The organism is Pseudomonas sp. TNT3, from assembly GCF_010095445.2.
Classification (GTDB): Bacteria; Pseudomonadota; Gammaproteobacteria; order Pseudomonadales; family Pseudomonadaceae; genus Aquipseudomonas.
Genome location: NZ_WFGV02000048.1, coordinates 1 through 43,318, shown reverse-complemented (window position 1 = coordinate 43,318; position 43,318 = coordinate 1). Strand labels below are relative to the sequence as shown.

The following is a 43,318-nucleotide window of genomic DNA, read 5'->3' as shown; positions in this document are numbered from 1 at the left end:
AAACTCAGGCTTTGGTGGCCTTGGCTCGCAAGCTCTGTCGGGTGGCGTTCGCTCTGATGAAAAATCAGAGCGAATACCTATCGGCTTGAGAATTTTGTGTTGCTGGGCAACATAGAATCTCCCACATGGGTTCTGTGTTCTCGGTAAATCAGGCGTTTTCGAGAAGGTTATGCAACTCGACAAATTGCTGGGTCAGCTTGTGCCGAGGATCGAGATGAATCAGCGGCGTATTGGCCTGATGGGATTCGCGCATGCGCACCGACGTACTCAGGTAAACAGGCAGCACCGGCAATCCTTCCGCAATCAGCTCATCGAGGATTTGCTGCGGCAGGCTGGCCCGGGCCTGAAACTGGTTAACGACGATGCCTTCTACTTCCAGGCCTTCGTTATGGTCTTCCTTCAGTTCTTCAATTTCAGCCAGCAAACCATACAGCGCCTGGCGCGAAAAACTGTCGCAATCGAACGGTATCAACACGCGATCGGCTGCGATCAATGCCGAAACCGCATAGAAATTCAGCGCTGGCGGCGTATCGAGATAGATCCGATCGTAATCTTCGGACAATTCGTCGAGCAGTTTGCGCAGCTTGTTGATCTTGTGTTTCGCCTCAAGTTTGGGCTGCAAGTCGGCCAGCTCGGCAGTGGCGGTGATGACATGGAGATTATCGAAAGGGGTTTCGTAGATGTCGACCCTGTTTTTCTTCGAGAACGGCCCGGAAGACAGGGTCTGCTTGAAGAAATCGGCAATGCCCATCGGGATGTCATTACCGGTAAGACCTGTCAGGTACTGAGTGGAGTTTGCCTGGGCATCGAGATCCACCAATAGGGTGCGATAGCCTTCACTGGCGCTGACCGCTGCCAGATTGCAGGCAATGCTGGATTTGCCTACGCCACCTTTTTGATTAAACACCACGCGACGCATGTCAAAACCTCCGTGTATCAAAGAATGACCGAGTGTAGTGGTCTACCACGCCGCTTAGCTACCTCCTCCGTCGCAATATGAATGCTGGCCAAGCGACATCTTTTCCCGAACCAACCGGTACATTTTGTTGAGCAAAATGTAACCAGCATTTGCTACACGCCCGCTGCACCGGGATAATGCGCGCCACTCGGCGCCTGGCGCCACGCAAGGCATGTCGCTGGTTCGTGACTCACTGCGTCAAAAAAGCCCAGGGGCGGGATGAATGTCTGTGATCAATTTCAACATCGCCCAATGGCGCGCTTGGGCCCCTGGGCTCGAAAGTGTGGACGACTGGCAGGCCTGGAGCCGCGATCCGGTCGTGCTGCCGAGCAGCGATGCAGCCCCCGACGTCTCTTTTCTACCCGCGATGCAGCGTCGCCGACTCAGCCGTCTGGCGCGGATGGCTTTCAGTGTTGGCTGGCCGTTGGCCGATGGTCTGAAGGATTTACCGCTGGTCTTTATTTCCCGACACGGCGAAACCCCACGCACCTTCGACATCTTGAGTGAACTGGCCGCTGATCAGCCTCTTTCACCGACCCAGTTCAGTCTCTCTGTTCACAACGCGATCATCGGTCTCTGGTCGATCATGCGGGGTGAAACCAGTGAAATGACCGCGCTCGCGGCGGCCGGCGACGGGCTGGAACACGGCATGCTAGAGGCGGCGGCGCTGCTTGAAGAAGGCGCGACCGCGGTGCTGGTGGTGGTCACCGAAGAGCAACCGCCCGAAGCCTACTCGACCTGGATTGACGATGTGCCGTTCCCGTATGCGCTGGGCCTGTTGCTCACACCCGGTAAAGATTGGCAGCTGTCCCTGAACAGCACCCCACAAGCATTGTCCAAACCCCACTGGCCTCACGCACTGAATCTCTTGCGTACCCTGCTCGGCCAGCAGACCACCTGCCAACATGCCTGGAAAAATCGTGTATGGACCTGGCAACGCAACCAGTAACCGAGAAAGCCCGCGACGCCTATTACTGGCGTCTGCTGGCAACCGCCGCCAGCTTCACCCTCTTCGGGTTGGGCGGGCTGTGCCTGCGCCTGGTGGTTTTCCCGATCCTGAACTGCCTGCCTGGTGATACCCAGACCCACAGGCTGCGGGCAAGGAAAACCGTCAGTCGCTGTTTCTGGTTTTTTGTGCGGTTCATGGCCCGCTCCGGCGTGCTGACCTACAACATTCAGGGCGCCGAAAAGCTCGGCCGGCCAGGGCAGATGATCGTGGCCAATCACCCGTCGCTGATCGACGTAGTGTTTCTGATCGGCCTTGTGCCCCACGCCAACTGCGTGGTCAAAAAAAGCCTGTGGGAAAATCCCTTCACCCGTGGCCCCCTGCGCAGCACCGACTACATCAGTAACGACGGCAGCATGGACATGCTTGATGCCGCCGCCGATGCGCTGAAAAGCGGCCAGACCCTGATCATCTTTCCCGAAGGCACTCGCACCCAGCCCGGTAAACCACCGGCCTTTCATCGGGGGGCCGCGGCAATCGCGCTGCGCGGTGCGGAAATCCTCACTCCGGTGACCATTAAAGTCAGCCCCACGACGCTCACCAAGGCCGAGCCCTGGTATCGCATTCCGAAACGCCGCGTGCACTTCAGTTTCCACGTCGGGGCCGATATAGACCCACAAGCCTTCGCCGCGTGTGGCCCGGCGCCCCAGGCCTCACGCAAGCTCAACGATTTTTTGCATTCTTACTACATTAAGGAGCTCGCCGAAGATGAGCGAACTACACCGTGAAATCAAACAACTGATCATTGACGCCCTGGGCCTTGAAGACATCAGCGCACAAGACATCGGCGACGACCAGACACTGTTCGGCGAAGGCTTGGGCCTGGACTCGGTAGATGCGCTTGAACTCGGCCTGGCGATCCAGAAAAAGTACGGCATCAAAATCGATGCCGATGCGAAGGACACGCGCAATCACTTCAGTAACGTGGCGAGCCTTGCGGCGTTCGTCACCGCAAAACAGGCAGCTTGAGACCGGACCATGCAAACTCGTGACGACATATTCAACACCTTGCGCGATGCCTTGGTCGAACTCTTCGAGCTGGACCCCGAGCGCGTAAGCCTCGAATCCAATCTGTACCAGGACCTGGAAATCGACAGTATCGATGCCGTCGACCTGATCGATCACATCAAGCGTCAAACCGGCAAGAAAATCGCCGCCGAGGAGTTCAAATCGGTGCGTACCGTCAGCGACGTGGTAGAGGCGGTTTACCGTCTGGTTGAACCCGCCGCATGAGCCGATTGATCGGCCTGGGCCTGCTGCTGGCGGGCCTGCTGTACCCTTTCGCGGTGTATTTCGGCATGGAGCATTTCGCCCCGTGGCAATTTGGTTTGCTGCTGGGCAGCTTGTGGCTGGCGCGGGCGCTATTGGGGTCACGCAAGCCAGGCAGCGTGTGGATGGCGATCACCGCGATAACGTTTTGCCTGTTACTGGCGGTGTTCGACAGCCCGCTGTTGCTGCGTTGGTACCCGGTGCTGATCAGCGCATTCATGCTCGGCCTGTTTGGTCTGAGCCTGAAATTCGGTCCGCCGATGGTCGAACGCCTGGCTCGCCTGCGTGAGCCGCATCTGCCGGCCAAGGCCATTGTTTATACCCGCCAGGTGACCATCGCCTGGAGCGTATTTTTTCTGTGTAACGGTTTGCTGGCCGCCGCCCTGACCCTCTGGGCTCCGCTGAGTTGGTGGATGTTGTACACCGGCCTGATCTCCTACGGGTTGATGGGGCTGCTGTTTGCCATTGAATGGCTGATACGCCAACGGGTACGAGGCCACCCATGAATTGGATAAAACTTGAGCATCTGCTGCTCAAGGCTCATCCGGAGCGCGCCGTGACGGCCGAGCCGGTACTGAATCACGCGCACCTGTGCGAACAGGCATTGAGTCTGGCCGCCGGCCTGAAAGAGCAAGGCGTGCAGCGTGTCGCCGTGCATTTCGAAGACGCAGCGGATCTGGCCATTGCCCTGCTCGGTGCCTGGCGCGCCGGTGTTAGCGTGCTGCTGCCTGCCGATCTGCAACCCCAAACGCGCCAGCGCTGGTCGAGCGACGTCGACCTGTGGCTGACCGATCTGGCAGGCGATGGGCACCTGACCGATTATCAACATCCGCCAATGCCCCCCGCCGAACTGGATCTGGACCTTTGTCGGTTGAGCGTGTGTACCTCCGGTTCCAGCGGTGAACCCAAGCGGATCGAGAAAACCCTTCGTCAACTGGCCATTGAAGTCCAAGCGCTGGAAGCGCTCTGGGGCGTGGACCTGGGCGAGGCTTGCATCATCTCCAGCGTCGCCACCCAGCATATTTATGGATTGCTGTTCAGGGTGCTGTGGCCGCTGTGCGCCGGACGTCCGTTCGTGCGCACGCAACTGGCCTTCCCGGAGGACCTGCAGCGCGCCAGCCGCGAACAGCACACCTTCGCCTGGGTCGCCAGCCCGGCACTGCTCAAGCGCATGGGTGACAACCTCGACTGGCCAGCCTTGAGCGCGGTGCGTCGGGTGTTCTCATCCGGCGGCGCCTTACCGGCCGAGGCCGCGCAACGTTTGCAGCAGCGCTTGCAACAGTGGCCGACAGAAATTCTCGGCAGCTCGGAAACGGGGGGTATTGCCTGGCGTCAGGCAGATGACCTGTGGCGACCCTTTACCGGTGTCGAGCTGAGCCAGGACAGCGACGGCGCGCTGCTTGTCGCTTCGCCTTATCTGCCACCCGGTCATACCGAACACACTGCGGATGCTGCGCGAATCGCTGCCGACGGCCGATTCGAATTGCTGGGGCGGCTGGACCGAATCGTCAAACTGGAAGAAAAGCGTATCTCGCTTCCGATGCTCGAACACGCCCTGATGGCCCACGGCTGGGTGGCTGAAGCGCGCCTTGGCGTCGTGCAGGAAAACCGCGCCTCATTGGGCGCGCTGCTGGTGCTGAGCGAGTCCGGCCTGCATGCCTTGCGCAATCAAGGCCGGCGCACACTCACTGAAGCACTGCGCCAGCACCTGAGCCAGCACTGCGAAACCCTGGCGCTGCCGCGACGCTGGCGTCTTTTGCGGCAACTGCCGCTGAACGCGCAGGGCAAACTGCCGCAAGCCCAGGTCGAAGCATTGCTGTTGGCGCCGCGTCCAAAAACACCGGAGGTGCTCGAACAGGTTGAGGTCGAGGGTGAATGGAGCCTGCAACTGGCGGTGCCACCGGACCTCGCCTTTTTCAGCGGTCATTTCCCGCAGACGCCAGTGTTACCGGGCGTGGTGCAGGTGGATTGGGCGTTAAGCTTTGGCCAGCAACTGATGAACCTGCCGGAAAAATTTGCCGGCATGGAGGTCCTGAAATTTCAGCAACTGGTGCGTCCTGGGGATGAAGTGCAACTGCATCTGCGCTTCGACCCGGTACGCAGCAAGTTGTATTTCGCCTATCGCAACGAGACCGCGACCTGTTCAAGCGGGCGGATTTTGCTGGAGGCCAATGGTGGGTAATGTACGATCCCCTGTAGCAGCTGCCGAAGGCTGCGTCCGAGTGCGAAGCACTCGCCTTGGCCTGCCCATTCACTCCAAAAAACCCTCAACGACCGCTTCGCGGCCGGACACAGGCTTCGCCAGCTGCTACAGGGGTGTGAATCTTCATGCATAACCCCTGCGCCATCATCCCCGTCTACAACCACGAAACCGCCATCACCACCGTGGTCGATGCGGTGCTCGGCAGTCGCCTGCCCTGCCTTTTGGTTGACGATGCCAGCGATCCAGCCTGTGCAAAAGTACTCGACCAACTGGCCCAGCGCGAGAACGTCTACCTGATCCGCCTCACCGCTAACCAGGGCAAGGGCGGCGCGGTCATGACCGGTCTGCGCGAGGCTTCCCGCCTGGGTTTCAGCCACGCCTTGCAGGTGGACGCCGATGGTCAACACGACCTGCTGGACGTGAGTGTTTTCATCGAGCAATCGCGTACGCATCCCGAAGCAGTCATTTGCGGTTATCCGCAGTACGACGACAGCGTGCCAAAAGGTCGCTTGTATGCCCGCTACCTGACTCACGTCATGGTCTGGATCAACACGCTGTCGTTGCAGATACGCGATTCCATGTGCGGCTTTCGCGTCTACCCAGTGCCACCGACCCTGGCGCTGATCAATTCGGCAAAAATTGGCAAACGCATGGATTTCGACTCGGACATCCTCGTGCGACTGGCCTGGCGCAACCAGCCCATGCACTGGCTGCCCACCAAGGTTCATTACCCGCTGGACGGCGTTTCGCATTTCCGCCTGTTCCACGACAACGTGCTGATTTCGAGCATGCACACACGCCTGTTCTTCGGCATGTTGCTGCGGGCGCCGGTGATTCTCTGGCGGCGGTGGCGAGCATGAGCGTCGACAACGAGCACTGGGCCGACCGCGAGGAACGCGGCAGTTTCTGGCTGATGAAATTCACCGCCGTCTGCGCCAAAGTGCTGGGCCGGCGGTTGCTCAGCCCGCTGCTGTACGGCATCGTCCTGTACTTTTTCCTGTTCGGCCGCAGCGCTCGTAAAAGCGCCTGGCAATACCAGCAGCGCCTCGCCGACTGGAGTGGCCGCAGCGAACTGCGCCCGACCCATTGGCGGGTGTTCGGTCAGTTCATGGCGTTTGCCGATTCCATGCTCGACAAGCTCGACGTGTGGAACGGCAAACTGAGCATCGAGCAGATCGAAATCATCGACCCGGCGCTGCTGCGCAGTCAGCTACGCGGTACTCGCGGGCAGATGCTGGTGGGCGCACATTTGGGCAACCTCGAAGTCTGCCGCGCGCTCGCCGAGATCGGCGAAAAGGTCACCATGAACGTGCTGGTGCACACCAAGCACGCCGAACAATTCAATCGTTTGCTGGGCGAAGCCGGGGCGACCAACCTGCGCCTGATCCAGGTCAGCGAGCTGAACCCGGTGATCATGCTGCAACTGCATGAGCGCCTGGAGCGCGGTGAATGGCTGGCGATTGCCGGCGACCGCGTGCCGCTGCACGGCGGGCGTAGCGTCACGGTGGACTTTCTCGGGCATCAAGCGGCATTCCCCCAAGGACCGTGGCTGCTGGCCGGACTGCTCAAGTGCCCGGTCAATCTGTTGCTGTGCCTCAAGAAACCCACAGGCGACTATCGACTGACCCTCGAACCGTTCACCGACGCCGTGGTCTGGAAACGAAGCGAGCGCGAGCAGGTCATTCATCAGTGGGCGACCCGCTACGCCGAACGCTTGGGTCACTATTGCCTCGAAGCCCCTCAACAATGGTTCAACTTTTACCCTTTCTGGAAGACCGATGACGACGCCAACGCTTGAGCCGGTAACTTTCGGCGAACTCCCTTTGTCCATCGAAGACGTGCTGGCCCTGGCCAACCGTCAGGCGTCGACGCAATTGCAAGGCGACCCCGAGTTCCGTCGGCGTATCGCCAAGGGCGCGCAGTTCCTGGATTCCCTGCTGGACAAGGAAGGTGTGATCTACGGTGTCACCACCGGTTATGGCGACTCTTGCGTGGTGGCGGTGCCGCTGCATCACGTCGAGGCGTTGCCCCGTCATCTCTACACGTTCCACGGCTGCGGCCTGGGCAAATTGCTCGACGCCCAGGCGACTCGTGCGGTACTCGCCGCACGTTTGCAGTCGCTGTGCCAAGGAGTGTCCGGGGTTCGCGTGGAACTGCTCGAACGCCTCCAGGCGTTCATCGAACACGACATCCTGCCGCTGATTCCCGAGGAAGGTTCGGTAGGCGCCAGCGGGGATCTGACGCCGTTGTCCTATGTTGCCGCGACGTTATCGGGAGAACGCGAGGTGATGTTCCGTGGCGAACGTCGACAGGCCGCTGATGTGCATGACGAACTCGGCTGGGAGCCGTTGGTGCTGCGTCCCAAGGAAGCGCTGGCGTTGATGAACGGTACTGCCGTCATGACCGGCCTCGCTTGCCTGGCCTATGCCCGCGCCGATTACCTGTTGCAACTCGCCACGCGCATCACGGCGCTGAACGTGGTTGCGCTGCAAGGCAATCCGGAGCACTTCGACGAGCGCCTGTTCGCCGCCAAGCCTCATCCCGGGCAGATGCAAGTGGCCGCCTGGCTGCGCAAGGACCTGGCAATCGACGCGCCGACTGCACCGCTGCATCGCCTGCAGGACCGCTATTCCCTGCGTTGTGCGCCGCACGTTCTCGGCGTGCTGGCTGACAGCCTGAACTGGCTGCGCTCCTTCATCGAAATCGAGCTCAACAGCGCCAATGACAACCCGATCATCGACGCCGAAGCCGAGCGTGTGCTGCACGGCGGGCACTTTTACGGCGGTCACATTGCCTTCGCGATGGACAGCCTGAAGAACTTGGTCGCCAACGTCGCCGATCTGCTGGATCGCCAACTGGCGCTGCTGGTGGACGAGCGTTACAACCACGGCCTGCCGAGCAATCTGTCCGGCGCCAAAGCTGATCGCGCGATGCTCAACCATGGCTTCAAGGCGGTGCAGATCGGTACCAGTGCCTGGACCGCCGAAGCGCTGAAAAATACCATGCCCGCCAGTGTGTTTTCGCGCTCCACCGAGTGTCACAACCAGGACAAGGTGAGCATGGGCACCATCGCGGCGCGGGACGCCATTCGCGTGCTTGAACTGACCGAGCAGGTCGCTGCCGCCACGCTGCTGGCCGCCAATCAAGGCGTCTGGTTGCGCAGCAAAGCCGAGGACGCGCGTCCTCTGCCACCGGCCCTGGCGGCCATGCACGAAGCCCTGGGCAAGGACTTCCCGCCGGTCATCGAAGATAGGGCACTGGAAGGCGAATTGCGTCTGTGCCTCAAGCGAATTGCCGAACAACACTGGAGGCTTCATGCGTAGCAGGGGCGTGCTTCACACCGATACGGAAATCCAGGTGCCATTTTTCGACGTCGACACCATGCACGTCGTCTGGCACGGCCATTACGTCAAATACCTCGAAGTCGCCCGTTGCGCGTTGCTGGACAAGATCGGCCACAACTACACCGCCATGGTCGAGTCGGGCTATGCCTGGCCGGTCATCGACCTGCAACTGCGTTACGTGCGTGGCGCCGTGTTCGGCCAGAAGCTGAACGTGCGGGCCAATCTGGTGGAATGGGAAAACCGCCTGAAGATCAACTACCTGATCAGCGACCTGGACACCGGCGAACGCCTGACCCGCGCCGTGTCCGTGCAAGTCGCTGTCGACATGGACAGCCGTGAGATGCAACTCGCATCGCCCAAGGTCTTCACCGACGCAGTCGAAAGGATGCTTCCATGAACCTGCTGACGATCCTCTGTAGCAGCTGGCGAAGCCTGCGTCGGCTCCGGGGTCGCGCTCGACCTAAGCAGACGCCCGGCGAGATACCGCATGCTCAGGTTTCACGACGGCTTCGCCGCCGAACGCAGCCTCGCGGGCTCGGCAGCTGCTACAGGATGGTGGCGGGCTTGGTTTTAATGTTGGGTGTGTCGGCGGCACAGGCGTTTGATCTGCAACAACTCAGCAATCAACTGGCCAAACCCGATGTGATCCACGGCAGTTTCATTCAGGAAAAACACCTGCGCGCCCTGCCTCAACCGTTGACCAGCAAGGGCACGTTCGTTCTCGCAAAAAATCAGGGCCTGCTGTGGTTACTGAAAACGCCGCTGCAACAGGATTACCGCATCAACGACAAAGGCATCTCACGACGTGATGCCAACGGTTGGCAACTGCTACCGGGCAAAAGTGCCGGCGCCGAGCAGAACCGTTTGTTCCTCGCCGTCTTGCAAGGTGACAGCAGCGGACTGACCAGGGATTTCGAGCTGTCGCTAAGCGGCGACGCACAGGACTGGAAGCTGACCTTGATCCCCCGCTCGATGTTGCTCAAGCAGGTGTTCAACCAGATCAACATCACCGGGGGTGAGTTGGTGCACAGCATCGAACTGCTGGAAACCCAGGGCGACAGCACGCTGCTGCGCATGCAGGACAGCACCAGCGCACAACCGTTAACCGATGCGGAGCAGCATGACTTTGCCGAATGAACGCAGGCTCCCCACGTTCTTTCTGATCCTGCTGCTGGCGGTGCTAGCGCTCGCTGGTTGGCAATGGCGTGACGGCCCTCCGCTGTCGGCCAACCTCATGGAGTTGGTGCCGGGCACCGCCCCGGACGCATTGGAACTGCGCGCCGAACAACGCATGCAAGAACCGCTAAACCGGGAAATGCTGGTGCTGGTCGGCCATACCGATCGCCAGCAAGCCGTCGCGATGGCGCAGAAACTCGGGGAGCAGTGGCAGGCCAGCGGCCTGTTCGAAAAGGTCCAGTGGAACCTGCAAGCCGACCTGCCGGCGTTGCGCACGCAACTGTTGCAAGGTCGATTGGCAATGCTTTCCGCAGAGGATCGGCAACAGCTGATCGAGCATCCTGACGCGTTCATCCAACAGCGCGTACAAGCGCTGTTCGACCCTTTCACTGGCTTCACGCTGGTACCGAGCCAGGATGACTGGCTCGGCCTGACCGGACGCATCCAGAACAGCCAGCCGCAGCACGGCGCAGTGCAGCTGGACATCGGCAGCGGCGCGCTGATTGCCGACGCCGACGGCAAAAGTTGGGTGTTGCTGCGCGCACGCACCACCGGCAACGCTTTCGACTTGAAGCTGCCGTTGCAAGTGGCCGAGCTGCTCCAGACCAGTCGCGAAGAAGCGGCGCAGGCCGACGTGCAACTACTCGCCGCCAGTGGCTTGCTGTACGCCGCCAATGGCCAGCAGCAAGCCACCCGCGAGATGACCTGGGTGGGCGGCGGCGCGACGGTCGGGATTTTGCTGTTGCTGTTGCTGGCCTTCCGACGCTGGCGCGTTGTGCTCGCGTTCGTCCCGGTACTGGTGGGCATGCTGTTCGGCGCAGTCGCGTGCGTCGCGTTGTTCGGTCATATGCATGTCATGACGCTGGTGCTGGGTTCGAGCCTGATCGGCGTTGCCGTCGACTACCCGCTGCATTACCTGTCCAAGAGCTGGAGCCTGAAACCCTGGCACAGTTGGCCGGCCTTGCGCCTGACGTTGCCCGGCCTGACGCTGAGCCTGATCACCAGCTGCATCGGCTATCTCGCCCTGGCCTGGACGCCCTTTCCGGCCCTGACCCAGATCGCCGTGTTCTCTGCCGCCGGGCTGCTTGGCGCTTACCTGTCTGCGGTGTGCCTGTTACCTGCGCTGCTCAAGGGCGTCGATCTGCGACCAGCGCAATGGCCGCTGACAGTCTCCGAATACTTGCTGAAGCTGCGCGAGGCATTGCTCAAACATGCCAGCACGCCGGTGCTGCTGGCCTTGCTGATCGCCTTCTGCGTGGGCGGTCTGTTGAAGCTCGACAGCAAGAACGATATTCGCCAATGGGTCGGCGCACCGCAGCAATTGACCGATGAAGCTCAAGCCATTGCGCGCATCACCGGCTATCAGCCCACCAGTCAATTCTTCCTGGTGCGGGCGACCAATCAAGAGGAATTGCTCGAACGGCAAACCGCGCTGAGCGACCGCCTGGATCAACTGGTCAACCTGGAAAAACTTCAGGGCTACCTCTCGCTCAATCAATTGGTCAGTCAGCCAAGCGAGCAGTTGCAGGTGCGCGAAGCGCTGCAAAAACTGGCGCAATTCTGGCAGCCACTGCTCGACCTCGGTGTGCCGGCCGAAGCGCTGCACGCCGAAGTGACGAAGCTGCAGGCTTTGCCCACTCAGGACATCGACGCGGCACTGGCCGGCCCCTTGGCGGAGCCTTATCGCCCCCTCTGGCTGGGCCCGACCGATGACGGCGGTGTGGCGGCCATGGTCAGCCTGCAAGGTCTGAACAACCCTGCGCTGCTGCAAATTCAGGCGAGGGACTTGCCGGGAGTGGAACTGGTCGATCGCCTCGGTGAACTGAATTCGGTGTTTGCCGCCACCCAGATCAGCGCCGCTGAATTGAAACTCGCCTCCTGCGTATTGATCGTGCTGGTGCTGATCCTGCCGTTCGGCCTCGGCGGTGCCCTGCGCATCGTCGCCCTGCCGTTGCTGGCCGCACTGTGTAGCCTGGCCAGTCTGGGCTGGCTGGGACAACCGCTGACGTTGTTCAGCCTGTTCGGCCTGCTGCTGGTGACGGCGATCAGTGTCGATTACGCGATCCTCATGCGCGAGCAGGTCGGCGGCGCTGCCGTGAGCCTGCTGGGCACCTTGCTGGCAGCGCTGACCACCTGGCTGTCGTTCGGTTTACTCGCGGTTTCGAGCACCCCTGCCGTCAGCAACTTTGGCCTCTCGGTGAGCCTGGGCCTGGCCTTCAGCTTCATGCTGGCGCCGTGGGCCGGGCGCCAAAAACATGCGGTTGTGGTTGCGGAGCGGGCAGCGTGATGATCCTCGGGTTTTGGGCAATGGCCCTGGTGCTGTTCGCCGTGGCCACTCGTGTCGGGCGCCACTTCGGCCTGATCCCGATCGTCAGCCAATTGCTCCTGGCGACCCTCGGCTTGCCGCTGTTGATGTACTTCTGGATCGAGCCGGGCTGGCAGTTGAGCGGCGCTCAACTGATCTCGCCAACCTGGTTGAAAAATCTCTACAGCCTGAGTTTTGCCCTGCTGCTGGGACACATCCTCAGTGATGTGATCGACCTGCGCCTTGATCGCCAGAGCCTGAAAATCGCTCTGCCGAGTTTCTGCATTCCGTTCGCCTGCGGACTGGCGACGGCCGCTTGGCTGCTGCCGGCGCAACCGTGGATCAGTTCACTGGCGGTCGGTTTGCTGTTCGCCATTACCGCGATCCCGGTGTTGTACCTGTACCTGCGGCACATCAACTACCCGACTGCCGCCACTCGGCGACTGGTGCAAACCGCGATCCTGATCGACCTCACGTGCTGGACCCTGTTCGCCATCGCCCAGGGCAGCCTGCACCTGAGCAGCCTGTTGCTGCCACTCGCCGGGGCGTGCCTGCCGTTGCTGCTGCGTCTGCTCAGGCTGCGCCAACCGTTGCTGCACAGTGGCTGCTTCTTCGCCCTGCTGGTGCTCGCGGAACACTACAGGCTTAACGCGCTGATTCTCGGCATCGGTTATCTGTTGTGCATGGCCACATTGAAAGTGCCGCTGATTCTGCCGCTGCCGGCCCTGTGGATGAGTCGCCTGCAGACGTACATTGCGATCCCGCTGATCCTCACGTTCGGTATCGTGCAGATCAACGTCCACAGCGCCATGGACAGCCTCAGCGGACTGCAACTGAGTGCACTGCTGCTGTTGCCGATTGCCAGTAAACTGCTGGGCAACTGGCTCGGCCTGGGCTGGGCCGGTGCATCGTTCGAAGGCGCCAGCCGCTGGCGCGAAAGTATCCTGCTGAACATTCGCGGTTTGAGTGAGATCGTCTTTCTCAACCTGCTGTTGCAACAACAACTCATCAGCCCGGCGCTGTACTTTGCGCTGATGCTGATGGGCCTGATTGCGACACTGCTGCCGGCACTGGCCGGTATGCACCGAACCCCCATGAACATCGCCGCCCCGACAAGGAATCCCCATGCCAACAGTTGAAATGGAACGTCGCCAGGTTGTTGTCATCGGTGCAGGCCCGTCGGGCGCAATCGCCGCCGCGCTGCTCAAGCGCAAGGGGCACGATGTGCTGATGATCGAGCGCCAGCATTTCCCGAGGTTTTCCATCGGCGAAAGCCTGCTGTCCCACTGCCTGGATTTCGTCGAAGAAGCCGGCATGCTCGAGGCAGTGAACGCCGCCGGGTTCCAGCTGAAAACCGGCGCCGCCTTCGCCTGGGGCGAGCAGTACAGCGCCTTTGATTTTGGTGACACCTTCAGCAACGGCAAGCCCACCACCTTCCAGGTACAGCGCGCCGATTTCGACAAGCTGCTGGCGGATCAGGCCGCGTTGCAAGGCGTGGAAGTCCGCTACGGCGAAGCCATTGTCAGCGTTGATATCGACCGGCCAAACCCCCTGCTCGGTGTGCAGCGAGAAGACGGCAGCGAGTACCAGATCGAAGCCGGGTTCATGCTCGATGCCAGTGGTTACGGCCGCGTCCTGCCGCGCTTGCTCGACCTCGAAGCGCCCTCGAATTTTCCGGTGCGCCAGGCCGTGTTCACCCACGTCGAAGACCATATCGACAACCCGTCTTTCGACCGCACGAAAATCCTCGTCACCACCCACCCGACCCAACGCGACATCTGGTTCTGGACCATCCCCTTCAGCAATGGCCGATGCTCGGTAGGCGTGGTCGCGGCGGCGGAACATTTCGAAGGTCGCGCCGATAATCTCGACGACTGCCTGCGCGGATTCATCGCTGAAACCCCTAGCCTGTCCGGCGTGCTGAACAATGCCGTGTGGGATACGCCGGCGCGCACCATCGGCGGTTACTCCGCCAACGTCAAAACCCTGCACGGCCCGGGCTTTGCGTTGCTGGGTAATGCGGCGGAATTCCTTGATCCGGTCTTCTCCTCGGGCGTGACCATCGCCATGCGTTCGGCGAGCATGGCCGCCGCCGCTCTGCACCGCCAACTGCAAGGCGAAAGCGTCGACTGGCAGACCGAATTTGCCGAACCGCTCAAGCGTGGCGTGGACACGTTCCGCTGCTACGTCGAAGGCTGGTACGCCGGGACTTTCCAGGACGTGATTTACCACCCGGACAGCTCACCCGATATCCGCCGCATGATCAGCGCAATCCTAGCGGGCTATGCCTGGGACGTGCGCAACCCGTTCGTTGCCGAACCCAAACGCCGACTGCGCATGCTGTCGGAGCTCTGTGCAAGGGATGCGACATGAGTTACCTGAGCGACAACTACGTCGAGGAAACCCGCTTCGGCTTCTGGTTCCTGCGCAGCCATACCTGGCAGCACCATGTGTTGCGAGTCGCCATCAATGATTTGCGCAACCTGTTCACTGAAGCGCTGCCGTGCAATCCCGTGTTGCTGGATGCCGGTTGCGGTCAGGGCAAGTCGTTTCAGTACCTGCAACAGAGCTTCTCGCCTCAGCGATTGATCGGTCTGGACGCCGACCCACACAGCTTGCTCCTTAGCCGTGAAGAAGCGGCCCGTCAGGGGATGGAAGTTGAGTTGATCGGCAGCGACTGCGCCCGCATCAACGTGCCGGATGCCAGCGTTGACCTGCTGTTTTGCCACCAGACGTTCCACCATCTGGTCGAGCAAGACGAAGCCCTGGCCGAGTTCTACCGGGTGCTCAAGCCGGGCGGTTATCTGCTGTTCGCCGAGTCCACCGAGGCTTACATTGATACGTGGGTGATTCGCTGGTTGTTTCGTCATCCGATGCACGTGCAGAAAAGCGCTGCCGGGTATCTGCAGATGATCCGCCAACAGGGTTTCGAATTCAGTCCGCAGAACGTTTCGTACCCGTACCTGTGGTGGAGCCGCGCCAGGGATTTCGGTTTGCTTGAACGCTTCGGCTTGCGTCAGCCAAAGCCCTTTGGCCAGCGGGAAGAAACCCTGGTCAATGTGGTGGCCCGCAAACCGCTTGAGAGAGCACTGTGATGTTCACTGTCGTCAAATTCTGTGGGAGTGAGCCTGCTCGTGATTGCGGTGGCTCAGGCAATCTGACTGTTGGATGTAATACCGTCATCGCGAGCAGGCTCACGCCTACCGGGATAGCGAGGTTTTTGCTACTGGGCGCCGCCTTGCTGTTGAGCGCCTGTGCCAGCCGCGCGCCGCTGCCCGAGCAGACCCCGGACCTGCCATTGCCGTTGCAACTGCACATCCAGCGCCTGCAAGACGATCAGCGTCTGGACTGGGTGTTGGTGATCCAGCGCGAAGGCCCTGGGATTCGCTGGTCGATGATGGACTTGCTGGGTATCCCACAGGCACGGCAGAAACTGGTCGACGGTGAATGGCACGCCGACGGTCTGCTGCCGCCGAATCCAGAAGCGAGAGAGCTGTTCGCGGCACTGATGTTTGCGCTGACGCCCAAGGATCAACTCCAGGGTCACTATCCGCTCGCCTGGCAACATGGCGCACAACGGAGCCTGCCCGAGCACTGGGATGTGCGTTACGCGCAGCCGATGAATTTTGAGCTGACCCTGCCTAAAGGCCCGAAATATCAGGTCACGCCGCTGAGCGGGGACACGCCATGACGGCCTATCTGAACGCACTCGGGGTGATCTGTGCCCTGGGTCGGGACAAGCAGGAAGTAGCACACCATCTGTTTGCCGGTGACTGCTCCGGCATGCGCAATGAAAGCGGCTGGGTCGCAGACCGCTCATTACCGGTGGCCGCCGTACGCGGTGAGCTCGCCGCCATTCCCGCTGGACTCGCGGACCAAGGCACCCGTAATAATCAATTGCTGCTCGAAGCCGCGCTGCAGATTCGTGACGACATCGACCAGGCCATCCAGACTTACGGTCGTGATCGTATCGGCGTGGTCCTGGGCACCAGCACGTCGGGCATCGACGAAGCCAGTCGCGGGCTCGCTCACTACATTCGTGAAGATGAATTTCCCGCCCAATACGACTATCAGCAACAGGAACTCGGCGCGCCGGCGAATTTCCTTGCGCAATGGCTGCAATTGAGTGGTCCGGCCTATGTAATTTCCACCGCCTGCACGTCCAGCGCACGGGCGTTGATGAGTGCCCAGCGCCTGCTGAATCTCGGCCTGTGCGACGCGGTGCTGTGCGGCGGGGTCGACACCCTGTGCAAGCTGACATTGAACGGGTTCTCGGCGCTGGACGCGGTATCCGGGCAACGCTGCAATCCGTTTTCGGTCAATCGCAACGGCATCAACATCGGCGAAGCGGCGGTGCTGTTTCTGATGACCAGACGTGCCGGCGAACATCAATCGATTGCCCTGCTCGGCAGCGGCGCCAGCTCCGACGCCCATCACATATCCGCCCCGGAACCGACCGGCCGCGGAGCCCTGCAAGCGATGCGCAAAGCCTTGAACCGCGCGAACCTGCAACCCGAGCAGATTGGCTACCTGAACCTGCACGGCACCGCCACGCAACACAACGACGCCATGGAAAGCCTGGCGGTGGCTACGCTGTTCCCCTCAGGCGTGCCGTGTTCGTCGACCAAACCGATGACCGGTCATACCCTCGGCGCTGCCGGGGCGCTCGAAGCGGCGTTCTGCTGGTTGAGCCTGAGCACTGACAATCAACAGCACGCCTTGCCGCCGCACGTCTGGGATGGCCAGCCAGACCCTGGGCTGCCCGCACTGAAGTGGGTGACCCCGGCCGATCGGCTGACGTCCATTGCACCTCGCTACCTGATGAGCAATTCCTTTGCCTTCGGTGGCAACAACGTCAGCCTGATAATCGGAGACGCACCATGATCGACTGGCCGCTCGCCGAACTGCTGCCTCACGCTGGCGACATGATCCTGATCGAGCAGGTTTTGTCCTTCGATGACGAGCAGATCCTCACCCGGCTGACCGTCAAACCCGACGGCCTGTTCAACCGTCCCGACGGTAGCCTGCCAGCCTGGGTCGGCATCGAACTGATGGCCCAGAGCGTTGCCGCCTATGCCGGCTGTCATGCACGTCAGCGTGGTGATGCCGTGGCGCTGGGCTTCCTGCTGGGCACCCGTAAATTCGAATGCAACGTCGAACATTTCCCCGCCGGCACCGAGCTGACCATCCACGGGCTGCGCTCGCTGGAAGACGACAACGGCATGGGCGTGTTCGAATGCCACATCAACGCCCCCGGCATCCACGCCACCGCCCGTCTGAACGTGTTCCGCCCGCCTCAGCCTGCGCAATATCTTCATGAATCGAAGGAGTCCAGTCATGACTGAATCCGTACTGGTCACCGGTTCCAGCCGTGGCATCGGCCGCGCTATCGCCTTGCGGCTGGCCCAGGCCGGGCATGACATCGTGTTGCATTGCCGCAGCGGTCTCGCCGACGCGCAGGCGGTGAAGGCAGAAATCGAAGCCCTGGGCCGCCATGCCCGCGTGCTGCAATTCGACGTGTCCGACCGTGCCAGCTGCAAAGCCATTCTTGAGGCCGATGTGGAAACCCACGGCGCGTATTACGGGGTGGTACTGAATGCCGGGCTGACACGCGACGGTGCTTTTCCGGCCCTGAGCGAGGATGATTGGGATGTGGTGATGCGCACCAACCTCGACGGTTTCTACAACGTGCTGCACCCGGTGATGATGCCGATGATTCGTCGTCGCGCCGCTGGGCGGATCGTCTGCATCACGTCGGTGTCGGGGTTGATCGGCAACCGTGGCCAGGTCAATTACAGCGCCTCCAAGGCGGGCTTGATCGGTGCGGCGAAAGCCCTGGCGATCGAACTGGGCAAGCGCAAGATCACCGTCAACTGCGTCGCTCCCGGCCTGATCGATACGGCGATGCTCGATGAAAACGTGCCGGTGGAAGAACTGATGAAAATGATCCCCGCACAACGCATGGGCACCCCGGAAGAGGTGGCCGGTGCAGTGAATTTCCTGATGTCGGCGGAAGCGTCGTACATCACCCGGCAGGTTTTGGCCGTCAACGGAGGCCTGTGCTGATGAAGCGCGTCGTCGTCACCGGCATGGCCGGCATCACTTCTCTGGGCAGCGATTGGGAAACCATCGCCGGCAACTTCGCGGCCAACCGCAGCGGCATTCGCCGAATGGACGAGTGGGACCGGTTTACCGAACTCAACACCCGCCTGGCCGGGCCCATCGATGACTTCAAGGTGCCCAGCCACTGGACTCGCAAACAACTGCGCAGCATGGGCCGCGTTTCGCGCCTTGCCGTTGGAGCGTCAGAGCGAGCCCTCGCCGATGCCGGGTTGCTGGGCGATGAATCGATCAAGGATGGGCGCATGGGCGTCGCTTGCGGGTCTTCCACCGGCAGCACGGACGAGATCAAGGCCTTCGGCAACATGCTGCTCAACTCGGTCGCCGAGGGGCTCAACGCCAATTCCTACGTGCGCATGATGCCCCACACCACCGCCGCCAATATCAGCATCTTCTTCGGCCTCACCGGCCGGTTGATTCCGACGTCCAGCGCCTGCACCAGCGGCAGCCAGGGCATCGGTTACGCCTACGAATCGATCAAGTTCGGCCGCCTGCCGCTGATGCTCGCTGGCGGTGCCGAAGAACTGTGCCCCACCGAAGCCATGGTCTTCGATGCGCTCTACGCCACCAGCCTGAAAAATAACGCCCCGCAAACCACCCCGCGCCCTTATGACAAGGACCGCGACGGCCTGGTGATTGGTGAAGGTGGCGGCATGCTGGTGCTCGAAGAACTCGAACACGCCCTGGCTCGCGGTGCGCGCATTCATGCCGAACTCGTCGGCTTCGGCAGCAACGCCGACGGCCAGCACACCACCCGTCCGGAGCAAGTCACCATGCGCCGGGCCATGGAGCTGGCGCTGGAAGACGCAGGCTTGCAGCCGTCTGACATCGGCTACGTCAACGGTCACGGCACCGCGACCGAACAAGGCGACATTGCCGAAACCCTCGCGACCAGCGCGCTGTTTGGTGAACACATGCCGATCAGCTCGCAGAAAAGCTTCCTCGGCCACACCCTCGGCGCCTGCGGGGCGTTGGAGTCGTGGTTCAGCATCGAAATGATGAACAGCGATTTGTACGCACATACCTTCAACCTCGATGAAGTTGACCCGCATTGCGGCAAGCTGGAATACCTGCGGGGCGAGTTCCGGCAGATGAGTAATCAGTACGTGATGAACAACAATTTTGCGTTTGGCGGGGTGAATACGTCGCTGATTTTTCGGCGTTGGTCTTAATCTGCAAGTCCGCTCCCACATTGATGGTTTATTGATCGTTCCCACTCTCTGCGTGGGAATGCAGCCCGGGACGCTCAGCGTCCCATCCAGAGCCGAATGCGGAGCGTCCGTTGAGGCATTCCCACGCGGAGCGTGGAAACGATCAGTGGTGTAGCTGCTTACGGTGGATCAAGGTTATCCAGCACCCGATTCACCGCCAGCTCTCCCAGCATGATCGACTGCTGAATCCCCAGCAGAGTGTTGCACTGCGAGCCCTCCAGATACCGCACAAAGTCGCTGGCCATGACGTTCGCTGAGGCCAGGGATTCGCAGGCGTATTCCAGCAGGGTCTGGTTGTCGATATCAGGGGCGATGAGGAAGATGGAGCTCGGTTGGCGCGTGCGACCGGCCATGTGATCGGTGGCTTCGAGCGGCTTTTCAGAATTGGGGGTTTCGTGCGGCGACGTCGGATCGGTGTCCGGCGGATTCGGTGTGACCTTTAACATTTGCCAACTCCTTGAATGGAGCCGCAACTGCCTCGCGACTAAACGAATGGGTGGCGGCTGTGCGCAGGTTAGTCGACCGGGGAGTTAGCAATACCGGCGCGCCCGAAAGCGCCCTGCGCACAACCACCATTAAGTACAGGGATGAGGGATACCTGACTGAATAGAACGCTGTGCACCTACTAACAACCCCGGGCGACTAAACCCGATCACTGGGAATCAGTGACCGAACCAAGTTATCGACCGCCCCCAAGGCGCACAAGCCGGCGGATTCTGGATTAGTTGTAGGCAATGCCGCAAGGCGCTGTGGCCTGCTCAAGGCAATATGGAAATGTCCTACACCCTTCAGCGAATCGTCCGATTTGGCGTAGGTGAACGCACCGTTTCTGGTGGGCTGGCGGACGCTTTCGCGGGCAAGCCCGCTCCCACAAATTTTTGCAGTGTGGCGACCATCGCGTTCACACCGCTTGACCTGTGAGAGCGGTCTTGCCCGCGATTGACTGCGCAGCAGTTGCTTATGCGACACCAGAAACGACAAAGGGCGCCTTTCGGCGCCCCTTCACAAACAGGTTGGCTTGTCATCGCTCTGTACCTGTCTGGCTCTGCGATGACTGGTTACCCAGGATCCTCAGAGTCTCACAAGCCCCTTTCGGGAACTCCGGTAATATTGCTTGAAACTGAACCAGGGACAACAGCTGGCAGTTGGCCCGTATGCCACACCTCATGACATCACAAGCCAAGCGCGCTGCGAACTGCGGCTTTGATTGCGTGAAACTCATCTGCTTCAAGTTGTGAAATTAAATAAACGCGCTTCCCTTGGCGATCCCGGCTTTTGATCCGGTCAAGTCTCGACAAGCTGACGGTTGCAACCATATCGCACTTTGCCCAGCAAACTGCATTGGCACCCTGGAGATGGCTTTGCAGTTCCAAATGGTGTTCCAGCAGACGATCCGGCGCAGTGGTGCTTAAAGGGACAACCGTTACCAACAAGCTGTACGTCCTGTGTTTGCGTATAACGACAACAGGCCTGACTTTAATCATTTCGGGGACTTCAAAACCTCTGAAATCGCAAATCAGCACACTACCTTCCTTAGGTTGATACAGAAGTGGCATCCGTGGCACTCATCAAAAGAAATCGATAATGCGCAAGGAACAGACAAATCTCTAAGGTCGATCCGTAACTTCAAATGTACGGGGTGCGGTGCTTTGATTTTCCCCTTCAACCTTCCTCGTCAACAACTCCACAAACGCCCGCGCCATCGGCGATTTCTGATCCTTGCGTTGCACCAGCCAAACCGCCGACACCGCTGCCGGATCAAGCAAAGGTCGGTACACGACCCCATCAATGCGCATCCGCTGATAAGACGCCGGCAGCACCGACACGCCCAACCCCGCCGCCACCAATCCAATGATAGTCATCGCCTCGCCGGCTTCCTGGGCGAAGTGCGGGCTGAAGCCGGAGTCTCGCGCCAGGCTCAGCAGTTGCGCGTACAGCCCGCTGCCGTAGCTGCGTGGGAAAAAGACGAACGGTTCGAGAGCCAGGGCTGACAGAAACAGGCCGCCCTCGCTGCCATTCACCAGCGGATGCTTGGAGCTGAGCACCGCCACCAGCGGCTCACGCATCAGCTCCACCACGCTCAGAGAATCCGGCAGCCCCAGCGGTCGCATGATCCCGACTTCGATCGACTCATCCACCAGCGCCTCAGCCACTTGGGTACTGCTCATTTCCCGCAGGTTCAAATGCACCGCCGGAAAACGCTGGCGGAACGAAAAAATCGCTTGGGGAATGGTCGAGTTGAAGGGCGCCGACGAGGTGAATCCAATCTTCATTTCGCCCAGCTCACCGAGTTGCGCCCGGCGTGCGACGTCCGCAGCCTTGTCGACCTGCGCCAGCGCCAGTCGCGCCTCTTCCAGAAACAGTCGGCCGGCTTCGCTCAGCTCGACCCGACGATTGGTACGCTCGAACAAGCGCGCCCCGACTTCCTGTTCCAGTGCCTGAATCTGCTGGCTCAGCGGTGGCTGCGAGATGCCCAGCACCTGTGCGGCGCGGCCAAAGTGCAGTTCTTCAGCGACGGCGATGAAGTAGCGCAGGTGGCGTAATTCCATGAAAACTCCATTAGGTCGTAAAACCTCTCAAACAGGTCGAACAATATATTGGATTGAATCATTAGGCAGCTATATGCTTTTTTCATTGCCTGACCGGCTGCCTGCTACCGAGGTCCGAAGTGAAAACTGTTGTCGCTCCACTCGCCCATGAAGTTCCACCCGCCGCGCTGGACGATGTCGTCGCCGAGATGAAGGAGATCTACATCGAAAAAGGCACGCCGATGTTCATGCGCACGGTGCTGGCGCTGTTCTGCGGCGGCTTCGCGACCTTCGCCCTGCTGTACTGCGTGCAACCGATGATGCCGCTGTTGTCCCACGAATACGCCATCAATGCAGCGCAGAGCAGCCTGATCCTCTCGGTTGCCACCGGCATGCTCGCCATCGGCCTGCTGATCACCGGCCCGATCTCCGACCGAGTGGGGCGTAAACCGGTGATGGTTGCTGCGTTGTTCGCTGCAGCGTTGTGCACCATCGCCAGTTCGATGATGCCGAGCTGGCACGGCGTGTTGCTGATGCGAGCGCTGATCGGCCTGTCATTGAGCGGTCTGGCGGCGGTCGCCATGACGTACCTGAGCGAGGAGATCCACCCACAACACATCGGCCTGGCGATGGGCCTGTACATCGGCGGCAACGCCATCGGCGGGATGAGCGGGCGTTTGATCACCGGCGTGTTGATCGACTTCGTCAGCTGGCACACGGCGATGCTGGTCATCGGAGGCCTGGCGCTGATTGCAGCGGCGGTGTTCTGGAAAATCCTCCCGGAATCGCGCAACTTCCGCCCACGCTCGCTGCACCCGCGCAGCCTGCTCGACGGTTTCACCATGCACTTTCGCGATGCCGGCCTGCCGCTGCTGTTCCTTGAAGCCTTTGTGTTGATGGGCGCGTTCGTCACCCTGTTCAACTACATCGGCTATCGCCTGCTGGCCGAGCCTTACCACATGGAACAAGCCTTCGTCGGACTGCTGTCGGTGGTGTACCTGTCGGGGATCTACAGTTCAGCAAAAATCGGTTCGTTGGCCGACAGACTGGGCCGCCGCAAAGTGCTCTGGTCGACCATCGTATTGATGATCGCCGGTCTTGCCCTGACCCTGTTCACGCCACTGCCCCTGGTGATCATCGGCATGCTGATTTTCACCTTCGGCTTCTTCGGCGCGCATTCGGTTGCGAGTAGCTGGATCGGCCGCCGCGCCACCAAGGCCAAGGGGCAGGCATCGTCGCTGTACCTGTTCAGCTATTACGCCGGGTCGAGCATTGCCGGGACGGCGGGCGGCGTGTTCTGGCACCTGGGTGGGTGGAACGGGATCGGGCTGTTCGTTGGCACCTTGCTGGTGATTGCGCTGCTCGTGGCGTTGAAGTTGGCGAAGCTGCCGCTATTGCCCGGCAACGGCACCCCTATCTGAACACCACCCGCGCCTCCAGCAGCGCGTCCCGTTTTTCCAGCGTCAACGATTGCAGCGCAACCCCCTCACGCTCGACGCCGTCGAGCCATTGCATCACGGCGTTCGCGTTGCCGCTGAGGGTCAGGCGCACTGTATCGACGTCTGTTTCCATCTGGTGGATATCGAGCCCCGCCGCCGTGGCGTTGTCGCTGATGCGCAGCGACAGGGGCTGACCGGAATCAGCTGGAGCATTGCTGCGCGGTTGCGCGTGTTGCAGCTGCGCAACCAGTGCCAACTGATGCCGATGTTGACGCTCGACGGTTTCCAGGCGCTGACGAGTCGGCTGCCAGATCAGACTGAATCCCACAACGATCAGCAAGAAAGCACCCAGGGCTTGCAGCAACCGTTGTTCACGCACAGAAATGCGCTGCCATACCTGCTTCATGCGTTGTCTTCCACGGTGAGGGTCGCGTGCACGTTGTCGCGCTCTTTGGTGGCGCTATCGAGCCTGACGGACATGCCTTGCTGCCGCCCCCGTTCACGCAACTGTTCAAGCTCGGCAAAGCTGTTGGCGGTCAGCTGGATTTTCCATCCGTCCCCCACCCGAAACTCGATACGACGCACCTCGACAGCGCTGGCACCGATGACTTGATCGATCAGTTTCACCAGGCCCGCAATGCGCGTGTTCTGCGACTCCACCGGTCGACTTTGAAGTGCCTTGAGTTGCGCGGCCAGATCCACGATGCGGCTTTGATCAGGGTAGATCGCCTTGAACCGCTGCTCGTTTTGCGTGACAAGACGACGGGTTTCACTGTCCAGAAAACGAATGCGCATTTCACTGGCGCCCCAGGTCATCAACAACAGCATCGCCATCGCAAACCCGCCGAGGCGCCAAGGCAAAGACCTGCGACGCGGGGCGAAAGCACCTTGCAGCAGATTGATTGCATGCGCTGGGCGCGTCTTCAGCCATTGATCAAGGGGTGGGCCATCCTGACGCTCGTCGCACCACTGAATGTCCGCGGGCAACATGGGCCGCAGTTGCGTCAGCCCGTCTTCCGACAACGCCATCCGCGCCGGCAACCCCCCACCCAGAATCCATCGACCCCACCACCAGACGCCTAGCGCGTGATCGTCGGGCAAGACGTCGGCATCAACGAAGATCGAACGAACCTCAATGCCCGACGCCGCCAACAACGTCAGGATGGCGGTCAATCGTTGTCGGGCAATGACCATCACCGGGTAACGTCCTTCATGGTCACGCAAACCTATGCAGAGGTGCAGCGCCTCGAGCGCCTCGCTGAGTTGATCTTCCACCGCAAACGCGATGACTCGTTTGTCGGGAGCACGTCGCGAAGGCCAGGGATCGCTACGCACCCAGCTGCATAACTCGATTGGCAACAGCAGGTCGACGGCCTGCCCGTTCAACGCCTGCGCTGCTTGATCTATGGACAGGGTTTGACGTTGGCCGGTCGGTGACCAGACGCAGCAGGGCCAGTCAGTCGACCCTGCATCGAGGCCTTCGGCGGTCAGGTAAAGCCAGGTGTTCATCGCAAAGTCTCGTTGGCCATCGAAGGGAGAAAACGTTTTTGCAGGACAGTCAGTTGGCGCGTTTTAAGGTCACGTTCGACGTCGGTCACCAAGCGCAACCTGCGCTCTCCAGACGTTGCTTGCACCGTGATCCGAAACCAGCGACTGGCGATCCCCAGGCCATGGCTGCTCAGGCCCAAACCGGAAATCATCGGGTCCTGGGTGAACGCCTGAACACTGCCCCAAGCAGAGGTCGACGCCTGCCGAACCAATGCATCGCCAAGTGCGGCGTCGACTTCACCGAGGGTCCTCAAGATCAGCGCGGGTGCTGTGTTGATGTTCAGAGCCGCATCGGGAGGTAGAAGCGCCACCCAGGGTTCAAGTTGTCGCAACACCTGACCGTCAAAGCCCGGCAGTAATCGGAGCTGGCTCAGCTCCCGCAATTCCCCCACCTGGCCGAGCTGCAGCGGTGCAAGATCGAGCGATGCCTGCAAGCGCGCCCAACGGTTGAGCGTGACCTGATCAATCTGTCCCGGCTTCAGTAACGCGTTGAGGTTGAAGCGTCCTGCGAGATCCTCGATGTCGACACTGATTTGCGCCTCTTCAATGTCGAATGCAGGCGTCAGGCGAGCCCAGTCCTGAGTCAGATCAACGGTTTTAGGTGTGCCTTGTTCCGCGTCCTGTAACTGCAGCCGTGCCCAGGCTTCGGCGCCTACGACCAACTGACGCAGGTGTAACTGCTGCAGCTGTTGAGCGCTGCTTTGCAGCATCAGGCGATGACTGCGCAGCAAGGCGCTGGTGATCAACAGCACCAGGCTCATGACCAGCAATACGCTGATCAATGCGATGCCTTTTTGGCGCCCGTTCATGGCCGCGAGCCTGGCATCAGCAGCACCCGACGGATCGCGTCGAAACGTCCGACCGAGACCTGAACTTCCAGCGCCATTGGCGCGTTCTTGTGTTGTCCGGCCGGCCAATCGCTCAGCCAGCCGGCCTCGTCATCGAACAGTCTCCAGCTCAAATCACGGACCTCGTCGAGCAGCTTCTGGCGTTGCACGATCGCCGTGCCGTCCCCGCGACTCTCGCGCCACAGCGCGCCGTTCTCCAGCTGATAGCTCAGCGTTTGGCGTTCACTGCGGGGCTGGTCCAGGGGATTACGCCAGTGGCTGCGCTGTAATTGCAGGCCTGCCTGCGTCAGCACGACAGGCTGCCCGGTCACGTGCATCAGGTCGCGTTCGATCACGGCCACGGCGCGTTGCAGGCTTCTGAATTCACGTTCATGAGCCGTCGTACCTTGCTGCACGCGCACCACACCATCGAACAACCTCCAACTGGCCAACCCCAGCAGCGCGAATATCGCCAACGCGATAACCAGCTCCAGCAACGTGAACCCTTGCTGGTTATTCATGGCGATTGGGTGCCCAGCCGTTGGCGCGATACAAGGTCTGCTCGCGACCCGCCAGCGTGACCTGGATGTCGATGTTGAGCAGGTCCGGATCGCTCGCCGCACTGATGGTCTGGCGCAGCATCCAGTCGCGACGATCCATGTGCACGATCAGGTGTTGTTGACCGATGGCCAAGTGCGGTTGCAGACGCAGTTCGTTGAGCCGGTTATCCGCCAACCACGCCGCGAAGACGCGCGCTTCGATACCGGCGGTCTGCTTCACCACGTATTGACTCGCGGACAGTACAGCGGCCGCCAGCGTTGCAAAAATCGCCAGGGCCACCATGATTTCCAACAGCGTGAAGCCGCGCATGTGCGTGATGGAATGACGGCTACCCATCGATCACGACCTCACCTATGCCGTCCCCGGAAAGGCTCAGCCAGGTCCTGTCGGCGGACATGAACGTCAGCGTGAACGCGCTGGTTTCATCGCTGCTGAGCAACAGCAATTGAGGCGGTCCCGCGTCAGCGCCGAGGATCAGCGAATACCCGTCTTGCTTGAGCCGCACCCGAACGTTATCGGGCCACCGATAAAAGCTGCCCGCCGATTCCCAGCCGCGAATGTCATACCGCATCACGCGATAGCCCTCGATGCTCAGTCGCAGGCCATATTCGCGCCCCTCGATCACGGCGCGCTCTCGCAACTGTTGCATGACCTGCACAAGCGCGTGCGCCTCCTGCCTCGCCTGGCGCGCTGGATTCAGACCAGTGGCAAAACTCGCCATGCCCAGCAACACACCGATCAAGACGATGACGATCATCAGCTCCAGCAACGTGAAGCCTGTACACCGCTTGCGCATTGGTCAGCGACTCCAGTTGCCGATATCGCTCGCCTGCCCTTCACCCCCGATCACGCCGTCGGAACCCAGCGACACAATGTCGTAGTCCCCGTCGATCGATCGCACCCCGGGATTGAGGTACTGATACGGCGTGCCCCACGGATCGACGGGCAGGCTTTTCAGGTAACCCTGAGGGTTCCAGTTGCGTGCGGCCGGGAGCCCGGAAGGGCGCTTGGTCAAGGCTTCCAGACCTTGTTGCGTCGAGGGGTAGGCAAAGTTGTCCAGGCGATACATTTCCAGCGCGGTGGCGATGGCCTGGATGTCGATTTTGGCGGCGGTGACTTTGGCCTGATCGGGTCGGCTCATGAACTGCGGCACCACGATCGCCCCCAGTACACCGATGATGACGACCACCACCATGATTTCAATCAGGGTGAAACCGCGCTGGGCGGAGGAGGAGTTTTTGCGTAAGGGTTGCATGGTTCAATTCACCAATTGGTTGAGGCTGAGAATCGGTAGCAGGATGGCCATGACGATCAGCAGCACGACGCCGCCCATCACCACCAGCATGGCGGGCTCAAAGAGGCTGACGACCAGTGCGATACGCGCCGCCAGGCTGCTTTCCTGTTGATCCGCGGCACGGGCGAGCATGCGATCGAGTTCGCCGGCGCGTTCACCGCTGGCAATCATGTGCAGCATCATCGGCGGGATATCGCCGCTCAATTCGAGGCCGCGAGTCAGGGTTCCGCCTTCACGGACCGAGCGGGCGACATCGACCATGCGGGCGCGAATGGTCAGGTTGCCGATGACCGCAGCGGCGATTTCCAACGCGTCCACCAAGGGCACCGCGCTCTTGCCGAGGATCGCTAACGTGCTGGCAAACCTCGCGGCTTCCATCGCACGCCATACTTCGCCCATGACCGGCAGGTGCAAGGCCAGCCGATGCCAGCGCAGGCGCCATGAGTGCTGACGCAGGCTCCAGCGCCACAGGCTGATGAGTGTTGCCAGCAGCGCCAGCAGCAGCAGAAAGTGGTTGCGCAGCCCGTTGCTCACGCCGATCAATGCTTGGGTCAGCCAGGGCAATGGCTGTCCACAGTCGACGAAAATCTTCACGACGTCGGGCACGACAAAACCGAGCAGAAAGCCGACGATCGCCACACTGGCCAGCATCAAAATGAGCGGGTAGACCAGGGCCATCTGAATTTTTTGGCGCGAGGCCTGACGGGTCTGGGTGTAAGCCGCCAGTTGCTCCAGCACGTGGCCGAGGTGCCCGGAACGTTCACCGGCTGCCACGGTGGCCCGGAACAATTCGGGAAACGCCCGGGGAAACATCCCCAACGCTGCCGCCAAGGCATGCCCTTCCATCACCCGGCTTCTGACGGCGGACAGCAGACCGGCCACCTTGCGCTTGGCGCTCTGCTTCGCCACCGCCTCGAGCGCTTCCTCCAGGGGCAAGCCGGCCTGGACCAGCGTCGACAACTGCAAGGTCAGCAGCGCCAGTTCAGCCGCACTCAAACGCCCCCCGCGCGGCTTTACACCTCCGTCGCTGCCGGCACGGGTCTCGGTCAACTCAAGTGGCCACAACCCACGCTCACGCAACAATTGTCGGGCATGACGCGCGCCATCGGCTTCCAGTCGACCTTTACAACTGCGGCCATGGGCATCGTGGGCGCGGTAATCGAACGTCGGCATGTGCTAATCCTCCTGCGTCACACGCAACAACTCATCGAGACTGGTCAAACCGTCCAGTACCCGCTGGCGACCGTCCTGAAACAGGCTGCGCGAGTGCTTGCGGGTTGCCTCGGTCAAGGCCTGTTCACTGCTGCCTTGATGGATCAGTGCGGACACTTCGGGTGTGATGCTGATCAGTTCGTAAATGCCGACCCGACCGCGATACCCGCGCTGGCACTGTTCACAGCCTTCGGCCCTGAAGAGTTGCTGCGAGGTTTCGGGGTCGATCCCCAAACGCACACAGGTCGCCGCATCAGCGAGGTACGGCACCTTGCAATGGGAACACAACGTACGCACCAGGCGCTGGGCCAAAACCCCCACCAGCGATGACGCCAGCAGGTAAGTGTCGACGCCCATGTCCACCAGCCGGGTGACCGCGCCAACCGCGCTGTTGGTGTGCAATGTCGAGAGCACCAGGTGACCGGTCAGTGAGGCCTGAACGGCAATCTCCGCCGTCTCGCGGTCGCGAATTTCGCCGACCATCACCACGTCCGGGTCTTGACGCAGGATCGCCCTCAAGCCTCGGGCGAAGGTCATGTCCACCTTCGGGTTGACCGGCATCTGCCCTACCCCCGGGAGGTGATACTCGATGGGGTCTTCGACCGTGAGAATGTTGCGGGTCTGGTCATTCAGACTGCTGAGCGCGGCATACAAACTAGTGGTCTTGCCCGAGCCGGTGGGGCCGGTCACCAGCAGGATGCCGTGGGGCCTGGCCAACAATTGGCGCAGGGTCGCGAGGGTATCGTCCGGCATTCCCAGGCGTTGCAACTGCAGGCGTCCTGCCTGTTTGTCGAGCAGGCGCAATACCACTCTTTCGCCGTGGGCCGAGGGCAATGTCGAGACCCGCACATCGACTTCATGCCCCGCCAGGCGCAATGCGATACGGCCATCTTGAGGGACGCGTTTTTCGGCGATGTCCAGGCGCGCCATGACCTTGATTCGCGACACCAACAGGGTCGCCAGCTCACGCCGGGGACGAAGCATTTCACGCAGTTGCCCATCAACACGCATGCGCACCGACAGGTACTGCTCGAAGGTTTCCAGGTGCACATCAGATGCCTGCTCGCGCACCGCTTCGCTGAGCAGTGCATTGATCAGCCGGATGATCGGCGCATCACCTTGCTGCTCCAGCAGGTCGGCGGTTTGCGGGACTTGATCGACCAGGCTGAGCAGGTCCAGTTCGTCGTCCAGCCCTTGGGCGACCTGCTCCGCAGCGCTCTGACCTTCGCGGTAGGCCGATGCCAGGCGCAAGGCGAAAACATCCGCATCGAGAATTCGAAACGACAGGTCCTGACCGCACATCCTGCGAGCTTCTGCCAGCGCCGTCAGCGGCGTGTCGGCCCGCAGTGCCAGGCTCGGCTTCGGACCTTCACGCTCCAGTAGCACACCAAAACGCCGCGCGAAGCCGAAGGGCAATTGCTCGTAACCTTCTTTTACGGGCTTATCGCTCAAGGACGCACCGGCGTTTGCTTGCGCAAATCAATCACCGGCGTATCGCTCACCGGCTCGAACAACTGACGCGAATCCGCCGGCAGCAGCAATGAGTTATTGCCCTGCGCGCCAGACTTGCTCAGGTCGTGCAGCGCGTTGTAACGCTGCTGGCTGACCTCGGACAGATCCTCCTTGCTGCGCACAATGGTCGGGCGCAAAAAGACCATCAGATTGCTTTTGCTCTGAGTGTCTTTTTTCCAGCGAAACAGCGCGCCGAGGTAAGGGATATCACGCAGCAATGGCACGCCGCTCTGCTGAGTGCGGACGCTGTCCCTGATCAGGCCACCGATGACGATGATCTCGCCATCGTCGGCCAGGATGGTGCTCTTGAGCGCGCGTTTGTTGGTTATCAGATCAGAGGAATCGACGCCCGATACTGAGGGCGCGATGTCGGACACTTCCTGCTCGACCTCAAGACGCAACGTCGAGCCTTCGTTGATGTAGGGCTTGATCTTCAGGCTGATGCCCACGTCCTTGCGCTCCACCGTGGTGAACGGATTATCCGCACCGCTGCTGTTGGTGGCATAGGAACCGGTTTTGAACGGCACGTTCTGGCCGACGATGATTTCTGCCTGCTGATTGTCCAGCGTCAGCAGACTCGGCGTGGACAGCAAGTTGCTGCGGGTATTGCTTGCCAGCGCTGAAATCAACGCACCGAAGCGGTCGCTGCCCAACTGCAGAATGGCGCCTTCCGGTGCGCTCTTTATCTCGTCGAATCTCAGTCCACCGACGATCGGGATGTCGGTACCGGGGAAGTTCAGGAAACCCTTCGCGTCACCGGTGTTGATGCCCCACTGGACACCCACGGCCTCGGCCATGTCGCCAGAAATTTCCACAATCGCAGCATGAATCAGCACCTGGGCCCTGGGCTGATCCAACTGACGCACAATGTTTTCGATGGTGCGGATCTGCGCCGGCTCGGCAATCAGCACCAATGCATTCTGGCTTTCATCTGCCTTGATGATGAACCCGGCGCCAGAGGCCAGTTCCTTCGCCCCTCCCATTGTCTGGGTCGGCTTTCTGCCCTGGCCCATCGTCTCAAGGACTTCGGCCAGTTGTTTGGCATCGCTGTAGCGCAGGCGAATGACTCGGGCATTGTCGAGGTTCGCGGTAGCCGGCGTATCCAGGCTGCGCGCCAGGTCGACCAGACGCTGGCGGACCGTCGGCGGACCGACGAGGATCAAACGGTTGGTCCGCGTGTCGGCAATGACCTGAATGGCGGTATCGGCATTGCGTTTACCCAGCGTCGCTTCCATCACCGGCGCCACGTCAGCCGCTTGGGCGTGACGTAACTGCACGACGGCATGCTGGGTGTTCTGGCCAGCGTCCAACTGCCGGATGAGCTGGACGACACGCTGCACGTTGGCAGCCGCGTCGGTGACCACCAGTGCATTCGCCGACACCGACGGGCCGACATACCCATTGGCCGAAATCAACGGCCGCACCAGCCCGGCAATATCGGCGGCGTTGCTGGTGTTCAGTTCGATGACCTGGGTGACAAATTGCGAGGCTGTAGCGTTCTTCGCCACGCCTTGGCCGGCACGGGTTTTGGCTTCGGTCACCGGCGTGATCAGTATCCGGTCGCCCTCGTCGATCACCGTGAAGTTATGCGCATCCAGCACCGAGTAAAACAAGCGACGGACACCCTCGCGATCAAGGGCCTGACGGGACATGACGGTAATGCGTCCAGTGACTCTGGGATCAAGCACGACGGTGGTTCCGAGAATGGTGGAAATCTCCTCGACGATGTCCCGCAACTCGGCATTGTTCATTGCCAGCTGCCATTTTTCGTCTTCGGCTTGAAGCGCGCCGGGCTCGTTCGCCGACACTAAAAGGACGAGAAGAAGCAGGACGCGAAACGCCCGCGCACGGAAGAAGCTGTTCATGAAATGATCACTCTGACGGCCCGAGAAACGGACGTAGAAAACGCGAAGAAGCGGCTGCTGCATTTGGGGCGGCGGGCGATTCAAGCCTGCGCAGAAAACGTTCGGCAGATGGCTGCAAGGTCAGCAGTTCTTCGCGCCCCTTGTTCCACAACACGACCTGGTTGGGTTCGACACGGCGCAGCACGCTGCCACCCGGTAATTGTTCTCCCACCTGGTACATGCGCGAGCCTTGAGCGTCGGCGAGCAGCGCCCTCGACACACCCGACGCGACGACAAAACTGGCCTGCAAGCTCAAGGATTCAGCACTTGGCAACCGCGTCGCTTCATCCACCAGGCCAAACACCGTAGCAACTGCCGTCGTATCAAGATTCTCACGGGAAGGCGCGGCGATTGGCGCGACCACGGAATGCGCCACAGAAGCGAGGTTTTCGCGCCAGAGCCACTCTTGCCAAGCGAGAAATGTCCCGTAGCTGACGGGTATCAGCAACAACAGCCCCTTGGTCAAGGCGCTCCCGGTGAGCTGTTTCAGGAAACGCTTCATGGCAACTTCACTCGAGGTGCTCATTTCGGCGCTTGCTGCAAAAAGACATCCGTCTGAGTACGCGGTGGTTGCATACCTCATGGACGATCACTGCACCGACATGCAGTGCGACAAGCAAAGACAGCAGGACACATGCCCAAATATGGATCGTGAAGTACAACTGGATAAATGCTGGTTGGGTCAGTGGCTGAGCAATCTCGACGACCCCAAATACATCGATCGGGCGATCCATCATCAAAACGCCGGTGACCAACACAACGCTCACGGTGATGTAGATCGAGAGGTGGGCAAGCAGCACACGTCCTTCGACCCTCGATAGATGGATGACACCCCTAAGTTTGGTGTGAGAGATAAAAGCGAAGAGACGCCAAATGAAAAAAGGAATGAATACCGTGGTCAGAGAAACGTTGAACAACGCAACCGTCTGTTTGAGCTGCGCGGGCACTTGAACGCTGGCCACGTAAAACCCCGAGGCCAGGGTCCAGATAATGACAACCGCCGACAACCAATGCAGCCATACTCGTTGCCTGGAGTAACCCGAAACCGTCATCTTCAAACTCGATTCAATAGAGGAACAAGTCTTCAGGCGATCGGACAACGATCGCCTGAAGCGTCACCTGAGGGGCTTAGAGTTTGTCCCACGCCATGTGCCAGTGAGCACCGACACCCGGCTCGAAGCCGTTAGCGGTCGGGCTGTACTGCTTGCAGTAACCGGACTCCGGGAACGGCTTGCACTCGAAGACTTCATCGGTTTTGGGCTGCAGTACCTTGGTGCCGGCGGTGTAGTCGCTTACGCCTTCAGGGAACACGAAGTCATATTCGACGCCTGCGCCTTCACCCGTCATGTTGGTTGGCTGCGTATCCTGGCGAGTCGTGCGGCCATCCAGTGTGGTGCCGACGAGCGTCAACGTGTGCGCGCCCGGGTTGCTGCGAACATCCATGGAGAGCGACGCAAGTCCGCTATCCACTTGGCCCGAGGTAGTGCCGACCGGCTTGTTGTTCTGATCGAACAGGGTCGCTTCGACGTTCATTTTGCGATTGGAAATGATGCTGAAGTCGACCTTGGCACGACCTTTATCCAGTACGTACTCCGCTTGCTGCGAAGCCACCGACAGGCGAGCCGCAGCGTCTTCTTTCATGTCCAGCTGCACTTCGTAACGGGTGATTCCGCTTTCCTTTTGCGCGTACAGGCGGTTGTTACCCTTCACCGGTTCGACGTTGCCGTTCTCATCACGAACGCCAGCACGGACAAGGGTGTGGGTCGCATTGATTTTTTCGGCCAGCTTGAAGGCCCAGTTGTTCGGCGAACCTTCCTCGACGTTGTCGATGGATATTTCGACGCTGTATTGCGGGCTTTCACCATTGGCCGAGAACGCGCGAGCTTTGACCTTGTCACCGACCAGCAATGCGGTCGACGGCGCGATGCCACCCACGGCGGACCAGCCACCGGGCAGCGATGCCTCGGCCAGAATGTTCACATCGGCCACGTTGTAGAAGGCCGCATCGGTATCGCCGACTGTCCAGATCGCCAGGATGACATGCTGACCGGACTTGTCTTCAGGAAGGGTGCAGCTGTGCTTGGCACCGGAAACGGGTTTCTGGTTGCCGCCATCGATAGTGCAGAACGGCGTGCTTTCGAAGGTGGCGCGTTTGAGCGACTCATTCGGGTTCCAGCCGTTGCGGGTGATGAAATATTCGTGCTTGGTCGCAGGGTGAACGGCGGTGTATTGCCATTCGAAATTGATGTTGCGGTCTTTGATTTCGGTCAGCTGCCAGCGGGTCGCGGACTGAGCGTCCAGAGCGGAGAATGACGAGTGGCCGCCACTGGCGATCTTGCCATCGACCGGTCCTTGCAATGGAGCACCGCCGACGCCAGCCGGGAAGCCCTTGAAGGTTTCACCCACGCTTTGCGGTTCGTATTGCGCGTTCCCGCAGTGGGTGTTCACGCCTTTTTGGCACAGCAGTGCCCGCGAAGGCGGCACGTCCAGGTAGCCGTGGGCAGAAACGGTTTGCGAAGCGAACATTGCCGATAACAGGATCATTGAAGAAGTGCAGGCGGCTAACGCACTTCTCTTTTCGAAGTTGTTTTTCATCATGGATTCCAGACTGCTTATCGAAATACAGACGCTCGGAAAAGCGCCAATGGGTGCGATATCACCGGGTGCATAACGCACCCGACGAGGGGCTGGAACCTTACGGGGATAGCGGCAATTTCTATGTAGGAGTAATCGCTTTCAAAAGCAGGAATGGTCTCTGTAATGATCTCTCTGTCAGCCGATAAAAATGTTCCTACGGACAAGCACGCGCCTTACGACAGTCATTTCAACAGGCATAAAAAAAGCCTGCCGGGAACGCGTCCCGGCAGGCTTCAAATACTTCAGTAGCCGTTACTCGTGATACTGCGCCGACAACTCATGCACTGCGCGCAGGAACGCGCCGGCGTGCTCTGGATTGACTTCCGGTGTGATGCCATGGCCGAGGTTGAATACATGACCGCTGCCCTTGCCGTAGCTGGCGAGGATGCGCCCGACTTCGGTACGAATGACTTCCGGTTTGGCGTAGAGCACGGTTGGGTCCATGTTGCCTTGCAGGGCGACTTTGCTGCCGACGCGATCACGGGCGCTGCCGATGTCGCAGGTCCAATCCAGCCCCAGCGCATCCGCACCAGCGTCGGCGATACTTTCCAGCCACAAACCGCCGCCCTTGGTGAACAGGATCACCGGAACCTTGCGGCCTTCGTGTTCGCGGATCAGGCCGCTGACGATCTTTTTCATGTAGGCCAGGGAGAATTCCTGGTACGCCGCCGCCGAGAGGCTGCCGCCCCAGCTATCGAAAATCTGCACGGCTTGCGCACCGGCCATGATCTGGCCGTTGAGGTAGCTGGTGACCGTCTGCGCGAGTTTGTCCAGCAACAGGTGCAAGGCTTGCGGGTTGTCGTAGAGCATGGTTTTGGTCTTGCGGTAGTCTTTCGACGAGCCGCCTTCAACCATGTAGGTCGCTAGGGTCCATGGGCTGCCGGAGAAGCCGATCAACGGCACACGACCGTTCAGTTCACGGCGGATGGTGCTGACAGCATCCATGACGTAGCCGAGGTCTTTGTGCGGATCAGGAATCGGCAAGGCTTCGATGTCGGCCAAGGTACTGACCACTTTCTTGAAGCGCGGACCTTCACCGGTCTCGAAGTACAGGCCTTGGCCCATCGCGTCGGGAATGGTCAGGATGTCGGAGAAGAGAATCGCCGCGTCCAGTTGCGGATAGCGGTCGAGCGGTTGCAGGGTGACTTCGCAAGCGAACTCCGGGTTCATGCACAGGCTCATGAAGTCGCCGGCCTTGGCACGGCTGGCGCGGTATTCCGGCAGGTAGCGACCGGCCTGACGCATCATCCACACGGGCGTGACGTCTACGGGTTGCTTGAGCAGGGCACGAAGGAAACGGTCGTTCTTCAGGGCAGTCATGTCGGCATCCGGAAAAAAAGTGCGGGCATTTTCTCAGAGCGCGACGCAAAAGGCACGGTTGCAGGTCAGCCTTTTGTCTATCGGGTCAATTTGTCGCGGGGGAATGCAGTGATTGCAGCACCACAAAACACTGTGGGAGCTGGCTTGCCAGCGATGCAGACACCTCGGTGGTCAGATTGACCGAGGTGATGCTATCGCTGGCAAGCCAGCTCCCACAGGTATTGCATTGCAGTCAGCCGGACGGATTTAAACGCCCAGGTAATCCAGGATCCCTTCAGCGGCATTGCGGCCTTCGAAGATCGCCGTTACCACCAGGTCAGACCCGCGAACCATATCGCCACCGGCGAAGATTTTCGGGTTGCTGGTCTGGTGCTTGTACTGACCTTGTTCCGGCGCCACAACGCGGCCCTGGCTGTCGGTCTGGATGCTGTGCTGTTCGAACCACGACGCCGGGCTTGGGCGGAAACCGAAAGCGATGACCACGGCGTCGGCCGGGATGATCTCTTCGGAACCCGGGATCGGCTCGGGGCTGCGACGGCCACGGGCATCCGGTTCGCCGAGACGGGTCTCGACCACTTTCACGCCTTCGACGCGGTCTTCGCCGACGATCGCGATTGGCTGGCGGTTGTAGAGGAATTTCACGCCTTCTTCCTTGGCGTTCTTCACCTCTTTGCGCGAGCCCGGCATGTTGGCTTCATCGCGACGATAGGCGCAGGTCACCGATTTGGCGCCCTGACGAATCGACGTACGGTTGCAGTCCATCGCCGTGTCACCACCGCCCAGCACCACCACCTTCTTGCCTTTCATGTCGACGAAATCTTCCGGCGACTTTTCAAAGCCCAGGTTTCGATTGACGTTGGCGATCAGGAAATCGAGCGCGTCATGCACACCCGGAAGGTCCTCACCGGCAAAACCGCCCTTCATGTAGGTGTAGGTGCCCATGCCCATGAACACGGCATCGTACTCTTCGAGCAGTTGCTCGACGGTCACATCCTTGCCCACTTCGGTGTTCAGGCGAAACTCGATGCCCATGCCGGTGAAGACTTCGCGACGATTGCTCAGCACAGTCTTTTCCAGCTTGAACTCGGGAATGCCGAAGGTCAGCAGACCGCCGATTTCCGGGTTCTTGTCGAACACCACCGGGGTCACTCCGCCGCGCACCAGCACGTCGGCACAGCCCAGACCAGCCGGGCCCGCGCCGATGATGGCAACGCGCTTGCCGGTCGGTTTGACCTTGGACATGTCCGGGCGCCAGCCCATGGCGAACGCGGTGTCGGTGATGTACTTCTCGACCGATCCGATGGTCACCGCGCCAAAACCGTCGTTCAGGGTGCAGGCACCCTCGCACAGACGATCCTGCGGGCACACCCGGCCGCACACTTCCGGCAGGGTGTTGGTCTGGTGCGACAGCTCGGCGGCCTGAAGGATGTTGCCCTCGGCCACCAGTTTCAGCCAGTTTGGAATGAAGTTGTGCACCGGGCACTTCCATTCGCAATACGGGTTACCGCAACCCAGGCAGCGGTGGGCCTGATCGGCCGAATGCTGGGGTTTGAAGGGCTCGTAGATCTCCACGAACTCTTTCTTGCGTTGACGCAACAGTTTCTTCTTCGGATCTTTGCGCCCGACCTCGATGAACTGGAAGTCGTTATTCAGACGTTCAGCCATTGTTAAAACCTCATCAAACTCTTCAGGCGCATATCACTGCGGGTTGGCACGGGTGCTGGAAAGCAACGATTTCAGGTTGGCAGCCTTGGGCTTGACCAGCCAGAAACGGCGCAGATAGTCATCGAGGTTTTCAGCGAGGTTACGACCCCATTCGCTGTCGGTTTCCGCGACGTATTCGTCCAGCACGCGCTGCAGGTGGCTGCGATAGGCTTCCATCGCTTCGCCGCTGATCCGCTGGATTTCCACCAGTTCGTGGTTGACCCGGTCAACGAAGGTGTTGTCCTGGTCGAGCACGTAGGCGAAACCGCCGGTCATGCCTGAGCCGAAGTTGTAACCAGTCTTGCCCAGGACGCAGACGAAACCACCGGTCATGTACTCGCAGCAGTGATCGCCCGTGCCTTCTACCACGGTGTGAGCACCGGAGTTACGCACCGCGAAACGCTCGCCCGCGGTACCGGCGGCGAACAGCTTGCCGCCCGTGGCACCGTAGAGGCAGGTGTTGCCGATGATGGCACTGTCCTGAGTCTTGTAGATGCTGCCCTTGGGCGGAACGATGACCAGTTTGCCGCCGGTCATGCCTTTGCCGACGTAGTCGTTGGCGTCGCCTTCCAGGTACATGTTCAGGCCGCCGGCGTTCCACACACCGAAGCTCTGACCAGCCGTCCCTTTGAAGCGGAAGGTGATCGGCGCGTTCGCCATGCCTTGGTTGCCGTGCTTGCGAGCGATTTCACCGGAGATCCGCGCGCCGATCGAACGGTCGCAGTTGCAGATATCCAGTGCGAAATCGGCACCGCTCATGTCGTTGATAGCCGAAGTGGCCATATCGACCATTTTCTCGGCCAGCAAACCTTTGTCGAACGGCGGGTTGCGGTCGACCTGGCAGAACTGTGGCTTGTCTGCCGGGATGTGATCGCTGCCGAGCAACGGAGTCAGATCAAGGTGCTGCTGCTTGGCGGTCTGGCCTTCGAGGATGTCCAGCAGATCGGTACGGCCGATCAGCTCTTCGAGGGAACGCACGCCCAGCTTGGCCAGCCACTCACGGGTTTCTTCGGCGACATAGGTGAAGAAGTTCACCACCATGTCGACGGTGCCGATGTAGTGATCCTTGCGCAGCTTCTCGTTCTGGGTCGCGACGCCGGTGGCGCAGTTGTTCAGGTGGCAGATACGCAGGTATTTGCAGCCCAGCGCGATCATTGGCGCGGTGCCGAAACCGAAGCTTTCAGCGCCAAGAATGGCCGCTTTGATCACGTCGAGGCCGGTTTTCAGGCCGCCGTCAGTTTGCACCCGGACTTTGCCGCGCAGGTCGTTGCCACGCAGGGTCTGGTGGGTTTCGGCCAAGCCGAGTTCCCACGGTGCGCCCGCGTATTTGATCGAGGTCAGCGGCGATGCACCGGTGCCGCCGTCGTAGCCGGAGATGGTGATCAAGTCCGCGTAGGCCTTGGCCACACCGGCGGCGATGGTGCCGACGCCCGCTTCTGCTACCAGCTTCACCGAGACCAGGGCCTTCGGGTTGACTTGTTTCAGGTCGAAAATCAGTTGCGACAAATCTTCGATCGAATAGATGTCGTGGTGCGGCGGCGGCGAAATCAGCGTCACACCTGGTACTGCGTAGCGCAGCTTGGCGATCAGACCGTTCACTTTACCGCCTGGCAGCTGACCACCTTCGCCGGGCTTGGCACCCTGAGCGACTTTGATCTGCAGCACTTCAGCGTTGACCAGGTATTCCGGGGTCACACCGAAACGGCCGGTTGCCACTTGCTTGATTTTCGAGCTCTTGATGGTGCCGTAACGGGCCGGGTCTTCACCGCCTTCGCCGGAGTTGGAACGCGCACCAAGGCGGTTCATGGCTTCGGCCAGGGCTTCGTGAGCTTCCGGCGACAAGGCGCCCAGGGAGATGCCCGCGGAGTCAAAGCGCTTGAGCACTGATTCCAGCGGTTCGATCTCGCTGATGTCCAGCGGCGTGTCCAGGGTTTTGACCTTGAACATGTCGCGGATCATCGACACTGGTCGGTTGTCCACCAGCGACGTGTATTCCTTGAACTTGCTGTAGTCGCCCTGCTGCACAGCGGCTTGCAGGGTGTTGACCACGTCCGGGTTGTACGCGTGATATTCGCCACCGTGGACGAACTTCAGCAAACCGCCCTGCTGGATTGGCTTGCGCGGGCTCCAGGCTTCGGCGGCCAGGGCTTTCTGCTCGGCTTCGATGTCGACGAAACGTGCACCTTTGATGCGGCTCGGCACGCCACGGAAGCTCAGGTCACACACTTCCTCGGACAGACCGATGGCTTCGAACAACTGCGCACCACGGTACGAAGTGATGGTCGAGATGCCCATCTTCGACAGGATCTTGAGCAGGCCTTTGGTGATGCCTTTGCGGTAGTTCTTGAACACCTCATAGAGGTCGCCCAGGACTTCACCGGTACGGATCAGGTCGCCCAAGACTTCATACGCGAGGAATGGGTAAACGGCAGAGGCGCCGAAACCGATCAACACGGCGAAGTGATGCGGATCACGTGCAGTCGCGGTTTCCACGAGGATGTTGGAGTCGCAACGCAGGCCTTTTTCGGTCAGGCGGTGGTGCACCGCACCAGTGGCGAGCGAAGCGTGGATCGGCAATTTACCTGGACCGATGTGACGGTCACTCAGCACAACCTGGGTACGACCGGCGCGAACAGCTTCTTCAGCCTGATCGGCAACGTTGCGGATCGCCGCTTCGAGGCCGACGCTTTCGTCGTAGTTGAGGTCGATGATCTGGCGTTCGAAGCCCGGACGATCGAGGTTCATCAGCGAGCGCCACTTGGCCGGGGAAATGACCGGCGAGCTGAGGATCACGCGCGAGGCGTGTTCCGGCGACTCCTGGAAGATGTTGCGCTCGGCACCGAGGCAGATCTCCAGCGACATGACGATGGCTTCACGCAGCGGATCGATCGGCGGGTTGGTGACCTGCGCGAACTGCTGGCGGAAATAGTCGTACGGCGTGCGCACGCGCTGGGACAGCACGGCCATCGGCGTATCGTCGCCCATGGACCCCACGGCTTCGTAGCCTTGCTCGCCGAGCGGACGCAGCACCTGATCGCGCTCTTCGAACGTGACCTGGTACATCTTCATGTATTGCTTGAGTTGATCAACATCGTAGAACGCCGAACCGTGGTCGTTGTCTTCCATGGTCGCCTGGATGCGCAGGGCGTTCTTGCGCAGCCATTGCTTGTACGGGTGACGGGACTTCAAGCGGTTGTCGATGGCGTCGGTGTCGAGGATCTGACCGGTTTCGGTGTCCACGGCAAAAATCTGACCCGGGCCCACGCGACCCTTGGCGATCACGTCTTCAGGCTGGTAGTTCCAGACACCGATTTCCGAGGCCAGGGTGATGAAACCGTTTTTGGTGGTGACCCAACGCGCCGGGCGCAGACCGTTACGGTCGAGCAGGCACACCGCGTAACGACCGTCGGTCATTACCACGCCGGCCGGGCCGTCCCACGGCTCCATGTGCATCGAGTTGTACTCGTAGAACGCACGCAGATCCGGGTCCATGGTTTCGACGTTCTGCCACGCAGGCGGAATGATCATCCGCACGCCACGGAACAGGTCGATGCCACCGGTAACCATCAGCTCCAGCATGTTGTCCATGCTCGAGGAGTCGGAACCGACGCGGTTGACCAGCGGGCCGAGCTCTTCGAGGTCAGGCATCAGGTCGTTGGCGAACTTGGTACGACGGGCCACAGCCCAGTTGCGGTTGCCGGTGATGGTGTTGATCTCGCCGTTGTGCGCCAGGAAGCGGAACGGTTGAGCCAGCGGCCATTTCGGCAGGGTGTTGGTGGAGAAGCGCTGGTGAAACACGCAGATCGCGGTTTGCAGGCGCTGGTCGCTCAGGTCCGGATAGAAGGCGGTGAGATCCGCCGGCATCATCAGGCCTTTATAAATGATGGTCTTGTGGGAAAAGCTGCAGATGTAGTGATCGCTGTCAGCGGCATTGGCCACCGACGAACGACGACGGGAACTGAACAGCTTGATCGCCATGTCCTGATCGCTCAGGCCTTCACCGCCGATGAACACTTGTTCGATCTGCGGCAAACGCTCCAGCGCCAGACGGCCGAGCACGCTGGTGTCGATTGGCACTTTGCGCCAGCCGATCAGCTGCAGGCCAGCGGCCAGGATCTCGCGGTTCATGTTTTCGCGAGCGGCCTCGGCTTTCACCGGGTCCTGGTTGAAGAACACCATGCCCACGGCATATTGCTTGGGCATTTCGACGCCGAACGTCTCCTGGGCGATGGCTCGCAGGAATACATCCGGCTTTTGAATCAGCAGACCGCAACCGTCACCGGTTTTGCCGTCGGCATTGATCCCACCGCGGTGGGTCATGCAGGTCAGGGCCTCGATGGCCGTTTGCAAAAGGGTATGACTGGGCTCGCCCTGCATATGGGCTATCAGGCCGAAACCGCAGTTATCCTTGAATTCATCTGGTTGGTACAGACCTGCTTTCATAGACACTTTCTCACCAGGCTGCCTCTTTACGAGGCAAATTTCTTTTCAATTCAACCACTTACCATCCGCGCCGAACGTACGCCAGCTTTGCGGGGGCAAAAGGGAGGTCATTGTACACACCGACACAGGGGCTCACAAATTTGACGACGAACTGTCGTAAATCTATGTCGCATTTGTGAAAGGTTTAAAGCGATATGCTGTGCTAGTCAAAACATTTTTAATGTTGACCGCTACGACTCAAAGACTACTGTGACGCAGACACCACAAGGCACGCGGTCTGTAGAGACGGCGCGCACTCGTAGAATTTTGAGGTGCTTGGAGAGGCGGCCTGGGTAAGGCCGCCGAATCTTCAGCGAGTTGTTGCCAGTTCCTGTTGGACGCTGGCGACAGTACGAGGCCAAGGTTTACCAGCCTGAACCTTCGCTGGCAAGGCCTTGATGGCGGTAAGGGCTGCATCGCGGTTGGCGAAGTTACCGTAGGTGATGACGTAAAGCGGCTTGCCGTTGAGCACTTTCTTGAAATAACGGTACTCGCCGCCCTGCTCTTTCACGAAATTTTGCGCGGACGCTTCGGAGCTGGTACCGAGGATTTGCACCACGTAATTACCCGGAGCCTGACCGGCGTACCAGGTGCCACCCGCGGCCTTGGCAACTGTCACCGGCTTTTCGGCAGGTTTGGCAGCGGCAGTGGCGGCAGGTTTGGCTGGCGCTGGAGCAGGCTTGGCAACAGGTGCCGGAGCGGGCTTGGCAGTTGCGATCTGAGTCGGAGCAGGCTTGGCCGCTGGCGTCGGCGCAGGG

The 43,318-nt window shown here is 60.4% G+C and carries 42 protein-coding genes; 21 read left to right on the top strand and 21 right to left on the bottom strand.

Translation table 11 applies throughout. The annotated features are described in order from the left end of the window. Positions 1 to 148: 148 nt before the first annotated feature. Positions 149 to 919, bottom strand: coding sequence for a ParA family protein (locus GBC55_RS23345; RefSeq protein WP_162439885.1), 771 nt, complete (start codon positions 917 to 919; stop codon positions 149 to 151). Between the two features lie 262 nt (positions 920 to 1,181). Here GBC55_RS23345 and GBC55_RS23340 point away from each other — a divergent pair, with 262 nt between their 5' ends. The 20 genes from GBC55_RS23340 (at position 1,182) to GBC55_RS23245 (ending at position 19,553) form a co-directional block, all read left to right on the top strand. After that, positions 1,182 to 1,907: a beta-ketoacyl synthase chain length factor gene (locus GBC55_RS23340; protein ID WP_162439886.1), complete on the top strand. Its 726-nt coding sequence runs from the start codon at positions 1,182 to 1,184 to the stop codon at positions 1,905 to 1,907. Continuing rightward, a complete protein-coding gene (locus GBC55_RS23335; protein WP_162439887.1) occupies positions 1,883 to 2,692 on the top strand; it encodes a lysophospholipid acyltransferase family protein in 810 nt (269 codons plus the stop codon). Before GBC55_RS23340 ends, GBC55_RS23335 begins: the two co-directional genes overlap by 25 nt. After that, positions 2,673 to 2,933 (top strand): phosphopantetheine-binding protein, encoded by a 261-nt coding sequence (locus tag GBC55_RS23330; protein WP_162439888.1) that lies wholly within the window; start codon positions 2,673 to 2,675, stop codon positions 2,931 to 2,933. Before GBC55_RS23335 ends, GBC55_RS23330 begins: the two co-directional genes overlap by 20 nt. Positions 2,934 to 2,942: 9 nt before the next feature. Next, complete coding sequence (locus GBC55_RS23325) at positions 2,943 to 3,197, top strand: acyl carrier protein (protein ID WP_059408122.1); 255 nt, start codon at positions 2,943 to 2,945, stop codon at positions 3,195 to 3,197. Beyond that, positions 3,194 to 3,739 carry a hypothetical protein gene (locus tag GBC55_RS23320; RefSeq protein ID WP_162439889.1) on the top strand — a complete coding sequence of 182 codons (546 nt, stop codon included), beginning with the start codon at positions 3,194 to 3,196 and terminating at the stop codon, positions 3,737 to 3,739. Before GBC55_RS23325 ends, GBC55_RS23320 begins: the two co-directional genes overlap by 4 nt. Further along, complete coding sequence (locus GBC55_RS23315) at positions 3,736 to 5,415, top strand: acyl-CoA synthetase family protein (RefSeq protein WP_162439890.1); 1,680 nt, start codon at positions 3,736 to 3,738, stop codon at positions 5,413 to 5,415. The genes GBC55_RS23320 and GBC55_RS23315 overlap by 4 nt, the downstream gene beginning before the upstream one ends. A 146-nt stretch (positions 5,416 to 5,561) precedes the next feature. Beyond that, the gene (locus GBC55_RS23310) at positions 5,562 to 6,296 is read left to right on the top strand and encodes a glycosyltransferase family 2 protein (RefSeq protein ID WP_162439891.1); all 735 of its coding nucleotides are present in this window, start codon (positions 5,562 to 5,564) and stop codon (positions 6,294 to 6,296) included. After that, a complete protein-coding gene (locus tag GBC55_RS23305; protein ID WP_162439892.1) occupies positions 6,293 to 7,234 on the top strand; it encodes a glycosyl transferase in 942 nt (313 codons plus the stop codon). The genes GBC55_RS23310 and GBC55_RS23305 overlap by 4 nt, the downstream gene beginning before the upstream one ends. Next, on the top strand, positions 7,215 to 8,759 hold the full coding sequence (locus GBC55_RS23300; RefSeq protein WP_162439893.1) for an aromatic amino acid ammonia-lyase: 1,545 nt from the start codon (positions 7,215 to 7,217) through the stop codon (positions 8,757 to 8,759). The genes GBC55_RS23305 and GBC55_RS23300 overlap by 20 nt, the downstream gene beginning before the upstream one ends. Next, positions 8,752 to 9,177, top strand: a complete 426-nt coding sequence (locus GBC55_RS23295; protein WP_162439894.1) for an acyl-CoA thioesterase — start codon at positions 8,752 to 8,754, stop codon at positions 9,175 to 9,177. Before GBC55_RS23300 ends, GBC55_RS23295 begins: the two co-directional genes overlap by 8 nt. A gap of 155 nt (positions 9,178 to 9,332) precedes the next feature. Continuing rightward, on the top strand, positions 9,333 to 9,917 hold the full coding sequence (locus GBC55_RS23290) for an outer membrane lipoprotein carrier protein LolA (RefSeq protein ID WP_247266982.1): 585 nt from the start codon (positions 9,333 to 9,335) through the stop codon (positions 9,915 to 9,917). Continuing rightward, positions 9,901 to 12,243: an MMPL family transporter gene (locus GBC55_RS23285; protein ID WP_162439895.1), complete on the top strand. Its 2,343-nt coding sequence runs from the start codon at positions 9,901 to 9,903 to the stop codon at positions 12,241 to 12,243. Before GBC55_RS23290 ends, GBC55_RS23285 begins: the two co-directional genes overlap by 17 nt. After that, complete coding sequence (locus GBC55_RS23280) at positions 12,243 to 13,400, top strand: sodium:proton antiporter (RefSeq protein WP_162439896.1); 1,158 nt, start codon at positions 12,243 to 12,245, stop codon at positions 13,398 to 13,400. The genes GBC55_RS23285 and GBC55_RS23280 overlap by 1 nt, the downstream gene beginning before the upstream one ends. Continuing rightward, positions 13,387 to 14,634, top strand: a complete 1,248-nt coding sequence (locus tag GBC55_RS23275) for an NAD(P)/FAD-dependent oxidoreductase (RefSeq protein WP_162439897.1) — start codon at positions 13,387 to 13,389, stop codon at positions 14,632 to 14,634. The genes GBC55_RS23280 and GBC55_RS23275 overlap by 14 nt, the downstream gene beginning before the upstream one ends. Next, complete coding sequence (locus GBC55_RS23270; RefSeq protein WP_162439898.1) at positions 14,631 to 15,356, top strand: class I SAM-dependent methyltransferase; 726 nt, start codon at positions 14,631 to 14,633, stop codon at positions 15,354 to 15,356. The genes GBC55_RS23275 and GBC55_RS23270 overlap by 4 nt, the downstream gene beginning before the upstream one ends. Continuing rightward, positions 15,356 to 15,952, top strand: coding sequence for a hypothetical protein (locus tag GBC55_RS23265; RefSeq protein ID WP_247266981.1), 597 nt, complete (start codon positions 15,356 to 15,358; stop codon positions 15,950 to 15,952). The genes GBC55_RS23270 and GBC55_RS23265 overlap by 1 nt, the downstream gene beginning before the upstream one ends. Then, positions 15,949 to 17,145, top strand: coding sequence for a beta-ketoacyl-[acyl-carrier-protein] synthase family protein (locus GBC55_RS23260; RefSeq protein ID WP_162439899.1), 1,197 nt, complete (start codon positions 15,949 to 15,951; stop codon positions 17,143 to 17,145). Before GBC55_RS23265 ends, GBC55_RS23260 begins: the two co-directional genes overlap by 4 nt. Beyond that, on the top strand, positions 17,142 to 17,606 hold the full coding sequence (locus GBC55_RS23255; protein ID WP_162439900.1) for a hotdog family protein: 465 nt from the start codon (positions 17,142 to 17,144) through the stop codon (positions 17,604 to 17,606). Before GBC55_RS23260 ends, GBC55_RS23255 begins: the two co-directional genes overlap by 4 nt. Further along, positions 17,599 to 18,327 carry a 3-oxoacyl-ACP reductase FabG gene (gene fabG, locus GBC55_RS23250; RefSeq protein ID WP_162439901.1) on the top strand — a complete coding sequence of 243 codons (729 nt, stop codon included), beginning with the start codon at positions 17,599 to 17,601 and terminating at the stop codon, positions 18,325 to 18,327. The genes GBC55_RS23255 and fabG overlap by 8 nt, the downstream gene beginning before the upstream one ends. Next, a complete protein-coding gene (locus GBC55_RS23245; protein ID WP_162439902.1) occupies positions 18,327 to 19,553 on the top strand; it encodes a beta-ketoacyl-ACP synthase in 1,227 nt (408 codons plus the stop codon). Before fabG ends, GBC55_RS23245 begins: the two co-directional genes overlap by 1 nt. A gap of 158 nt (positions 19,554 to 19,711) precedes the next feature. On the opposite strand, the gene GBC55_RS23240 is transcribed toward GBC55_RS23245, so the two are convergent. The 3 genes from GBC55_RS23240 to GBC55_RS23230 all read right to left on the bottom strand — a co-directional run bounded on the left by GBC55_RS23240 (position 19,712) and on the right by GBC55_RS23230 (position 22,141). Next, positions 19,712 to 20,038: a DUF6124 family protein gene (locus GBC55_RS23240; RefSeq protein WP_178114330.1), complete on the bottom strand. Its 327-nt coding sequence runs from the start codon at positions 20,036 to 20,038 to the stop codon at positions 19,712 to 19,714. A 726-nt stretch (positions 20,039 to 20,764) separates the two neighbouring features. Next, positions 20,765 to 21,148 carry a type II toxin-antitoxin system PemK/MazF family toxin gene (locus GBC55_RS23235; RefSeq protein WP_162439903.1) on the bottom strand — a complete coding sequence of 128 codons (384 nt, stop codon included), beginning with the start codon at positions 21,146 to 21,148 and terminating at the stop codon, positions 20,765 to 20,767. 51 nt (positions 21,149 to 21,199) lie between these two features. Then, positions 21,200 to 22,141, bottom strand: a complete 942-nt coding sequence (locus tag GBC55_RS23230; RefSeq protein WP_162439904.1) for a LysR family transcriptional regulator — start codon at positions 22,139 to 22,141, stop codon at positions 21,200 to 21,202. A gap of 119 nt (positions 22,142 to 22,260) precedes the next feature. Between GBC55_RS23230 and GBC55_RS23225 the strand changes: the two genes are divergently transcribed. Continuing rightward, positions 22,261 to 23,541 carry an MFS transporter gene (locus GBC55_RS23225; protein ID WP_162439905.1) on the top strand — a complete coding sequence of 427 codons (1,281 nt, stop codon included), beginning with the start codon at positions 22,261 to 22,263 and terminating at the stop codon, positions 23,539 to 23,541. On the opposite strand, the gene gspM is transcribed toward GBC55_RS23225, so the two are convergent. From gspM to GBC55_RS23140, 17 genes are all read right to left on the bottom strand, one after another. After that, positions 23,534 to 23,965, bottom strand: coding sequence for a type II secretion system protein GspM (gene gspM, locus GBC55_RS23220; RefSeq protein ID WP_162439906.1), 432 nt, complete (start codon positions 23,963 to 23,965; stop codon positions 23,534 to 23,536). The two genes, GBC55_RS23225 and gspM, sit on opposite strands and share 8 nt — an antisense overlap. Further along, on the bottom strand, positions 23,962 to 25,068 hold the full coding sequence (gspL, locus tag GBC55_RS23215; RefSeq protein WP_162439907.1) for a type II secretion system protein GspL: 1,107 nt from the start codon (positions 25,066 to 25,068) through the stop codon (positions 23,962 to 23,964). Before gspL ends, gspM begins: the two co-directional genes overlap by 4 nt. Further along, positions 25,065 to 25,916 carry a type II secretion system protein GspK gene (locus GBC55_RS23210; protein WP_162439908.1) on the bottom strand — a complete coding sequence of 284 codons (852 nt, stop codon included), beginning with the start codon at positions 25,914 to 25,916 and terminating at the stop codon, positions 25,065 to 25,067. Before GBC55_RS23210 ends, gspL begins: the two co-directional genes overlap by 4 nt. Next, positions 25,913 to 26,455 carry a type II secretion system protein GspJ gene (locus GBC55_RS23205; protein WP_162439909.1) on the bottom strand — a complete coding sequence of 181 codons (543 nt, stop codon included), beginning with the start codon at positions 26,453 to 26,455 and terminating at the stop codon, positions 25,913 to 25,915. The genes GBC55_RS23210 and GBC55_RS23205 overlap by 4 nt, the downstream gene beginning before the upstream one ends. Continuing rightward, on the bottom strand, positions 26,448 to 26,831 hold the full coding sequence (gene gspI, locus GBC55_RS23200; protein WP_162439910.1) for a type II secretion system minor pseudopilin GspI: 384 nt from the start codon (positions 26,829 to 26,831) through the stop codon (positions 26,448 to 26,450). Before gspI ends, GBC55_RS23205 begins: the two co-directional genes overlap by 8 nt. Further along, on the bottom strand, positions 26,824 to 27,291 hold the full coding sequence (gene gspH, locus GBC55_RS23195) for a type II secretion system minor pseudopilin GspH (RefSeq protein ID WP_162439911.1): 468 nt from the start codon (positions 27,289 to 27,291) through the stop codon (positions 26,824 to 26,826). The genes gspI and gspH overlap by 8 nt, the downstream gene beginning before the upstream one ends. Positions 27,292 to 27,294: 3 nt before the next feature. Further along, on the bottom strand, positions 27,295 to 27,750 hold the full coding sequence (gspG, locus tag GBC55_RS23190) for a type II secretion system major pseudopilin GspG (RefSeq protein WP_162439912.1): 456 nt from the start codon (positions 27,748 to 27,750) through the stop codon (positions 27,295 to 27,297). Positions 27,751 to 27,753: 3 nt separating this feature from the next. Further along, on the bottom strand, positions 27,754 to 28,962 hold the full coding sequence (gene gspF, locus GBC55_RS23185) for a type II secretion system inner membrane protein GspF (RefSeq protein WP_162439913.1): 1,209 nt from the start codon (positions 28,960 to 28,962) through the stop codon (positions 27,754 to 27,756). A gap of 3 nt (positions 28,963 to 28,965) precedes the next feature. Then, positions 28,966 to 30,453: a type II secretion system ATPase GspE gene (gene gspE, locus GBC55_RS23180; protein WP_162439914.1), complete on the bottom strand. Its 1,488-nt coding sequence runs from the start codon at positions 30,451 to 30,453 to the stop codon at positions 28,966 to 28,968. After that, positions 30,450 to 32,378: a type II secretion system secretin GspD gene (gene gspD / locus GBC55_RS23175; protein ID WP_162439915.1), complete on the bottom strand. Its 1,929-nt coding sequence runs from the start codon at positions 32,376 to 32,378 to the stop codon at positions 30,450 to 30,452. Before gspD ends, gspE begins: the two co-directional genes overlap by 4 nt. A 7-nt stretch (positions 32,379 to 32,385) precedes the next feature. Next, on the bottom strand, positions 32,386 to 32,943 hold the full coding sequence (locus GBC55_RS23170; RefSeq protein ID WP_247266980.1) for a type II secretion system protein N: 558 nt from the start codon (positions 32,941 to 32,943) through the stop codon (positions 32,386 to 32,388). Continuing rightward, the gene (locus GBC55_RS23165) at positions 32,927 to 33,469 is read right to left on the bottom strand and encodes a cytochrome b/b6 domain-containing protein (RefSeq protein WP_162439923.1); all 543 of its coding nucleotides are present in this window, start codon (positions 33,467 to 33,469) and stop codon (positions 32,927 to 32,929) included. Before GBC55_RS23165 ends, GBC55_RS23170 begins: the two co-directional genes overlap by 17 nt. Before the next feature lie 76 nt (positions 33,470 to 33,545). Continuing rightward, complete coding sequence (gene gbpA / locus GBC55_RS23160; RefSeq protein WP_162439916.1) at positions 33,546 to 35,012, bottom strand: N-acetylglucosamine-binding protein GbpA; 1,467 nt, start codon at positions 35,010 to 35,012, stop codon at positions 33,546 to 33,548. Positions 35,013 to 35,306: 294 nt separating this feature from the next. Beyond that, a complete protein-coding gene (hemE, locus tag GBC55_RS23155) occupies positions 35,307 to 36,374 on the bottom strand; it encodes a uroporphyrinogen decarboxylase (RefSeq protein ID WP_162439917.1) in 1,068 nt (355 codons plus the stop codon). A gap of 246 nt (positions 36,375 to 36,620) precedes the next feature. Then, entirely contained in the window at positions 36,621 to 38,039 is a 1,419-nt protein-coding gene (locus GBC55_RS23150) for an FAD-dependent oxidoreductase (protein WP_045061932.1), read from the bottom strand. A 33-nt stretch (positions 38,040 to 38,072) separates the two neighbouring features. Further along, positions 38,073 to 42,521 carry a glutamate synthase large subunit gene (gene gltB, locus GBC55_RS23145; RefSeq protein ID WP_162439918.1) on the bottom strand — a complete coding sequence of 1,483 codons (4,449 nt, stop codon included), beginning with the start codon at positions 42,519 to 42,521 and terminating at the stop codon, positions 38,073 to 38,075. 349 nt (positions 42,522 to 42,870) lie between these two features. Then, positions 42,871 to 43,318, bottom strand: a 448-nt coding sequence (locus GBC55_RS23140; protein ID WP_247266979.1) for an SPOR domain-containing protein, incomplete at its 5' end; no start/stop codon positions are given.

Coding starts and splice junctions, on each gene's coding strand:
- gspG (WP_162439912.1), bottom strand. CDS start 27,750: ATGCAACCCTTACGCAAAAACTCCTCCTCCGCCCAGCGCGGTTTCACC.
- GBC55_RS23315 (WP_162439890.1), top strand. CDS start 3,736: ATGAATTGGATAAAACTTGAGCATCTGCTGCTCAAGGCTCATCCGGAG.
- GBC55_RS23170 (WP_247266980.1), bottom strand. CDS start 32,943: ATGAGCACCTCGAGTGAAGTTGCCATGAAGCGTTTCCTGAAACAGCTC.
- GBC55_RS23275 (WP_162439897.1), top strand. CDS start 13,387: ATGCCAACAGTTGAAATGGAACGTCGCCAGGTTGTTGTCATCGGTGCA.
- GBC55_RS23335 (WP_162439887.1), top strand. CDS start 1,883: ATGGACCTGGCAACGCAACCAGTAACCGAGAAAGCCCGCGACGCCTAT.
- GBC55_RS23265 (WP_247266981.1), top strand. CDS start 15,356: ATGTTCACTGTCGTCAAATTCTGTGGGAGTGAGCCTGCTCGTGATTGC.
- GBC55_RS23340 (WP_162439886.1), top strand. CDS start 1,182: ATGTCTGTGATCAATTTCAACATCGCCCAATGGCGCGCTTGGGCCCCT.
- gspL (WP_162439907.1), bottom strand. CDS start 25,068: ATGAACACCTGGCTTTACCTGACCGCCGAAGGCCTCGATGCAGGGTCG.
- gspH (WP_162439911.1), bottom strand. CDS start 27,291: ATGCGCAAGCGGTGTACAGGCTTCACGTTGCTGGAGCTGATGATCGTC.
- GBC55_RS23260 (WP_162439899.1), top strand. CDS start 15,949: ATGACGGCCTATCTGAACGCACTCGGGGTGATCTGTGCCCTGGGTCGG.
- GBC55_RS23300 (WP_162439893.1), top strand. CDS start 7,215: ATGACGACGCCAACGCTTGAGCCGGTAACTTTCGGCGAACTCCCTTTG.
- GBC55_RS23325 (WP_059408122.1), top strand. CDS start 2,943: ATGCAAACTCGTGACGACATATTCAACACCTTGCGCGATGCCTTGGTC.
- GBC55_RS23295 (WP_162439894.1), top strand. CDS start 8,752: ATGCGTAGCAGGGGCGTGCTTCACACCGATACGGAAATCCAGGTGCCA.
- GBC55_RS23150 (WP_045061932.1), bottom strand. CDS start 38,039: ATGGCTGAACGTCTGAATAACGACTTCCAGTTCATCGAGGTCGGGCGC.
- GBC55_RS23165 (WP_162439923.1), bottom strand. CDS start 33,469: ATGACGGTTTCGGGTTACTCCAGGCAACGAGTATGGCTGCATTGGTTG.
- GBC55_RS23245 (WP_162439902.1), top strand. CDS start 18,327: ATGAAGCGCGTCGTCGTCACCGGCATGGCCGGCATCACTTCTCTGGGC.
- GBC55_RS23280 (WP_162439896.1), top strand. CDS start 12,243: ATGATCCTCGGGTTTTGGGCAATGGCCCTGGTGCTGTTCGCCGTGGCC.
- GBC55_RS23285 (WP_162439895.1), top strand. CDS start 9,901: ATGACTTTGCCGAATGAACGCAGGCTCCCCACGTTCTTTCTGATCCTG.
- gspI (WP_162439910.1), bottom strand. CDS start 26,831: ATGGGTAGCCGTCATTCCATCACGCACATGCGCGGCTTCACGCTGTTG.
- GBC55_RS23270 (WP_162439898.1), top strand. CDS start 14,631: ATGAGTTACCTGAGCGACAACTACGTCGAGGAAACCCGCTTCGGCTTC.
- hemE (WP_162439917.1), bottom strand. CDS start 36,374: ATGACTGCCCTGAAGAACGACCGTTTCCTTCGTGCCCTGCTCAAGCAA.
- gspF (WP_162439913.1), bottom strand. CDS start 28,962: ATGCCGACGTTCGATTACCGCGCCCACGATGCCCATGGCCGCAGTTGT.
- fabG (WP_162439901.1), top strand. CDS start 17,599: ATGACTGAATCCGTACTGGTCACCGGTTCCAGCCGTGGCATCGGCCGC.
- GBC55_RS23345 (WP_162439885.1), bottom strand. CDS start 919: ATGCGTCGCGTGGTGTTTAATCAAAAAGGTGGCGTAGGCAAATCCAGC.
- gltB (WP_162439918.1), bottom strand. CDS start 42,521: ATGAAAGCAGGTCTGTACCAACCAGATGAATTCAAGGATAACTGCGGT.
- GBC55_RS23320 (WP_162439889.1), top strand. CDS start 3,194: ATGAGCCGATTGATCGGCCTGGGCCTGCTGCTGGCGGGCCTGCTGTAC.
- GBC55_RS23290 (WP_247266982.1), top strand. CDS start 9,333: ATGGTGGCGGGCTTGGTTTTAATGTTGGGTGTGTCGGCGGCACAGGCG.
- gbpA (WP_162439916.1), bottom strand. CDS start 35,012: ATGAAAAACAACTTCGAAAAGAGAAGTGCGTTAGCCGCCTGCACTTCT.
- GBC55_RS23230 (WP_162439904.1), bottom strand. CDS start 22,141: ATGGAATTACGCCACCTGCGCTACTTCATCGCCGTCGCTGAAGAACTG.
- GBC55_RS23240 (WP_178114330.1), bottom strand. CDS start 20,038: ATGTTAAAGGTCACACCGAATCCGCCGGACACCGATCCGACGTCGCCG.
- GBC55_RS23205 (WP_162439909.1), bottom strand. CDS start 26,455: ATGAATAACCAGCAAGGGTTCACGTTGCTGGAGCTGGTTATCGCGTTG.
- gspD (WP_162439915.1), bottom strand. CDS start 32,378: ATGAACAGCTTCTTCCGTGCGCGGGCGTTTCGCGTCCTGCTTCTTCTC.
- GBC55_RS23235 (WP_162439903.1), bottom strand. CDS start 21,148: ATGCCACTTCTGTATCAACCTAAGGAAGGTAGTGTGCTGATTTGCGAT.
- gspM (WP_162439906.1), bottom strand. CDS start 23,965: ATGAAGCAGGTATGGCAGCGCATTTCTGTGCGTGAACAACGGTTGCTG.
- GBC55_RS23310 (WP_162439891.1), top strand. CDS start 5,562: ATGCATAACCCCTGCGCCATCATCCCCGTCTACAACCACGAAACCGCC.
- GBC55_RS23305 (WP_162439892.1), top strand. CDS start 6,293: ATGAGCGTCGACAACGAGCACTGGGCCGACCGCGAGGAACGCGGCAGT.
- GBC55_RS23330 (WP_162439888.1), top strand. CDS start 2,673: ATGAGCGAACTACACCGTGAAATCAAACAACTGATCATTGACGCCCTG.
- GBC55_RS23255 (WP_162439900.1), top strand. CDS start 17,142: ATGATCGACTGGCCGCTCGCCGAACTGCTGCCTCACGCTGGCGACATG.
- GBC55_RS23210 (WP_162439908.1), bottom strand. CDS start 25,916: ATGAACGGGCGCCAAAAAGGCATCGCATTGATCAGCGTATTGCTGGTC.